The organism is Pseudomonas sp. Irchel 3E19 (assembly GCF_900187585.1).
In the GTDB taxonomy this organism is placed as follows: Bacteria; Pseudomonadota; Gammaproteobacteria; order Pseudomonadales; family Pseudomonadaceae; genus Aquipseudomonas; species Aquipseudomonas baetica.
Genome location: NZ_FYDT01000019.1, coordinates 1 through 57,671 on the forward strand (window position 1 = coordinate 1; position 57,671 = coordinate 57,671).

Annotated in this window: 46 protein-coding genes (1 of these 46 running past the window's edge); 9 read left to right on the forward strand and 37 right to left on the reverse strand. The window is 58.7% G+C overall.

Annotated features, from left to right (window positions below; translation table 11 throughout):
* Nucleotides 1–166: 166 nt before the first annotated feature.
* The 8 genes from rpoS to CKW18_RS14095 form a co-directional block, all read right to left on the reverse strand.
* Entirely contained in the window at nt 167–1,177 is a 1,011-nt protein-coding gene (rpoS, locus tag CKW18_RS14060; protein ID WP_095189344.1) for an RNA polymerase sigma factor RpoS, read from the reverse strand.
* Between the two features lie 106 nt (nt 1,178–1,283).
* On the reverse strand, nt 1,284–2,162 hold the full coding sequence (locus CKW18_RS14065) for a peptidoglycan DD-metalloendopeptidase family protein (protein ID WP_095189345.1): 879 nt from the start codon (nt 2,160–2,162) through the stop codon (nt 1,284–1,286).
* A 212-nt stretch (nt 2,163–2,374) separates the two neighbouring features.
* Complete coding sequence (locus tag CKW18_RS14070; protein ID WP_170947254.1) at nt 2,375–3,010, reverse strand: protein-L-isoaspartate(D-aspartate) O-methyltransferase; 636 nt, start codon at nt 3,008–3,010, stop codon at nt 2,375–2,377.
* Nucleotides 3,011–3,051: 41 nt separating this feature from the next.
* Nucleotides 3,052–3,801: a 5'/3'-nucleotidase SurE gene (surE, locus tag CKW18_RS14075; RefSeq protein WP_095189346.1), complete on the reverse strand. Its 750-nt coding sequence runs from the start codon at nt 3,799–3,801 to the stop codon at nt 3,052–3,054.
* The gene (gene truD / locus CKW18_RS14080; protein WP_095189347.1) at nt 3,789–4,847 is read right to left on the reverse strand and encodes a tRNA pseudouridine(13) synthase TruD; all 1,059 of its coding nucleotides are present in this window, start codon (nt 4,845–4,847) and stop codon (nt 3,789–3,791) included. Before truD ends, surE begins: the two co-directional genes overlap by 13 nt.
* On the reverse strand, nt 4,844–5,317 hold the full coding sequence (gene ispF, locus CKW18_RS14085) for a 2-C-methyl-D-erythritol 2,4-cyclodiphosphate synthase (RefSeq protein WP_095189348.1): 474 nt from the start codon (nt 5,315–5,317) through the stop codon (nt 4,844–4,846). Before ispF ends, truD begins: the two co-directional genes overlap by 4 nt.
* Nucleotides 5,318–5,361: 44 nt before the next feature.
* Nucleotides 5,362–6,207, reverse strand: coding sequence for an S-formylglutathione hydrolase (gene fghA, locus CKW18_RS14090; protein ID WP_095189349.1), 846 nt, complete (start codon nt 6,205–6,207; stop codon nt 5,362–5,364).
* A gap of 65 nt (nt 6,208–6,272) precedes the next feature.
* Entirely contained in the window at nt 6,273–7,385 is a 1,113-nt protein-coding gene (locus CKW18_RS14095; RefSeq protein ID WP_008081726.1) for an S-(hydroxymethyl)glutathione dehydrogenase/class III alcohol dehydrogenase, read from the reverse strand.
* A 116-nt stretch (nt 7,386–7,501) separates the two neighbouring features.
* Between CKW18_RS14095 and CKW18_RS14100 the strand changes: the two genes are divergently transcribed.
* Complete coding sequence (locus tag CKW18_RS14100) at nt 7,502–8,398, forward strand: LysR substrate-binding domain-containing protein (protein ID WP_095189350.1); 897 nt, start codon at nt 7,502–7,504, stop codon at nt 8,396–8,398.
* 142 nt (nt 8,399–8,540) lie between these two features.
* On the opposite strand, the gene ispD is transcribed toward CKW18_RS14100, so the two are convergent.
* The 23 genes from ispD to rpsB form a co-directional block, all read right to left on the reverse strand.
* Nucleotides 8,541–9,248 carry a 2-C-methyl-D-erythritol 4-phosphate cytidylyltransferase gene (ispD, locus tag CKW18_RS14105; RefSeq protein WP_095189351.1) on the reverse strand — a complete coding sequence of 236 codons (708 nt, stop codon included), beginning with the start codon at nt 9,246–9,248 and terminating at the stop codon, nt 8,541–8,543.
* Nucleotides 9,245–9,523, reverse strand: coding sequence for a cell division protein FtsB (ftsB, locus tag CKW18_RS14110; protein WP_095189352.1), 279 nt, complete (start codon nt 9,521–9,523; stop codon nt 9,245–9,247). The genes ispD and ftsB overlap by 4 nt, the downstream gene beginning before the upstream one ends.
* 167 nt (nt 9,524–9,690) lie before the next feature.
* Nucleotides 9,691–10,980: a phosphopyruvate hydratase gene (gene eno / locus CKW18_RS14115; protein WP_093436567.1), complete on the reverse strand. Its 1,290-nt coding sequence runs from the start codon at nt 10,978–10,980 to the stop codon at nt 9,691–9,693.
* Nucleotides 10,981–11,136: 156 nt separating this feature from the next.
* Nucleotides 11,137–11,982, reverse strand: a complete 846-nt coding sequence (gene kdsA / locus CKW18_RS14120; protein WP_095189353.1) for a 3-deoxy-8-phosphooctulonate synthase — start codon at nt 11,980–11,982, stop codon at nt 11,137–11,139.
* Between the two features lie 5 nt (nt 11,983–11,987).
* A complete protein-coding gene (locus CKW18_RS14125; protein WP_095189354.1) occupies nt 11,988–13,619 on the reverse strand; it encodes a CTP synthase in 1,632 nt (543 codons plus the stop codon).
* 274 nt (nt 13,620–13,893) lie between these two features.
* Nucleotides 13,894–15,222: a tRNA lysidine(34) synthetase TilS gene (gene tilS, locus CKW18_RS14130; protein WP_095189355.1), complete on the reverse strand. Its 1,329-nt coding sequence runs from the start codon at nt 15,220–15,222 to the stop codon at nt 13,894–13,896.
* Nucleotides 15,223–15,353: 131 nt separating this feature from the next.
* The gene (locus CKW18_RS14135; RefSeq protein ID WP_042557889.1) at nt 15,354–16,301 is read right to left on the reverse strand and encodes an acetyl-CoA carboxylase carboxyltransferase subunit alpha; all 948 of its coding nucleotides are present in this window, start codon (nt 16,299–16,301) and stop codon (nt 15,354–15,356) included.
* Between the two features lie 139 nt (nt 16,302–16,440).
* A complete protein-coding gene (gene dnaE / locus CKW18_RS14140; RefSeq protein WP_095189356.1) occupies nt 16,441–19,962 on the reverse strand; it encodes a DNA polymerase III subunit alpha in 3,522 nt (1,173 codons plus the stop codon).
* Between the two features lie 76 nt (nt 19,963–20,038).
* On the reverse strand, nt 20,039–20,665 hold the full coding sequence (gene rnhB / locus CKW18_RS14145) for a ribonuclease HII (protein WP_007908845.1): 627 nt from the start codon (nt 20,663–20,665) through the stop codon (nt 20,039–20,041).
* A gap of 11 nt (nt 20,666–20,676) precedes the next feature.
* Nucleotides 20,677–21,807, reverse strand: coding sequence for a lipid-A-disaccharide synthase (lpxB, locus tag CKW18_RS14150; protein WP_095189357.1), 1,131 nt, complete (start codon nt 21,805–21,807; stop codon nt 20,677–20,679).
* Between the two features lie 2 nt (nt 21,808–21,809).
* Nucleotides 21,810–22,586 (reverse strand): acyl-ACP--UDP-N-acetylglucosamine O-acyltransferase, encoded by a 777-nt coding sequence (lpxA, locus tag CKW18_RS14155; RefSeq protein ID WP_095189358.1) that lies wholly within the window; start codon nt 22,584–22,586, stop codon nt 21,810–21,812.
* On the reverse strand, nt 22,583–23,023 hold the full coding sequence (gene fabZ, locus CKW18_RS14160; RefSeq protein WP_016771469.1) for a 3-hydroxyacyl-ACP dehydratase FabZ: 441 nt from the start codon (nt 23,021–23,023) through the stop codon (nt 22,583–22,585). Before fabZ ends, lpxA begins: the two co-directional genes overlap by 4 nt.
* A 106-nt stretch (nt 23,024–23,129) precedes the next feature.
* Entirely contained in the window at nt 23,130–24,185 is a 1,056-nt protein-coding gene (lpxD, locus tag CKW18_RS14165; RefSeq protein ID WP_095189359.1) for a UDP-3-O-(3-hydroxymyristoyl)glucosamine N-acyltransferase, read from the reverse strand.
* A gap of 3 nt (nt 24,186–24,188) precedes the next feature.
* The gene (locus tag CKW18_RS14170) at nt 24,189–24,692 is read right to left on the reverse strand and encodes an OmpH family outer membrane protein (RefSeq protein ID WP_042557882.1); all 504 of its coding nucleotides are present in this window, start codon (nt 24,690–24,692) and stop codon (nt 24,189–24,191) included.
* A gap of 45 nt (nt 24,693–24,737) precedes the next feature.
* Nucleotides 24,738–27,113, reverse strand: a complete 2,376-nt coding sequence (gene bamA, locus CKW18_RS14175; protein ID WP_095189360.1) for an outer membrane protein assembly factor BamA — start codon at nt 27,111–27,113, stop codon at nt 24,738–24,740.
* A gap of 74 nt (nt 27,114–27,187) precedes the next feature.
* Nucleotides 27,188–28,540 (reverse strand): sigma E protease regulator RseP, encoded by a 1,353-nt coding sequence (gene rseP / locus CKW18_RS14180; RefSeq protein ID WP_095189361.1) that lies wholly within the window; start codon nt 28,538–28,540, stop codon nt 27,188–27,190.
* Nucleotides 28,541–28,594: 54 nt separating this feature from the next.
* Entirely contained in the window at nt 28,595–29,785 is a 1,191-nt protein-coding gene (ispC, locus tag CKW18_RS14185; RefSeq protein ID WP_095189362.1) for a 1-deoxy-D-xylulose-5-phosphate reductoisomerase, read from the reverse strand.
* On the reverse strand, nt 29,782–30,588 hold the full coding sequence (locus CKW18_RS14190) for a phosphatidate cytidylyltransferase (protein ID WP_095189363.1): 807 nt from the start codon (nt 30,586–30,588) through the stop codon (nt 29,782–29,784). Before CKW18_RS14190 ends, ispC begins: the two co-directional genes overlap by 4 nt.
* The gene (gene uppS / locus CKW18_RS14195) at nt 30,588–31,343 is read right to left on the reverse strand and encodes a polyprenyl diphosphate synthase (RefSeq protein WP_095189364.1); all 756 of its coding nucleotides are present in this window, start codon (nt 31,341–31,343) and stop codon (nt 30,588–30,590) included. The genes CKW18_RS14190 and uppS overlap by 1 nt, the downstream gene beginning before the upstream one ends.
* 14 nt (nt 31,344–31,357) lie before the next feature.
* Nucleotides 31,358–31,915 (reverse strand): ribosome recycling factor, encoded by a 558-nt coding sequence (gene frr / locus CKW18_RS14200; RefSeq protein ID WP_095189365.1) that lies wholly within the window; start codon nt 31,913–31,915, stop codon nt 31,358–31,360.
* On the reverse strand, nt 31,912–32,655 hold the full coding sequence (gene pyrH, locus CKW18_RS14205) for a UMP kinase (RefSeq protein ID WP_003222124.1): 744 nt from the start codon (nt 32,653–32,655) through the stop codon (nt 31,912–31,914). The genes frr and pyrH overlap by 4 nt, the downstream gene beginning before the upstream one ends.
* Nucleotides 32,656–32,864: 209 nt before the next feature.
* Nucleotides 32,865–33,728, reverse strand: a complete 864-nt coding sequence (gene tsf, locus CKW18_RS14210; protein WP_095189366.1) for a translation elongation factor Ts — start codon at nt 33,726–33,728, stop codon at nt 32,865–32,867.
* Between the two features lie 190 nt (nt 33,729–33,918).
* Nucleotides 33,919–34,656 (reverse strand): 30S ribosomal protein S2, encoded by a 738-nt coding sequence (gene rpsB, locus CKW18_RS14215; protein ID WP_095189367.1) that lies wholly within the window; start codon nt 34,654–34,656, stop codon nt 33,919–33,921.
* A gap of 373 nt (nt 34,657–35,029) precedes the next feature.
* On the opposite strand from rpsB, the gene map reads away from it, so the two are divergent.
* The 4 genes from map to CKW18_RS14235 all read left to right on the forward strand — a co-directional run bounded on the left by map (nt 35,030) and on the right by CKW18_RS14235 (nt 40,857).
* Complete coding sequence (gene map / locus CKW18_RS14220) at nt 35,030–35,812, forward strand: type I methionyl aminopeptidase (protein WP_042557873.1); 783 nt, start codon at nt 35,030–35,032, stop codon at nt 35,810–35,812.
* 43 nt (nt 35,813–35,855) lie between these two features.
* Nucleotides 35,856–38,558 carry a [protein-PII] uridylyltransferase gene (locus CKW18_RS14225; protein ID WP_095189368.1) on the forward strand — a complete coding sequence of 901 codons (2,703 nt, stop codon included), beginning with the start codon at nt 35,856–35,858 and terminating at the stop codon, nt 38,556–38,558.
* A gap of 44 nt (nt 38,559–38,602) precedes the next feature.
* Nucleotides 38,603–39,802 carry a succinyldiaminopimelate transaminase gene (gene dapC, locus CKW18_RS14230; RefSeq protein ID WP_095189369.1) on the forward strand — a complete coding sequence of 400 codons (1,200 nt, stop codon included), beginning with the start codon at nt 38,603–38,605 and terminating at the stop codon, nt 39,800–39,802.
* Nucleotides 39,803–40,128: 326 nt separating this feature from the next.
* Nucleotides 40,129–40,857: a peptidase M12 gene (locus CKW18_RS14235; protein WP_095189370.1), complete on the forward strand. Its 729-nt coding sequence runs from the start codon at nt 40,129–40,131 to the stop codon at nt 40,855–40,857.
* Nucleotides 40,858–41,021: 164 nt separating this feature from the next.
* Here the strand turns inward: CKW18_RS14235 and CKW18_RS14240 are convergent, their stop codons facing one another.
* From CKW18_RS14240 to CKW18_RS14265, 5 genes are all read right to left on the reverse strand, one after another.
* Complete coding sequence (locus tag CKW18_RS14240; RefSeq protein WP_256586969.1) at nt 41,022–47,003, reverse strand: S8 family serine peptidase; 5,982 nt, start codon at nt 47,001–47,003, stop codon at nt 41,022–41,024.
* Nucleotides 47,004–47,595: 592 nt separating this feature from the next.
* Nucleotides 47,596–48,072 carry a hypothetical protein gene (locus CKW18_RS14250; RefSeq protein WP_077571314.1) on the reverse strand — a complete coding sequence of 159 codons (477 nt, stop codon included), beginning with the start codon at nt 48,070–48,072 and terminating at the stop codon, nt 47,596–47,598.
* Nucleotides 48,073–48,148: 76 nt separating this feature from the next.
* Nucleotides 48,149–49,564, reverse strand: coding sequence for an HlyD family type I secretion periplasmic adaptor subunit (locus tag CKW18_RS14255; protein WP_095189371.1), 1,416 nt, complete (start codon nt 49,562–49,564; stop codon nt 48,149–48,151).
* Nucleotides 49,565–49,650: 86 nt separating this feature from the next.
* Nucleotides 49,651–51,789, reverse strand: a complete 2,139-nt coding sequence (locus tag CKW18_RS14260; protein WP_095189372.1) for a type I secretion system permease/ATPase — start codon at nt 51,787–51,789, stop codon at nt 49,651–49,653.
* A 134-nt stretch (nt 51,790–51,923) separates the two neighbouring features.
* On the reverse strand, nt 51,924–53,336 hold the full coding sequence (locus tag CKW18_RS14265; RefSeq protein ID WP_095189373.1) for a TolC family outer membrane protein: 1,413 nt from the start codon (nt 53,334–53,336) through the stop codon (nt 51,924–51,926).
* Nucleotides 53,337–53,644: 308 nt separating this feature from the next.
* Between CKW18_RS14265 and CKW18_RS14270 the strand changes: the two genes are divergently transcribed.
* The 4 genes from CKW18_RS14270 to CKW18_RS14285 all read left to right on the forward strand — a co-directional run bounded on the left by CKW18_RS14270 (nt 53,645) and on the right by CKW18_RS14285 (nt 56,828).
* Nucleotides 53,645–54,007: an ArsC family reductase gene (locus CKW18_RS14270; RefSeq protein WP_095189374.1), complete on the forward strand. Its 363-nt coding sequence runs from the start codon at nt 53,645–53,647 to the stop codon at nt 54,005–54,007.
* A 31-nt stretch (nt 54,008–54,038) separates the two neighbouring features.
* The gene (dapD, locus tag CKW18_RS14275; protein ID WP_095189375.1) at nt 54,039–55,073 is read left to right on the forward strand and encodes a 2,3,4,5-tetrahydropyridine-2,6-dicarboxylate N-succinyltransferase; all 1,035 of its coding nucleotides are present in this window, start codon (nt 54,039–54,041) and stop codon (nt 55,071–55,073) included.
* A 148-nt stretch (nt 55,074–55,221) separates the two neighbouring features.
* Entirely contained in the window at nt 55,222–56,427 is a 1,206-nt protein-coding gene (locus CKW18_RS14280; RefSeq protein WP_095189376.1) for an aminotransferase class V-fold PLP-dependent enzyme, read from the forward strand.
* Nucleotides 56,424–56,828 (forward strand): SufE family protein, encoded by a 405-nt coding sequence (locus CKW18_RS14285; RefSeq protein ID WP_095189377.1) that lies wholly within the window; start codon nt 56,424–56,426, stop codon nt 56,826–56,828. Before CKW18_RS14280 ends, CKW18_RS14285 begins: the two co-directional genes overlap by 4 nt.
* 88 nt (nt 56,829–56,916) lie before the next feature.
* On the opposite strand, the gene tcdA is transcribed toward CKW18_RS14285, so the two are convergent.
* Nucleotides 56,917–57,671: the 3' portion of a tRNA cyclic N6-threonylcarbamoyladenosine(37) synthase TcdA gene (gene tcdA, locus CKW18_RS14290; RefSeq protein ID WP_095189378.1), read on the reverse strand. The gene runs 64 nt beyond the window's last position; only the last 755 of its 819 coding nucleotides appear in the window; the start codon falls outside the window, past its right edge; it ends in the stop codon at nt 56,917–56,919.

The following is a 57,671-nucleotide window of genomic DNA, read 5'->3' on the forward strand; positions in this document are numbered from 1 at the left end:
TTGAAAAGGTCGCCGAGGTCGAGCAAGTCCTGTTGAACAGACATAAAAAATCCGATGCCAGAGATCTGACATCGGATTTTCGAAGAAGCCCGGCGAGGATTCAAATGCTTAAGTGAACAGCATTACGAACCAGTCGGGGCTTTTTGCGGGCGGTCGTTTGAGGCGCTTACTGGAACAGCGACTCGCTCGACAGGCCATTCTTCTCGAGAATTTCCCGCAGGCGCTTGAGGCCTTCCACCTGGATCTGTCTCACCCGTTCGCGGGTCAGGCCGATCTCCAGGCCAACATCTTCCAGCGTGCTGCTCTCGTGGCCGCGCAGGCCGAAGCGGCGAATCACCACCTCACGCTGCTTGTCGGTCAGCTCCGACAGCCATTGATCGATGCTCTGTGACAGGTCGTCATCCTGCAGCAGTTCGCATGGATCTGTCGGACGATCATCAGTAAGGGTGTCCAGCAGGGTTTTATCCGAATCCGGACCCAGCGAGACGTCGACCGAAGAAACCCGCTCGTTCAGGCCGAGCATGCGCTTGACCTCGCCAACCGGCTTTTCCAGCAGGTTGGCGATTTCTTCGGGTGAAGGTTCGTGGTCGAGCTTTTGGGTCAGCTCCCGTGCAGCCCGCAGGTACACGTTGAGTTCCTTGACCACATGAATCGGCAACCGGATGGTCCGGGTTTGATTCATGATTGCGCGCTCGATGGTCTGACGAATCCACCAGGTCGCGTAAGTCGAGAAGCGAAAGCCGCGCTCGGGATCGAACTTTTCCACTGCGCGGATCAAGCCGAGGTTGCCCTCTTCGATCAGATCCAGCAACGACAGCCCCCGATTGACGTAACGCCGGGCGATTTTGACCACCAGCCGCAGGTTACTTTCAATCATGCGCTTGCGCCCGGCAGGATCGCCACTTTGCGACAAGCGCGCAAAATGAACTTCTTCCTCCGGAGAGAGCAGTGGGGAAAAGCCGATTTCGTTGAGATACAACTGCGTGGCATCAAGTGCCCGCGTGTAATCGATGTACTTATGTTGTTTAAGTGAAGCGGAGTGTTTGGATTTGGAACGAACGGAAGGTGGAGCAGCCCCTTCATCATTCGACATCGAAGATTCCGAATCGATGCCGGCCTCCGTAAGGAGAACCTCATCGTCGATGTCAAACTCCGGCACTTCTTTACTGAGAGCCATTGTTATAGTCCTTTGGTGAGTCCGACCCCAAGCTCAAGCGACGCCTCTATCCTTGGCAGCGCTGGAGCCTGTCCCCTCTACGCGACGGAACAGGCTGGCTTACAAATCAACGTCTTGGCAGGAACTGCAGCGGATCTACAGGTTTACCTTGTCGGCGAATCTCAAAATGCAGTTTCACCCGGTCTGTACCCGTTGACCCCATTTCGGCAATTGTCTGTCCGACCTTGACCTGCTGTCCCTCCCGAACCAACAGCCGACGGTTGTGACCGTAAGCACTTACGTAGGTTTCGCTGTGTTTGATGATGACTAATTCGCCGTAGCCCCTTAAGCCACTCCCGGCGTATACCACCGTCCCATCAGACGCAGCTAAAACAGGCTGTCCCAAATCTCCGGCGATATCAATTCCTTTATTCAAACTACCGTTTGAAGAGAATTTTCCAATGAGAATGCCATTAGATGGCCATCCCCAGCCCGTCGGGGCCGGGCCTGCCGGCGGCAGTGATGCGGGTGCGGATTTGCTGGCGACGGACGGTACCGCTGTCGCAGAACCGGCCCCGGAGCCCGTCACAGTGGTGGTCGTCGTGCCATTCGCCTGGCGCCGGATTACTGTGGTTTTACTCGACGAGGACGGTGAGGAACTGCTGTTGCTCACCACCGCCGTTGGCGTTGAACCGGTACGGCCATCGAAGCGAATTGTCTGACCCGGATGGATCGTATATGGCGTAGGAATATTGTTCCTGGCCGCGAGGGCTTTGTAGTCCCAGCCGTAGCGAAACGCGATGGAAAACATCGTATCGCCCGGACGGACTACGTACTGTCCGGTCGTAACTGTAGGACGTTGCGCGACCGCATTGCGATCGACCACCCTGACGTTGCTCGATTTGGTGCTGGAGCAACCGACCAGCAAGGTGCTCAAGACGAGGCCAGTCACCAGGCGCTGAAAGCTCGTGTTACCCATACGCTGCGCAATGACTGTGAGACTCACCCGCCGCTCCCTTTGTGGTGGCTGAAAAATATGGCATGCCGGATGTCGGCATACGGTGTTGCAAGTATAACGGGCCGAACCGGCTTTACCCTTAATGAAGCGAATTCGTTCCGCGCACACGTTTGCAAGCTGTCAATCTGCTGCGTTTAATTCCTTGCTGCCGGTGTAAGACCCAAGCTGTTGAAAGGAATTCAGCGCCGCCAAACAAATGCTCAGGCCAGTGGACCGTTAAGCAAAGGCACAAACCGAACAGCGCCCAGAACGTGTCGGGAAAAACCGTTCTCTTCACGCACAATCAACATCAGTTGCTGCACTTCTCCCGAGCCGACCGGAATCACCAGACGCCCGCCCGGAGCCAATTGATCGAGCAAGGCCTGTGGCACATCAGTGGCCACCGCGGTGACGATGATGCCGTTATAAGGCGCCAGCGCCGGCCAGCCTTCCCAGCCATCGCCCCAACGAAACACCACGTTGCGCAGATTCAGCTCGACCAGACGCTCCTTGGCGCGATCCTGCAGCACTTTGATGCGCTCAACCGAAAACACCCGTTCCACCAGTTGCGACAACACCGCCGTCTGGTAACCGGAACCGGTGCCGATTTCCAACACTTTATCCAGCGGCCCCGCTTCCAGCAGCAGCTCGCTCATGCGCGCCACCATATAAGGCTGGGAGATGGTCTGGTTGTGTCCGATCGGTAGTGCCGTGTCTTCATAAGCACGGTGTGCCAGCGCTTCGTCGACGAACAGGTGACGCGGCGTGCGGCGGATCACTTCCAGCACCTTGGCGTTGGACAGACCCTCTTCGTACAGACGCTGGATCAGTCGCTCTCGCGTGCGCTGGGACGTCATACCGATGCCGCTGCGCATTCTGTCTTCGTGTTCACGAGCCATCAGCGTAGCCCCTCCAGCCAGCCATCGAGACTTCTGAAGGCATCGTTGAAGGTGCGATCGAGCTGCAAAGGCGTGATCGAAACATAACCCTGCATCACCGCATGAAAGTCCGTGCCCGGCCCGCCATCTTCGGCATCGCCGGCAGCCGCAATCCAGTAACCGGCCTTGCCGCGCGGGTCGACCACTTTCATCGGCGCCGCCGCCCGGGCACGGTGGCCAAGTCGGGTCAGCTGAATGCCGCGAATGTGGTCGATTGGCAGATTGGGAATGTTCACGTTGAGCACCGTGCGCGGTGGCAGATCGAGCCCGGCATGGGCCTCGACCAGCTTGCGCGCAAAGTAAGCTGCCGTGGAAAGATTATCCACCTGGCGTGAGACCAGCGAAAAGGCGAACGACGGACGCTCAAGAAAGCGTCCTTCAAGGGCGGCCGCCACTGTCCCGGAATACAACACATCATCGCCAAGATTGGCGCCGAGGTTGATACCGGAAACGACCATGTCCGGCTCGCGCTCCAGCAACCCGTTAAGGCCCAGGTGCACGCAGTCGGTCGGTGTGCCGTTGAGGCTGATGAAGCCGTTGGCCAGGTATTGCGGGTGCAACGGACGGTCGAGCGTCAGCGAACTGCTGGCGCCGCTTTTGTCCTGCTCCGGGGCGATAACCACGCACTCGGTGTAATCCGCCAGCGCAGCATAAAGCGCGGCGAGACCGGGTGCGGTTACCCCATCGTCGTTAGAAATCAGAATACGCATGGGCTGTCCGTCTGCCCCACCGGCACCAGATCAACGAGTTCGCGCACCAATACGGTGGCGAAGCATCCGGCCGGGAGGACGAATTCCAGTTGCAGAATGTCAGGCTGGGGATAATGCCACGTCAACCCGCCAATGGGCAGCCGCAGGATGCGACGTTCGTGGCTCATGCCGGCGTGAATCAACCAATCACGCAGATCCGCTTCACGGGCGGCGATCCCCTGCTCCAGATCATGGACAGCGCCAGCGGCCGGGGAGTCACCTTCGCCCCATTGCGGGCCGGTCGGATGCAGATCGAGAATCGCCAGGCGTGGATCGCTGCATTCGGCTTCACCGGCCGGGAAAAAGCTGCGGCTATCGGTGAATGCCAGCAGATCGCCGACCTGTGCTGTATGCCAGGTGCCATCGGCCACCCGTGCCGCCAGCACCTGATTGAACAGAAAGCTGCGTGCCGTCGACAACAGACGCGAACGCACATTGCGCTGTTCCGGCAAGGCCTTGCGCGCCGCCCACGAGCGAGCATCAACGACGTTGCCACCGTCATGGCCGAAACGCTGGGCGCCGAAATAATTGGGAATGCCTTGTTTGGCGACCAATTGCAAACGCGCTTCGAGCGCAGCCTTGTCGCCATTGAACTGGGTCAGGCGCAGAGTGAAACCATTCGCCGAATGCGCGCCGCGTTGCAGCTTACGTTTATGGCGAGTGGTCTTGAGAATTTTCAGCGTGTCGTTTTCCGCCGCGGACAGATCCGGGTCAGCCTTGCCCGGCAGTTGCACGCTGAACCACTGACGCGTCAGCGCCTGACGATCCTTCAGACCGGCGTAACTGACCGTACGCAATGGCACGCCGGCAGCCTTGGCGATGCGCCGCGCAGCTTCTTCAGTATTGAGGCCGCGCTTTTCCACCCAGATCCACAGATGTTCGCCATCGCCGCTGAACGGAATATCAAGGACTTCATCGACCTGAAAATCTTCAGCGATGGCTTTCAGTACTGCGGTGCCGAGGGGTTCGCCATAGGCCCGCGGGCCGAGCAGTTGCAGTTCATTCATGCGCGCAGCAACAAGGCAACGGAGTGTACGGCGATGCCCTCTTCGCGACCGACAAAGCCAAGCTTTTCAGTGGTGGTAGCTTTCACGTTCACTTGATCCAACTCAACTTGAAGATCCGCGGCGATCAGTGCGCGCATCGATTCGATATGCGGGGCCATTTTCGGCGCCTGGGCGACGATGGTGTTATCGACGTTGCCGACTTTCCAGCCTTTGGTGTGGATCAGCCCGACCACATGGCGCAACAAGGCACGACTGTCGGCCCCCTTGAATTGCGGGTCGGTGTCCGGAAAGTGTTTGCCGATATCACCCAACGCAGCGGCGCCGAGCAAGGCATCGCTCAAGGCGTGCAGCAGGACGTCACCGTCGGAATGAGCGAGCAGCCCGAAGCTGTGTGCAATTCGCACGCCGCCCAGAGTAATGAAATCGCCTTCAGCGAAACGGTGCACATCATAGCCGTGGCCAATACGCATAAAAAAAACGCCCCGATTTTTGTCAGGGCGTGATTCTACCTGCATTAGGCCCGAAGGGCGCGTGCGTGATGCTGCAAGTGGTCGTCTATGAAGCTTGAGATGAAGAAATAGCTGTGGTCGTAGCCCGGTTGCAGGCGCAGCGTCAGCGGATGGCCCGCTTGTTTTGCCGCTTGTTGCAAGGCTTCGGGCTTGAGCTGGGTGGCAAGGAAGTCGTCGCGATCACCCTGATCGACCAGCAGCGGCAGTTTTTCATCAGCCTCGGCGATCAGCGCGCAGGCATCCCATTCACGCCACTTCGAACGGTCTTCGCCCAAGTAACGGGAAAAAGCCTTTTGGCCCCACGGGCAATCCATCGGATTGTTGATCGGCGAAAACGCCGACACCGACTGGTAACGCCCCGGATTGCGCAGCGCACAGACCAGCGCACCGTGACCGCCCATGGAGTGACCGCTGATGCTGCGCTTATCGGAGGCCGGGAAATGCGCTTCAACCAGTGAAGGCAATTCCTGCACGACATAGTCATGCATCCGATAGTGCCGCGACCAGGGTTCCTGCGTGGCATTCAGATAAAACCCGGCACCGAGGCCAAAATCCCACGCCCCGTCCGGATCACCTGGCACATCAGGACCACGCGGGCTGGTGTCCGGCGCCACGATGATCAAGCCCAGTTCGGCGGCCATGCGCATCGCGCCAGCCTTCTGCATGAAGTTTTCATCGGTGCAGGTCAGACCCGACAGCCAGTACAGCACCGGCAGCTTGCCGCCCTGCTCCGCCTGTGGCGGCAGATACACGGCGAACACCATGTCGCAGCCGAGCACGTCAGAGCGGTGGCGATAACGCTTGTGCCAACCGCCGAAACTTTTCTGACAGGAGATGTTTTCCAGACTCATGTAAAGACTCCTACGCGACCAGAACTGCAAGCCTTCAAGACTTGCAGCCATGGCGTCGCGATTGATCAGAAATGAATGACGGTACGGATGCTCTTGCCTTCGTGCATCAAGTCGAACGCCTTGTTGATGTCTTCCAGGCCCATGGTGTGGGTGATGAACGTATCCAGCGGGATTTCGCCGCTCTGCGCCATGTCGACGTAGCTTGGCAACTCGGTACGACCACGCACGCCACCGAACGCCGAACCGCGCCAGACGCGACCGGTGACCAACTGGAATGGACGGGTGGAAATTTCCTGACCCGCGCCGGCAACACCGATGATGACCGACTCACCCCAGCCTTTATGGCAGCACTCAAGCGCTGCGCGCATCAGTTGCACGTTGCCGATGCATTCGAAGGAGAAGTCGACGCCGCCATCGGTCATGTCGACGATCACTTCCTGGATCGGACGATCGAAGTCTTTCGGGTTCACGCAGTCGGTGGCACCGAGTTGCTTGGCGATTTCGAATTTGGCCGGGTTGATGTCGATGGCGATGATGCGTGCGGCCTTGGCTTTCACCGCGCCAATCACCGCAGACAGGCCAATGCCGCCCAAGCCGAAGATCGCCACGGTGTCACCCGGTTTGACTTTGGCAGTGTTCAAGACTGCGCCAATACCGGTGGTGACACCGCAACCGAGCAGGCAGACCTTTTCCAGCGGTGCGTCTTTAGAGATTTTAGCGACGGAGATTTCCGGCAGCACGGTGTATTCCGAGAAGGTCGACGTACCCATGTAGTGGAAAATCGTTTCGCCCTTGTAGGAAAAGCGCGAAGTGCCATCTGGCATCAAACCCTTGCCCTGAGTCGCACGAATCGCCTGACACAGGTTGGTCTTGCCCGACTTACAGAATTTGCACTGGCCGCATTCCGGGGTGTACAGCGGAATCACGTGATCGCCGACGGCAACCGAAGTCACGCCTTCGCCGATGGCTTCGACGATTGCGCCACCTTCGTGGCCGAGGATCGACGGGAAGATGCCTTCCGGGTCAGCGCCGGACAGGGTGTATGCGTCGGTGTGGCAAACGCCGGAAGCCACCACACGCAGCAACACTTCCCCGGCCTTGGGCATGGCCACATCGACTTCTACGATTTCCAGCGGCTTCTTGGCCTCGAAGGCAACGGCGGCGCGCGACTTGATCATGTTGACTCTCCAGTGAATCCATTGAATAAAAAAGCAGACAAGGAGTGTAATACATGGCCTAACGATGAATAATTCGGGCAAAAGCAAAACATTATTGCCATACAGGGATAATCCCGATGTCCGAAAATCGCTGGGAAGGCATCGACGAGTTCGTCGCCGTCGCCGAATGCAGCCAATTCACCGCCGCCGCCGAACGACTTGGGGTTTCTTCCTCGCACATCAGTCGACAAATCGTACGACTGGAAGAGCGTTTGCAGACACGACTGCTTTATCGCAGCACCCGCCGGGTCACGCTGACCGAGGCCGGGCAGACGTTTCTGCAACATTGCCAGCGCTTGCAGGATGGTCGAGAAGAAGCCTTGCGCGCCGTCGGCGATCTGACCAGTGAACCGAAAGGCATGCTGCGCATGACCTGCGCCGTCGCCTATGGCGAGCGTTTTATCGTGCCGCTGGTGACGCGGTTCATGGGCCTGTACCCACAACTGCGCATTGATATCGAATTGAGCAATCGCCAACTCGATCTGGTGCATGAGGGGCTGGACCTGGCGATCCGACTGGGTCGATTGCAGGATTCGCGATTGGTCGCCACGCGTTTGGCGCCACGGCGCATGTATCTGTGCGCATCGCCGTCCTACGTCGAACGGTACGGTCGCCCACATAGCTTGTCGGAACTGAGTCGTCACAATTGCCTGATCGGTAGCTCTGACATCTGGCAACTTGAGCAAAACGGCCGGGAATTTTCCCAACGGGTGCAGGGAAACTGGCGTTGTAACAGTGGGCAAGCGGTGCTGGATGCAGCGCTACAGGGCGTCGGGCTGTGTCAGTTGCCGGATTATTACGTGCTGGAGCATTTGCACAGCGGGGCGTTGATATCGTTGCTGGAGGCGCATCAACCGCTGAATACCGCGGTGTGGGCGCTGTATCCGCAGCAGCGGCACTTGTCGCCAAAGGTGCGCAAACTGGTGGATTTTCTCAAGGAAGGCTTGGCCGAGCGGCCGGAGTATCGAAGCTGAATTATGCGTTGCCTAGGCGATCGCTTTCGCGAGCAGGCTCGCTCCCACAGGGATCTTCAGTGGATACAAGATTCGTGTTCGGCGTAATTCAAAGGTGGGAGCGAGCCTGCTCGCGAAGGCAATCTGACAAGCGCCACAACACTCAGCGGCGATTAGCCCAACGCTGCCGCAACCACTCCAGGTCTTCTGGCCGCGTAACCTTGAGGTTATCCGCGCGCCCTTGGATCAGTCGCGGTTTCAGCCCCGCCCATTCCATCGCCGAGCCTTCATCGGTGATCACAGCATCCGCCACCAGACTGTCCGCCAACGCCCGATGCAATGCACCGAGGCGGAACATCTGCGGCGTATAGGCCTGCCAGATCACACTGCGATCCACGGTCTCGACCACGCGACCGTTTTTGTCGACCCGTTTCAGCGTGTCGCGCGCAGGGACGGCAAGCAAGCCGCCGACCGGATCATCCGCCAGCTCATCAAGCAACTTGTCGAGATCATCGCGACTCAGGTTCGGCCGTGCCGCATCGTGCACCAGCACCCAATCTTCGTCATCAGCACCCTGCGCATGCAAATGCAGCAAAGCGTTGAGCACCGACCCCGACCGCTCGGCGCCGCCCTCGACCCGCTGAATACGCGAATCAGTGGCGCATGCCAGGTTCGGCCAATAAGGATCATCAACCGCAAGACTGACCACCAACCCTTTCAGGCTTGGGTGATCGAGGAAACAGCCGAGGCTGTGTTCGAGAATTGTGCGCCCGCCCAGTTGCAGGTATTGCTTGGGACGGTCCGCGGCCATACGGGCACCGACGCCCGCAGCAGGAATCACGGCCCAGAAGGCCGGCAGGGAATTGATCATTGGGCCAACTGGTAAAGGGTTTCACCGTCCTTGACCATGCCCAACTCATGACGAGCCCGCTCTTCAACGGTCTCCATGCCTTTCTTCAGTTCGCTGACTTCAGCGTCCATCACCCGGTTGCGCTCCAGCAGGCCCTCGTTCTCGGCATGTTGCTCAGCAATCTGCTGATTCAGCTCGGCGACTTGCGCCAGACTGCCATTGCCCACCCACAGGCGGTATTGCAGACCGGCCAGCAGCAAGAGCAAAACGAGAAACAACCAGTAAGGACTGCGCATCGAATATCAGGTATCCAGTGAAAAAAGACAGCCACGCCAAAACATGAAACGTCTGATAGCACGAAGCCTGGAAGATCCAGGCTTGTGCTGTTAAGGCATCAGATTAGTGGCAAATCCATCGCTGTCACGACTTTTCCGACACAATCCGGTGTCTTTTTACCATTTACTTAGCCGCGGAACTCGGAACGACCGTTGTACTTGGCCTTGCCATTCAACTGCTCTTCGATACGCAGCAGTTGGTTGTACTTGGAAACGCGGTCGGAACGGCACAGCGAACCGGTCTTGATCTGGCCAGCCGAAGTGCCCACAGCCAGGTCGGCAATGGTCGAATCTTCGGTTTCGCCGGAACGGTGCGAGATCACGGCGGTGTAACCGGCAGCCTTGGCCATCTGGATGGCTTCCAGAGTTTCGGTCAGGGTGCCGATCTGGTTGAACTTGATCAAAATCGAGTTGGCGATCTTTTTATCGATGCCTTCTTTGAGGATCTTGGTGTTGGTTACGAACAGGTCGTCGCCAACCAGCTGAGTCTTCTCGCCGATCTTGTCGGTGAGGATCTTCCAGCCAGCCCAGTCGGACTCGTCCAGACCGTCTTCGATCGAGATGATCGGATAACGCTCGGTCAGACCTTTGAGGTAGTCGGCGAAACCTTCAGCGGTGAACACCTGGCCTTCGCCGGACAGGTTGTACTTACCGTCTTCGTAGAACTCGCTGGCCGCGCAGTCCAGGGCCAGGGTCACGTCGGTGCCCAGCTTGTAACCGGCGTTGGCCACAGCTTCGGAGATCACTTTCAGCGCGTCTTCGTTGGACGCCAGGTTCGGTGCGAAACCGCCTTCGTCGCCAACGGCGGTGCTCAGGCCACGGGCCTTCAGCACAGCTTTGAGGTGATGGAAAATCTCGGTGCCCATGCGCAGACCTTCCGAGAAAGACTTGGCGCCAACCGGCTGAACCATGAATTCCTGGATGTCGACGTTGTTATCGGCGTGCTCGCCACCGTTGATGATGTTCATCATCGGAACCGGCATCGAGTACACACCCGGGGTGCCGTTCAGATTGGCGATGTGTGCGTACAGCGGCAGGTCCTGATCCTGTGCAGCAGCCTTGGCCGCAGCCAGGGACACAGCGAGGATGGCGTTGGCGCCCAGGGTCGCTTTGTTTTCAGTACCGTCGAGCTTGATCATCGCGTGATCCAGGGCTTTCTGGTCGCTTGGGTCGGTACCCAGCAGCAGATCGCGGATCGGACCGTTGATGTTGGCTACCGCTTTGAGCACGCCCTTGCCCAGGTAACGGCTCTTGTCGCCATCACGCAGCTCGAGCGCTTCACGCGAGCCAGTGGATGCACCGGACGGCGCGCATGCGCTGCCGATGATGCCGTTGTCGAGAAGCACGTCCGCTTCCACGGTGGGATTGCCACGGGAGTCGAGAACTTCACGACCTTTGATGTCGACGATTTTTGCCATTGTTGTAAACACTCCAAAGTTGACGAAAACGACGCAGCTAGAGGAAATCTTTTTACCGTCGGCAAGGGGTGTACGGCGGGCAGCTTGCAGACGATAACGCTCATGCCCGAGGGCATGAGCGACAAATCGTGCGGTACTTTACCGGAGAATTGAGGTTTACGCGGTTTCTACCGTCGGAAAACTCTTTACCAGTTCGTCCAGGGCTTTGAGCTGGGCCAGGAATGGCTCCAGTTTGTCCAGACGCAAGGCGCAAGGGCCATCGCATTTGGCGTTGTCCGGATCCGGATGCGCTTCGAGAAACAGACCCGCCAGGCCTTGGCTCATGCCGGCCTTGGCCAGATCCAGAACCTGCGCACGGCGACCGCCGGCGGAGTCGGAACGACCGCCAGGCATTTGCAGCGAGTGAGTCACGTCGAAGAAAACCGGGTATTCGAACTGCTTCATGATGCCGAAGCCGAGCATGTCGACCACGAGGTTGTTGTAGCCGAAGCTCGAACCACGCTCGCAGAGGATCAATTGATCGTTACCCGCTTCAACGCACTTGTTCAGGATGTGTTTCATTTCCTGAGGCGCGAGGAACTGGGCTTTCTTGATGTTGATCACCGCGTTGGTCTTGGCCATCGCGACGACCAGATCGGTCTGGCGCGACAGGAAGGCCGGCAGCTGGATGATGTCGCAGACCTCAGCGACGACCGCGGCCTGTTCAGGCTCGTGGACGTCGGTGATGATCGGCACGCCGAAGGCTTGTTTGATGTCCTGGAAGATGCGCATGCCCTCTTCCAGGCCAGGACCGCGATAAGAGGCCACAGAAGACCGGTTGGCCTTGTCGAAACTGGCCTTGAACACGTAAGGGATGCCGAGTTTTTCGGTGACCTTCACGTACTCTTCGCAAACCTGCATGGCCATGTCACGGCTTTCCAGCACGTTCATGCCGCCGAACAACACCATGGGTTTGTCGTTGGCAATTTCGATGTCGCCGACGCGGATGATCTTCTGTGCCATCGGGGTTACGCCTTCTTCTGGTGTTGAGCCAACGCTGCTTTGACAAAACCGCTGAACAGCGGATGGCCATCACGTGGTGTCGAGGTGAACTCAGGGTGGAACTGGCAAGCGACGAACCATGGGTGATCCGGCGCTTCGACCACTTCAACCAGCGCAGCATCAGCAGAGCGACCGGAGATTTTCAGGCCGGCTTCGATGATTTGTGGCAGCAGGTTGTTGTTCACTTCGTAACGGTGACGGTGACGCTCGACGATCACGTCCTTGCCGTAGCAATCGTGCACTTTGGAACCGGCTTCGAGCAGGCAATCCTGAGCGCCAAGGCGCATGGTGCCGCCCAGATCGGACGATTCGGTACGCACTTCAACGGCGCCGGTGGCGTCTTCCCACTCGGTGATCAGACCGACAACCGGGTGACCGCTGGCGCGATCGAACTCGGTGGAGTTGGCGTCTTTCCAGCCCATCACGTTACGGGCGAACTCGATGACCGCCACTTGCATGCCGAGGCAGATACCCAGGTATGGCACCTTGTTCTCACGAGCGTACTGAACGGCAGTGATCTTGCCTTCCACGCCACGCAGACCGAAGCCGCCCGGTACCAGAATCGCGTCGACACCTTCGAGCAGCGCAGTGCCCTGGTTTTCGATGTCTTCGGAGTCGATGTAACGCAGGTTGACCTTGGTACGGTTGCTGATGCCGGCGTGACTCATCGCTTCGATCAGCGACTTGTACGCGTCCAGCAGCTCCATGTACTTGCCGACCATCGCGATGGTGACTTCGTGTTCCGGGTTCAGCTTGGCGTCAACCACCGCTTCCCACTCGGACAGGTCAGCGCTGCCGCATTGCAGGCCAAAGCGCTCGACAACAAAATCGTCCAGACCTTGCGAATGCAGGATGCCCGGGATCTTGTAGATGGTATCGGCGTCTTCCAGCGCGATCACCGCACGTTCTTCAACGTTGGTGAATTGCGCGATCTTGCGACGCGACGAAACGTCGATCGGGTGATCGGAACGGCAGACCAGCACGTCTGGCTGCAGGCCAATCGAACGCAGTTCCTTGACGGAGTGCTGGGTGGGCTTGGTTTTTGTTTCGCCGGCAGTGGCGATGTACGGAACCAGGGTCAAGTGCATCAGCATCGCGCGCTTGGCGCCGACTTCGAAACGCAATTGACGGATGGCTTCGAGGAACGGTTGCGACTCGATGTCACCGACGGTGCCACCGATCTCGACCATTGCCACGTCAGCGTCACCAGCACCCTTGATGATGCGGCGCTTGATTTCGTCGGTGATGTGCGGGATCACCTGGATGGTTGCACCCAGATAGTCACCACGGCGCTCTTTGCGCAGCACGTGCTCGTAGACACGGCCAGTGGTGAAGTTGTTGTTCTGGGTCATGGTCGTGCGGATGAACCGCTCGTAGTGACCCAGGTCCAGGTCGGTCTCGGCGCCGTCATGGGTGACGAACACTTCACCGTGCTGGAACGGGCTCATGGTGCCCGGGTCGACGTTGATGTACGGATCCAGCTTAAGCATGGTGACTTTAAGCCCCCGCGCCTCCAGGATGGCCGCCAATGAAGCCGAGGCAATGCCTTTCCCCAATGAAGAAACAACACCGCCCGTGACGAATATGTAGCGCGTCATGAAAAACCCTAGAAGTCTGCGTTAAAGCGGTACGAGCCGCCGGGGAAAGCGAAGGAAGGCCGAAGCCCCCGATCACCTGCATTAATCACAGTGCACCTTTCAAAAAAACCGCCGCGTTGGGACAGACCGGCAGATGAAACACCGGTACGTTGCTCGCTACACATTTTTTGGAATCGCCCAGCAAAGACTGCTTGGTAATCGGCAACTCCTGCAATTCAGGCGAATCCACAGAAGTTGTATCAAGAAGGGAGCGTAGTCTACCGGAATGCCCCTTTCATCTCAAACCTTGATCTTCGTCTGTTGGCTGCCAATGCAATTTCCACTCGCCCTGCGCGTGGCCATCAAGGCCCGGCAGGTTCGCTACCGCGAGCAATTCTTCGCCGCGAAACAGCAGCGGCAATCTGCCACGCACGAACCCCGGCACCGCGCGCTCATTGAGCAGCCGCTTGAGATCACGATGACCGCGATCGGCCAGATGCATCACTTCGCCGCCCTGCCGATAGGCAATGCGCAACGGCCCGTCGGGAGTCTGCCCGCTGAACATGACACACCCGTTATTCGGCAAGCGTAGCGGTGACGCCGGGGTCTGCCACTGGCCACCGATCACCGGCGTGTGCAGCCAGTCGCCGCTGAGCCACCACAGACGACCGGCGCTACGGTGCAACTCGCCATCGGCCAGACGCCAGACTGGTGTCGCATCGTGGGCGGCGTCGCACAGATCTGACCAACCCGACCAATGGTCAGTGTCCGGCAGCCGTGTCAGCGGCTCGAGCCAGTGGCTGAGCGCATTGCGCTGACGCGCGGCAGACAGCGCCGCCAGCGGCGCCAACTCAAGTGATCGCAACCCCAGCCATTCGAATTCATGACGAGTGTCGGCCTGGGCCAGGTCTATTTGTGCCAGCTCATCAACCAAGCCTTGCGCTTCGCGAAGATGCGCGGCACTGCGCGCCATGCTCGCCTGTGCTTGCGGCCAGCGCCCGGTGAGCAGCGGCATGACTTGATGACGCAGGTAGTTGCGCGAGAACTGCGCATCCTGATTCGAAGGATCTTCGATCCAGCGCAATTGATGCGCTTGAGCGTAGGCTTCCAGCGCTGCTCGACTGACATCGAGCAGCGGCCGAACCATAGCGCCCTGCCCTAACGAACGCTGCGCCGGCATCCCCGAAAGACCGCGCACGCCAGCACCGCGCATCAGGCGAAACAAAAGTGTTTCTGCCTGATCATCCCGATGCTGGCCTGTCAGCAAAATCTCATCGACTTGCGTCACCGAACTGAACACCGCGTAACGCGCATCCCGCGCCGCCCGCTCCAGACTCGCCCCCGGTTGCACCTTGACCCGCTCCACTTGTAACGGAACCCCCAGCCCATCGCAGACAGACTGGCAATGTTCTGGCCACGCATCAGCCGCAGCCTGAAGGCCATGGTGGATGTGGATGGCACTTAGCGCTGGAAGGGATTGTTTTTTTGCAAGATGGGCGAGCAGATGCAGCAGGACAGTGGAATCGAGACCGCCGGAGAAAGCGATGCGCCAATGAGCGGCATTGCGCCAAGGCTCAAGACTCAGCAGAAGCCTTGCAGGCAAATCAATCGATGATCGATCCATATCTTTCTCTTTGCCCAAATCAAATGTGGGAGCGAGCCTGCTCGCGATAGCGGTGTAACAGCCAACACATTGGTTGAATGTTACCCCCTCTTCGCGAGCAGGCTCGCTCCCACATGGGTATTGCGCTCGACTTAGAGACCGTAGCTCATCAGTCGATCGTAACGGCGCTTCAACAGCGCTTCGTTATCGAACTTCTTCAGCATTGCCAGTTGCGAACTCAGCTCCGCACGAATCGAAGCAGCAGCGGCTGCCGGATCACGGTGGGCGCCGCCCAGAGGCTCGCCAATCACCTTGTCGACAATGCCCAGGCCTTTCAGACGCTCGGCAGTAATGCCCATCGCTTCAGCAGCATCCGGTGCTTTTTCGGCGGTTTTCCACAGAATCGAAGCACAACCTTCCGGCGAGATCACCGCGTAGGTCGAGTACTGCAGCATGTTCAACTGATCGCAGACACCGATTGCCAATGCACCGCCGGAACCACCTTCACCGATTACGGTGGCGATGATCGGGGTCTTCAGGCGCGACATCACACGCAGGTTCCAGGCGATCGCTTCGCTCTGGTTACGCTCTTCAGCGTCGATGCCAGGGTAAGCACCCGGGGTGTCGATGAAGGTCAGGATCGGCATTTTGAAACGCTCGGCCATCTCCATCAGACGGCAAGCCTTGCGGTAGCCTTCCGGACGCGGCATGCCGAAGTTGCGACGTACCTTCTCACGCACTTCGCGGCCCTTCTGGTGACCGATGATCATCACCGGCTGGTCGTCCAGACGGGCGATGCCGCCAACGATCGCAGCGTCGTCGGAGAAGTGACGGTCGCCGTGCAGCTCGTCGAACTCGGTGAAGATGTGTTCGATATAGTCCAGGGTGTACGGGCGTTTAGGGTGACGCGCCAGGCGTGCGATCTGCCAGCTGGTCAGCTTGCCGAAGATGTCTTCGGTCAGCGTTTTGCTCTTGTCTTGCAGGCGGGAGATCTCATCGCCGATATTCAGCGAATTGTCATTACCGACCAAGCGCAACTCTTCGATCTTGGCTTGCAGGTCGGCGATCGGCTGTTCGAAATCTAGAAAATTCGGGTTCATAGGCGTCCGTCTTGGGTCGTGTCCCAAATGAGCTTGGGCCGGCCGGTTGTCTATTCGCGCCCTACCTTAAGGGAGAGGCGCGCTGAGGTCGAGATTAAAAATTCAGGTTGTGGACAAGTGCAATGATGGCACTTGCCGGTCAACGGTATTGGAGGAAGACGTTGTCTCGCCCGAACTGGTCACGCAGGGCTTGAATCAAGGCATCCGCCGGGTCGATCCGCCAGGTCTCGCCAAACTGCAGCAAGGTCTTCGCATCAGGGCTGGTGTACTCCATGGTGATCGGGCACGCCCCGCGATGACGCTTGAGCAAATCACCCAACCAGCGTAGCTGATCGCCTTTGAGATCCTGGGTCTGCAACTTCAGACGCAGGCTCTCGGCGAGGTTGGTGCGCGCATCTTCCATGCTCATCACGCGCTTGACCCGCAGACGCAGGCCGCCGGAGAAGTCATCGTTACTGACCTCCCCCTCAACCACCACCATCGCGTCGGTCTGCAACAGCGCCTGCGCGGAATGGAACGCTTCGGCAAACAGCGACGCCTCGATCCGCCCAGAGCGGTCGTCGAGGGTGATGAAGCCCATCTTGTCGCCCTTCTTGTTCTTCATCACCCGCAGCGCGATGATCATCCCCGCCACGGTCTGCGTATCACGGGCCGGTTTCAGGTCGATGATGCGCTGACGGGCGAAACGGCGGATCTCGCCTTCGTATTCGTCAATCGGGTGACCGGTCAGGTACAGGCCCAACGTGTCTTTTTCACCCTTGAGACGTTCCTTGAGGGTCAGTTCCTTGGCCTTGCGATGAGTCGCATAAACGTCGGCATCTTCCTCGACGAACAGCCCACCAAACAGATCGGCATGGCCGCTATCGTGGGTGCGAGCAGTCTGCTCGGCAGCCTTGATCGCCTCTTCCATCGCCGCCAGCAGCACCGCGCGGTTGCGGTCGATGTTGGCCTGATAAGCCTTTTGCTCGTCGTGGAAGTAAGGCCCCAGACGATCCAGCGCACCGCTGCGGATCAAACCGTCGAGCGTGCGCTTGTTGATACGCTTGAGGTCGACCCGCGCGCAGAAGTCGAACAAATCCTTGAACGGGCCTTCCTGACGCGCCTCGGTGATCGCTTCCACCGGGCCTTCGCCAACGCCTTTGATCGCGCCGAGGCCATACACAATGCGGCCGTCGTCGTTCACCGTGAACTTGAACTCCGAAGTGTTCACGTCCGGCGCGTCGAGGCGCAGCTTCATCGTGCGCACTTCCTCGATCAAGGTCACGACCTTGTCGGTGTTGTGCATATCCGCAGAAAGTACCGCAGCCATGAACGGTGCCGGGTAGTGAGCTTTCAGCCAGGCGGTCTGGTACGAGACCAGGCCGTAGGCGGCGGAGTGGGATTTGTTGAAGCCGTAACCGGCGAATTTTTCCACCAGGTCGAAGATGTTACCGGCGAGGTCGGCGTCGATATTGTTGGTCGCGCAACCTTCAATGAAACCGCCGCGCTGCTTGGCCATTTCCTCGGGTTTTTTCTTACCCATCGCCCGACGCAGCATGTCCGCACCACCGAGGGTGTAACCGGCCATGACCTGAGCAATCTGCATCACCTGTTCCTGATACAGGATGATGCCGTAAGTCGGCGCCAATACGGGCTTGAGGCCTTCGTACTGGTAGTCCGAGTGCGGATACGCCAGTTCGGCGCGACCGTGCTTACGGTTGATGAAGTCGTCCACCATGCCCGATTGCAGCGGGCCCGGACGGAACAGGGCCACCAGTGCGATCAAGTCTTCCAGGCAGTCGGGCTTGAGCTTTTTGATCAGCTCTTTCATACCGCGCGATTCAAGCTGGAACACCGCAGTCGTTTCAGCTTTTTGCAGCAACTGGTAGGTCGGTTTGTCATCCAGCGGGATGAACGCGATATCCAGCGGCGGTTCGTCGACCTTGGCGCGGTCGCGGTTAATGGTTTTCAGCGCCCAGTCGATGATCGTCAGGGTCCGCAGACCAAGGAAGTCGAACTTCACCAGGCCGGCGGCCTCAACGTCATCCTTGTCGAACTGGGTTACCAGACCGTCACCGGCCTCGTCGCAATAGATTGGCGAGAAGTCGGTCAGCTTGGTTGGCGCGATAACCACACCACCGGCGTGCTTGCCGACGTTACGCACAACGCCTTCGAGCTTGCGTGCCATCTCCCAGATTTCCGCCGCCTCTTCATCGACCTTGATGAAGTCGCGCAGGATTTCTTCCTGTTCGTAAGCCTTTTCCAGGGTCATGCCGACTTCGAACGGAATCATCTTCGACAGACGATCCGCCAGACCGTAGGACTTGCCCTGCACCCGCGCCACATCTCGCACCACAGCCTTCGCGGCCATGGAACCGAAAGTGATGATCTGGCTTACCGCGTTGCGGCCGTATTTCTCGGCCACATAGTCGATCACCCGGTCGCGACCGTCCATGCAGAAGTCGACGTCGAAGTCGGGCATCGAGACCCGCTCCGGGTTAAGGAAACGTTCGAACAGCAGGTCGTATTCCAGCGGATCGAGGTCGGTGATCTTCTGGACGTAAGCCACCAGCGATCCGGCACCCGATCCACGGCCAGGGCCTACCGGCACACCGTTGTTCTTGGCCCACTGGATGAAGTCCATCACGATCAGGAAGTAACCGGGGAAGCCCATCTGGATGATGATATCCAGCTCGAAATTCAACCGATCAACGTAGACCTGACGCTTGGCTTCGTAATCTTCAGTGGTGTCCTTGGGCAGCAGAACCGCGAGCCGCTCTTCCAGACCGTCGAAGGACACCTTGCGGAAATACTCGTCGATGGTCATGCCATCGGGAATCGGGAAGTTGGGCAAAAAGTGCGTGCCCAGCTTCACCTCGATGTTGCAGCGCTTGGCGATCTCGACAGTGTTTTCGATCGCGTCGGGGATGTCGCTGAACAGCTCAGCCATTTCCTCGGCACTTTTCAGGTATTGCTGGTCGCTGTAATTCTTCGAACGCCGCGGATCGTCGAGGGCACGGCCCTCACCGATGCAAACGCGGGTTTCGTGAGCGGCGAAGTCTTCCTGCTTGATGAAGCGCACATCGTTGGTCGCCACCAGCGGCGCGCCCAGCTTGTCGGCCAGGGCCACGGCGCCGTGCAATTGTTCTTCATCGTTGGGGCGGTTGGTGCGCTGGATTTCCAGATAGAAACGATCCGGGAACACCGTCATCCATTCGCGTGTCAGGGCTTCGGCTTCGGCCGGGTTGCCACCGATCAGCGCCATGCCGATCTCGCCTTCTTTGGCGGCGGACAGCATGATCAGGCCTTCGTTGGCCTCGGCGACCCACTCGCGCTCGATGATGATCATGCCGTTACGCTGACCTTCAATGAAGCCGCGCGAGATCAACTCGGTGAGATTGCGATAGCCCTTGGCGTTCATGACCAACAGGCTGATGCGGCTCAGCGGAGCATCAGGATCCTTGTTCGACAGCCACAGGTCGGCGCCGCAGATTGGCTTGATGCCCGCGCCCATGGTGTTTTTATAGAATTTGACCAGGGAACACATGTTGTTCTGATCGGTGACCGCCACGGCCGGCATGTTCATGGCGGTCAGCGCCTTGACCAGCGGCTTGATCCGCACCAGCCCGTCGACCAGGGAGTATTCAGTGTGCAGGCGTAGATGAACGAATGAAGCCGGCATAGTGATCCTGTCCAGTTACATAGAGACAACAAGGCCCGGATTGTACCGGGCCTCGAACAAAACATCAGCCTTGCGACTAAACCTGCGTCAGACCTTCCAGTGCCTCGTAAGCCTGACGCACCGGGGCGAACGAGCGCCGGTGAATAGGCGTCGGACCAAGACGCACCAACGCTTCCAGATGAACGGGCGTCGGGTAGCCTTTATGACCGCCAATACCGTAACCCGGGTAAATCAATTCGAACGCGGCCATCTCGCGGTCACGACTGACCTTGGCCAGAATCGATGCTGCGGCAATAGCAGGGACCTTGCCGTCGCCCTGCACCACGGCCTCAGCGCGCATCGGCAGTTGCGGGCAGCGGTTGCCGTCGATCATCGCCAGTTTTGGCTGAATATGCAGGCCGGCGACCGCACGCTGCATGGCCAGCATGGTTGCGTGCAGAATATTCAACTCGTCGATTTCTTCAACTTCGGCGCGGGCGATGCACCAGCTCAGGGATTTCTCGATGATCTCGTCGTAAAGCTTTTCGCGCTTGGCTTCGGTGAGTTTTTTCGAGTCGTTGAGGCCAAGGATCGGCCGGTTTGGATCGAGGATCACCGCCGCAGTCACCACGGCGCCGCACAACGGGCCGCGACCGACTTCATCGACACCCGCCACCAGCTCTTCGACTTCGGCGACCAAGGTGAAATCCAGGCCCATCTGCATATCTTTCTTGCTCATCGTGTTTGACCGATCAGGTTCAGCACGGCAGCGGCCGCCTGGTTGGAAGCATCCAGCCGCAGCGTGCGATGGATTTCGTCAAAGCCGCGCGTCTGTTCTTCGCCGCCCTCGATCAATGGCGACAGCGTCTGTGCCAATGCCTCGACTGTCGCATCATCCTGCAACAGTTCCGGAACCAGCAAGCGCTGGGCCAGCAGGTTCGGCAGAGACACATACGGGCTCTTGACCATGCGCTTGAGAATCCAGAACGTCAGCGGCGCCAGACGATAGGCCACCACCATCGGCCGCTTGTACAGCAGCGCTTCAAGGGTTGCCGTGCCGGAGGCGATCAGCACTGCGTTGCACGCCGCCAGGGCCAGATGAGACTGACCGTCGAGCAAGGTCACCGGCAAGTCGCGCCCGGCCAGTAGTGCTTCAATCTGCGCGCGACGCTCTGCATTGGCGCAAGGCATGACAAAACGCAGCCCTGGGCGCATGGCGCGCAAGCGCTCGGCGGTATCAAGGAAAAGCGCCCCCAGACGGGCGACTTCGCCACCACGGCTGCCGGGCATCAATGCCACCAGCGGGCCGTCGGGCAGACCCAATTCGGCACGCGCAGCAGCGCGATCAGCCTCCAGCGGTATGGTATCGGCCAGCGTGTGACCGACGAACCGAACCGGCACGCCTTTCTCTTCGTAAAATTTTGCTTCGAACGGCAGCAGCGTCAACATCAGGTCGCAGCCTTCGCGAATCTTCAACACGCGCTTCTGCCGCCACGCCCACACCGACGGGCTGACGTAATGCACGGTTTTGATCCCGGCCTGACGCAGCTTGAGTTCGATATTGAGGTTGAAGTCCGGTGCATCGATGCCGATGAACACGTCCGGCTTTTCGGCGATCAGCGTGGCGATGAGTTCTTTGCGACGCTTGAGCAACTCGCGCAAACGACCGAGCACCTCCACCAGCCCCATGACCGACAAACGCTCCATGGGGAAATAGGAAGTCAGGCCTTCGGCCTGCATCAACGGACCGCCGACGCCGATAAACTCGACCGCCGGATGCTGTGCCTTGAGGGCGCGCATGAGTCCGGCGCCGAGAATGTCACCGGAAGCCTCACCCGCCACCAGTGCAATACGCAGATTAGCCATGATCAGCGAGTGATGCCGCGAGTCGACGACTGGATGGAATCGCGGAACACCGCAACTTCCGGGAACTGGGCAGCAGGTTCAGCCAGTTCTGCCAGTGCCTGCTCAACCGTCAGCCCTTGGCGATAAACGGTTTTGTAGGCGCGACGCAATGCGTGGATAGCGTCCTCGCTGAAACCGCGACGGCGCATGCCTTCGAAGTTCATGCTGCGCGCTTGCGCCGGATTGCCAAACACGGTGACAAACGCCGGAACGTCTTTACCGATCGCGGTGCCCATACCGGAGAAGCTGTGGGCGCCGATGTGGCAATACTGGTGAACCAGGGTAAAACCGGAAAGGATCGCCCAGTCATCGACGTGTACATGGCCGGCCAGAGCGGTGTTGTTAACCAGAATGCAGTTATTGCCGATGACGCTGTCGTGACCGATGTGCGCATAGGCCATGATCAGGTTGTGATCGCCCAACGTGGTTTCCGAGCGATCCTGCACGGTGCCACGGTGAATCGTCACGCCTTCACGGATGACATTGTGGTCACCCATCACCAGACGGGTTTCTTCACCTTTGTACTTCAGATCGGGCGTATCTTCGCCTACCGAGGAGAACTGGTAGATGCGATTATGCTTACCGATGCGCGTCGGGCCTTTGAGGATTACATGCGGCCCGATCACGGTACCCTCGCCGATTTCCACACCAGCGCCGATGATCGACCATGGGCCGACCTCGACGCCGTCAGCCAGAACGGCCGACGGATCGATGATTGCGCGAGGGTCAATCAAACTCATACTTTTTGTTCCGCACAGATAATCTCAGCCGAGCAGACCGGTTTGCCATCGACCGAAGCCTGGCACTCGAACTTCCAGATCTTGCGCTTGCAGCTGATGAACGTCGCTTCCAGGATCAGCTGGTCGCCCGGCTTGACTGGCTGGCGGAAGCGCAGCTTGTCGGAACCGACGAAGTAATACAGGGTGCCGTCGGCCGGTTTGACGTCAAGCATTTTGAAACCGAGGATCCCGGCAGCCTGAGCCATCGCTTCGATAATCAGCACGCCTGGCATGATTGGATGCGCCGGGAAGTGCCCATTGAAGAACGGTTCATTGATGCTGACATTCTTGTAGGCGCGAATGCGCTTGCCTTCAGTGTCCAGTTCCACCACCCGGTCCACCAGCAGGAACGGGTAACGGTGAGGCAGGTATTCGCGAATCTCGTTGATGTCCATCATTTCGGGGGGAAGCCTATGTAAAGATTGGGAGCGCGACTGACGCGCACTCCTCTAGCAAATCAAGGAGGCAGTCTAGAGGCTGTGCACACTTGATATGGAAATGGTATCAGCCATCTGATGAAGCATTGCCGTCAGGGGTCACTTCCCCTACTCGCTTTTCCAGCTGTTTCAAACGTCGCGCGATGTCATCGAGCTGCCGGATGCGTGCCGCGCTTTTACGCCATTCGGCAGCCGGTTGCATGGCTGTGCCGGAGGAATAGGCGCCCGGCTCGGTAATCGAGTGGGTCACCATGGTCATCCCGGTCAGGAAAACGTTGTCGCAAATATCAATGTGCCCGACCAGACCGACACCACCGGCCAGCATGCAGTGCTTGCCGATTTTGGTGCTGCCGGAGATCCCTACGCACGCGGCCATCGCGGTGTGATCACCGACCTGGACGTTGTGGGCAATCTGGATCTGGTTGTCGAGCTTCACACCATTGCCGATCACGGTATCGGCCAACGCGCCGCGGTCGATGGCGGTGTTCACGCCAATCTCCACGTCGTCGCCGATGGCAACACCACCGATCTGCGCGATTTTCTGCCAGATACCTTTTTCGTTGGCAAAGCCGAAGCCTTCGCCACCGAGTACGGCACCGGACTGGATAACCACACGCTTGCCGATGCGCACGTCGTGATACAGCGTCACGCGCGGCGCGAGCCAGCCGCCTTCACCGATTTCGCTGCGAGCACCAATGACGCAATGGGCGCCCAGGGTCACCTGTGCGCCGATCCGCGCACCGGCCTCGATCACCACGAAGGGACCGATGCTGGCGGTGGAGTCAACCACAGCGTCAGCCGCGATCACCGCTGTCGGGTGGATACCGGCAGTGGCTTTGGGTTTGGGATCGAACAGGTGCGAAAGGCGTGCGTAAGCCAGATAAGGATCCGGCACCACCAGCGCATTACCGGCAAATCCTTCGGCATCGGCCTCTTTGAGCAGCAGCGCTGCTGCCTGCGAGCCTGCCAGGTATTTGCGATATTGGGGATTTGCCAGAAAGCTCAACTGAGCTGGGCCAGCCTCTTGCAAAGTGGCTAGCCCAGTTATTTGCTTCTCCGGGTCGCCACGCAGGGTGGCGCCGAGGAACTCGGCCAACTGGCCGAGTTTGATATTTACGGTCATGGGTTACTTCAGCTGATTCATGCGCTCGATAACCTGGCGCGTGATGTCGTACTGAGGTTTGACATCAATCACTGCGCCACGCTCGAACACCAGGTCAAAACCACCTTTCTTGATGACTTCTTCCACTGCGCCATCCAGTTTCGGCTTCAGTTGCTTGAGCATTTCGCGGTCGGCAACAGCTTTGGCTTCGTTCAGTTCCTTGGACTGGAACTGGAAGTCACGGGCCTTTTGCTTGAATTCCAGCTCCAGACGCTCACGCTCACCTTGTTGCATCTTGTCGCCACCCGCCATCAGACGATCCTGAATACCCTTGGCGCTGCTTTCCAGAGTCTTCAGTTTGGTCAGTTGAGGACCGAACTTCTTCTCGGCATCCACAGCGTACTTCTTGGCCGCATCGGACTCCAGCAGAGCCATCTGATAGTTCAGAACGGCAATTTTCATGTCGGCAAATGCCGGGCCTGCCACCAGTACGGAGGCCAGGAGAACCAATTGAGTCAACTTACGCACGATGCACTCCTACAAAATCCATTGTCGTTATCTTGGGTCAGACGCTTAGAACGTCTGGCCGAGGGAGAATTGGAACACTTGAGTTTCAGCTTCATCCGGTTTCTTGATCGGCATGGCCAACGCGAAGCTCAGAGGACCCAGCGCGGTGACCCAGGTCACGCCAACACCGACCGAACTGGCCATGTTGCTCAGGCTGATGTCGTTGCACTTGGTGTTCGACGACGAGCCATTGGCGTTGGTGGTGTCCTTGCACTGCGAATCAAATACGTTACCCACATCCCAGAATACCGACGTACGCAGGGAACGCTGATCTTTCACGAACGGCAGCGGGAACAGAACCTCGACACCACCCTGGATCAGGACGTTACCACCGAACGGCAGTGGATCCTGGTCCGGGTCAGCCAGCGTACCCGGGTTGGTACCACGGCTCGGCGTACTGCGCGGGCCGAGGGTGCTGTCCTTGAAGCCACGCACCGAGTTGAAACCACCAGCATAGTAGTTTTCATAGAACGGCAAGCCGTCAGTCGAACCGTAACCGTCGCCATAACCCAGTTCGGTGTGCAGACGCAGGGTGTAGTTTTCAGTGATCGGCTGGAACAACTGACCGCGGTAATCCAGTTTGAAGAACGACAGATCGCTACCCGGAATAGTGGATTCCAGGGTCAGGCTCTGGGAACGACCACGAGTCGGCAATACACCTTTGTTCAGGGTCGACTCGGACCAGCCGGCCGATGCCTTGAAGTTCAGGTAGTTGTCGCCTTCCTTGTTAACGAAGTCAAAGATCTCGTCAACGGTGTACTGACCGGTCTTGATCTTGTCCTGCTGAGCGGACAGACCGAAGGTCAGACGCGAAGTCTCACTGATCGGATAGCCAACGTTCACGCCTGCACCCAAGCTGTCTACCGCGTAGCTTGCTACGTCGACGTCGAGGTCTTTGTAGTCGGTGGTGCGATAGAACGCGTTGTAACCCAGGCTCACGCCATCGGCGGTCCAGTACGGGTCAACGTAGCCGAAGTTGTAGCGGCTCTGGTATTCGCTTCGGGTCAGGCCGACGCTGACGCGGTTACCGGTACCGAGGAAGTTGTTCTGGGTGATCGAACCACCGAGGATCAAACCGGCGCTCTGGGCGAAACCGACGCTGGCGGTAATCGAACCGGACGCCTGCTCTTCTACGCTGTAGTTCACATCAACCTGGTCATCAACGCCCGGAACAGCCGGGGTTTCGACGTTGACTTCTTTAAAGAAGCCCAGACGCTCAAGACGGGTCTTGGACTGGTCGATCAGGTAGGTTGAAGCCCAGCCACCTTCCATCTGACGCATTTCGCGACGCAGCACTTCGTCTTCGGACTTGGTGTTGCCACGGAAGTTGATGCGATTGACGTAGGCACGCTTGCCCGGGTCGACAGCAAACAGGATGTCCACGGTGTGGTCATCATCGTGCGGCTGAGGTACGCCGTTGACGTTGGCGAAGGTGTAACCCTCGTTACCCAGACGACGGGTGATCAGTTCCGAGGTGGTGGTCATCAGCTTGCGCGAGAAGACCTGGCCTTTCTGAACCAGCAGCAAGGATTTGACCTGGTCTTCAGGGACTTTCAGATCACCGCTGAGTTTGACGTCACGGACAGTGTACTTCTCGCCCTCGGTGACGTTGACGGTGATGTACACGTGCTTCTTGTCAGGGGTGATGGACACCTGGGTCGAAGCGATATCCATGTTGATATAGCCGCGATCCAGGTAGTAGGAACGAAGACGCTCCAAGTCACCGGAAAGCTTTTCACGGGCATATTTGTCATCGTTCTTGAAGAACGACAGCCAGTTGGTGGTTTTCAGCTCGAACAGGTCGGTCAGGTCGTCCTCGGGGAAAACCGTGTTGCCCACCACGTTGATGTGCTGAATGGCCGCAACGGTGCCTTCGTTGATCTTCACTTTCAGACCAACGCGGTTACGCGGCTGCGATACCACTTCGGTATCTACGGTAGCCGAGTAGCGACCTTGCGCGACGTACTGACGTTGCAGCTCGTTACGCACGCCTTCGAGGGTGGCACGCTGGAAGATCTCGCCTTCAGCCAGACCGGATTGCTTGAGGCCTTTCATCAGGTCTTCAGTGGAGATCGCTTTGTTGCCTTCGATCTCGATACTGGCGACCGACGGACGCTCGACAACCGTGATTACCAGTACGTTGCCTTCGCGGCCCAGCTGGATATCTTGAAAGAAACCGGTTTTGAACAACGCACGAGTGGATTCCACCAGGCGACGATCATCCGCCTGCTCGCCGACGTTCAACGGCAAGGCACCAAAGACGCTACCCGCGGAGACCCGCTGGAGGCCATTGACGCGAATATCAGAGATAGTGAAGGACTCGGCGTGAACTTCGGCGATCATCAATACGGTGAGAACCGCAGTTAGCAGCAGACGTTTCATGAAGTCCTTTCTTATTCCAACTGGCAATAAACAAACTGCCGCAAAATGCGGCAGATTCGCAATTCAGCGAAGCGTTACAGACGACCCAGATCGTTGACCAGAGCAAGCAACATCACCCCGACCACCAAACTGATACCGATCTGTATCCCCCAACCTTGCACCCGATCCGACAAGGGACGACCACGCGCCCACTCGATCAGATAAAACAACAAATGCCCCCCATCCAGTACAGGAATGGGCAGCAAATTCAGAACCCCCAGGCTAATACTCAGATAAGCAAGGAAATTCAGGAAATCAGCGACACCCGACTGGGCAGAAGCGCCCGCCACTTTAGCAATGGTTATCGGTCCACTCAAGTTTTTTACCGAGAGCTCGCCGAACAGCATTTTCTTCAGTGAATCGAGCGTCAGAATGCTCATGGTCCAAGTGCGTCGGGCACCCTCGCCAATCGCGGCCAATGGCCCATAACTGACTTCGCGGATCATTTCCGGCGGCCAGTCGACAGCTTTGACACCCGCCCCCAGATAACCGCTTGGCGCCTCGCTTTCACCGCGCGCCGCCAGGGTGACAGGGACGTCGATTGAAGCACCATCGCGCTCGACACGCAGCACGATTTTGGTATCAGGACGCGTACGAACGGTATCAACCACTTGCTGCCAGTCGTTAAGCGCCTGACCGTCAAGAGACAGCAAACGATCACCGGTCTTCAGCCCGGCAGCCTGAGCCGGGCCTTTTGGATCAAGCTCGGCAAGCACCGGCGGCAAGGCCGGGCGCCATGGACGAATACCCAGAGAGCGGATCGGATCTGGCTCATCAGCACCCTTCAGCCAGTGATCCAGCACCAGTTCACGCGGCGAATCCGCGGTAGAGCCTTGCTCACGCACCAATAACTGCAAGGAGCCACTTTCACCAAGACGACGAACCAGTTGCAAATTGACGGCGGCCCAACCAGTAGTCGGCTCGCCATCGATCGCGACGATCTCCTGACCCGCACCCAAACCGGCTTTGGCGGCGATGCTGCCGGACTCGACTGCACCAATGACCGGGCGCACCTGCTCGCTACCGAGCATGGCCAGCACCCAGAAGAACACCAAGGCCAACAGGAAGTTGGCAATTGGGCCGGCGGCAACAATGGCGATACGCTGACGAACGGACTTGCGATTGAACGACTGATCCAGTTGATCGACCGGCACCTCGCCTTCGCGCTCATCAAGCATCTTGACGTAGCCACCCAGAGGGATCGCGGCAACGACGAATTCAGTGCCTTGTTTGTCGTGCCAGCGCAGCAGCGGCATACCGAAGCCTACGGAAAAGCGCAGAACCTTTACGCCACAGCGACGCGCGACCCAGAAGTGGCCGAATTCGTGAAAGGTGACCAGCACACCCAAAGCGATCAGGGTGCCGGCAATCATATAGAGCGCGCTCATCTACTTTCTCCGCAATCCTGTTCAGTACCGCTTGTAACCATTGTGTTGCGAAATCTATCGACTGTGACGCTTCAGCCATTGCTCCGCCAGAACTCGCGCCTTGGCGTCTGCCGTGAACACGGCATCGAGATTGTCCAGCGCAACGACTGCTTCGAGGTTCAAGACCTCCTCGATGATACTCGCGATTTCCAGGTAACGGACCCGGCCGTCGAGAAACGCCGCCACTGCGACTTCGTTGGCCGCATTGAGCATCGCTGGCGCGCTGTTACCCGCCTCAGCAGCTTGCCTTGCCAGACGCAGACATGGGAAGCGCTCTTCATCCGGCGCCTCGAAGTCCAGACGCGCGATTGCAAACAGGTCCAGCGGCGCCACGCCGGAATCGATACGCTCCGGCCAGGCCAGTGCGTTGGCAATCGGTGTACGCATATCAGGATTACCCAACTGCGCCAGCACCGAGCCATCCACATAATCGACCAGCGAGTGGATGACGCTTTGCGGATGAATCACCACTTCGACCTGCGAAGGCTTCGCATCAAACAGCCAGCAAGCCTCGATCAACTCGAGACCTTTATTCATCATGCTCGCCGAGTCGACCGAGATTTTTCGCCCCATGGACCAGTTCGGGTGTGCACAGGCCTGGTCAGGTGAAACATGCGCCAATTCAGCCATCAGCGTTTGCCGGAAGGGGCCACCAGAGGCTGTAAGCAAAATCCTTCGCACCCCTACCGAACTCAGCCCGCGGGCAAAATCCTGTGGCATGCACTGGAATATCGCGTTGTGCTCACTGTCGATCGGCAGCAATACCGAACCGCTCTTGCGCACAGCTTGCATGAACAAGGCGCCGGACATCACCAGCGCTTCTTTATTAGCCAGGAGAATCTTCTTGCCCGCCTCGACGGCAGCCAAAGTCGGACGCAGACCCGCCGCACCAACAATCGCCGCCATGACTGCGTCTACTTCTGGAGCGGAGGCTACCTGACACAAGCCCTCCTCACCCACCAGCACGCGGGTCGGCAAACCGGCTGCGCGCAAGTCATCCTGCAAACCGCGAGCGGCAGCGACTTCCGGCACCACAGCAAATTGCGGGACGTGACGCACACACAAGGCCAGCAGCTCACTCAGGCGAGTGAAGCCGCTCAAGGCGAAAACCTGATAACGCTCAGGGTGACGGGCAATGACATCCAGGGTACTCAGACCGATCGAGCCGGTCGCCCCCAGAACGGTAATCTGTTGCGGGCGACTCACGGTGCAGCCATCCACAACAATACGGCAAAGACCGGAATAGCTGCAGTCAGGCTGTCGATGCGATCAAGCACGCCGCCATGGCCCGGCAGCAGATTACTGCTGTCCTTGATCCCGGACTGGCGCTTGAACATGCTTTCAGTCAGGTCGCCCACGACGGAAATGAATACGATCAGTGCAGCACCAATCAAGCCCTTGAGCAACTCGGCCACCGTCCAGTCGCGCACCAGGCCGACAATCGCGGTAATAACCAGGCTAAGCGCCAGGCCACCGTAAACGCCTTCCCAGCTTTTACCCGGGCTGACTTGAGGCGCCAATTTACGCTTGCCGAATGCACGACCGGAGAAGTAGGCACCAATGTCAGCACCCCAGACCAGCACCATCACCGCCATGATCAGCCAGTTACCCAGCGGATACTGTTTGATCTGCACCAGGCCTTGCCAGGCCGGCAGCAGGATCAACAGACCGATCACCAGTTTGGTCGCTGCGCTGGACCAGTGCTCGGCCGAACGCGGATAAGTCAGCACCAGATAAGTCGCCACTGCCCACCAGAGCACGGCGGCGCCGAGCACCCAAGGCGCGAGCCCGGGCAGGATGTACATGACGAACAGCATCAGGGCCACCACGGCGGCAAAGCCGACGCGGAACGATTGCGCGGCAAAGCCCGCCAGACGCGCCCATTCCCAGGCACCCAGACTCACGACCAGACCGATGAACAGCGCGAAACCGGAACCTTCGAGCAGGAAAAACCCGCCCAAGGCAATCGGTAGCAGGATCAGCGCGGTGATGATTCGTTGTTTAAGCATTAACCCCGGGCTCCAGCTTCGATCTGTTCGCTCGTTTTACCGAAGCGACGTTGACGCGAAGCGAAATCGGCCAGCGCAGTGCGCATGGCTTCGTGTTTGAAGTCCGGCCAGAACAGGTCGGAGAAGTACAACTCGGCATAAGCCAGCTGCCACAGCAGGAAATTGCTGATGCGGTGCTCCCCCCCAGTGCGGATACACAGATCAGGCAACGGCAGATCGCCAGTGGCCAGACAGGTCTGCAGCAAGTCCGGAGTAATGTCCTCCGGGCGCAGATGGCCGGCCTGAACCTCACGCGCCAGGCGCTGGGCAGCCTGGGCTATATCCCATTGCCCGCCGTAATTGGCAGCGATTTGCAGGACAAATCGGTTGGCACCGACGGTCATGGCCTCAGCTTCACGCATCGCGGCCTGCAGCTCCGGATGAAATCGCGAGCGATCGCCAATGATGCGCAGGCTGATGTTGTTGTCGTTGAGGCGCTTGGCCTCACGACGCAAGGCCTTGAAGAACAGGTCCATCAAGGCACTGACCTCATCGGCCGGACGCTGCCAGTTTTCACTGGAAAAGGCGAACAGGGTCAACACCTCGACCTTGGCCTCGGCGCAAACCTCAATAACGGCCCGCACAGCATCGACGCCCGCTTTATGCCCGGCGACACCCGGCATAAAGCGTTTTTTCGCCCAGCGATTGTTGCCATCCATGATGATCGCGACATGGCGCGGCACCGCGGACGGCGCAGTCTGCTTGGTCTTGTCCATTTAAAACTCGAACCTTATACGGCCATCAGATCCGCTTCTTTTTGCTTGGTAGCCGCATCGATATCGGCCTCTGCCTTATCGGTAAGCTTCTGGATATCAGTCGCTGCACGACGCTCTTCGTCTTCGCTGATTTCCTTGTCCTTGACCAGTTTCTTCAGCTCGCCCAGCGCATCGCGACGGATGTTACGTACCGCTACGCGAGCATCTTCTGCTGCGCTACGAGCTTGCTTGGTAAACCCTTTACGAGTTTCCTCGGTCAAGGCTGGCATGGAGATCAGCAGCAACTCGCCCAGGTTGGTCGGATTGAGGTTCAGACCAGCGCTCTGGATTGCCTTGTCGACAGCCGCAAGCATATTGCGCTCGAACGCCACGACTTGCAGGGTGCGCGAGTCTTTTACAGTGATGTTAGCCACTTGAGTGATAGAGGTATCTGCGCCGTAGTACGGCACCATCACACTCCCCAGAATGCTTGGGTGGGCTTTACCGGTACGAATCTGACCAAATGCGTGGGCCAGGGATTCGAGGGATTTCTGCATGCGCTCTTGAGCGTCTTTCTTGATTTCGTTGATCATTGTTGACCTTCCTCGATCAGGGTGCCTTCAGCGCCGCCATGTACGATGTTCAGCAGGGCACCGGGCTTGTTCATGTTGAATACGCGCAGCGGCATCTTGTGGTCGCGGCACAGGCAAATAGCGGTCAGATCCATCACGCCCAACTTGCGATCCAGTACTTCATCATAAGTCAGATGATCGAACTTCTCGGCATGCGGGTCTTTGAACGGGTCTGCGGTGTAGACGCCATCGACCTTGGTCGCCTTGAGCACGACGTCGGCATCGATTTCGATTGCACGCAGGCAAGCTGCCGAATCCGTGGTGAAGAACGGATTGCCAGTACCGGCCGCGAAAATCACGACGTCTTTGGAGTTCAGGTGGCGCATGGCTTTGCGGCGATCATAGTGATCAGTCACGCCTACCATGGAAATGGCCGACATCACGATGGCCGAGATATTGGCACGCTCCAGCGCGTCACGCATGGCCAGAGCATTCATCACAGTGGCCAGCATGCCCATGTGGTCGCCTGTTACCCGATCCATGCCGGCCTTGCTCAGGGCTTCGCCGCGGAACAGGTTGCCGCCGCCGATCACCAGACCGACCTGTACGCCGATGCCGACCAGTTGGCCGACTTCCAGCGCCATCCGATCCAGCACTTTTGGATCGATCCCGAACTCTTCCGAGCCCATCAGGGCCTCGCCGCTAAGCTTGAGTAGAATGCGTTTATAGCGAGCCTGATAACCACTGCCCTGCTGAGCCATTGCGAATCTCTCCTGCGGCGTATTTAAAATTCTTTGCGAGCTGCTTTACAGCTGGCGTTCACTCTAGCTTGGCGCTGCTTCAGCGCCATCGGAACATGGCTTTGTAAGCCAGTTCCAAGTGGAAACCAATAAAAATTGGTAATCCCATCTGAAAAGAGGCTGCGCGCGTGAGCGGGCAGCCTCTTTCGGGCGACAGTTGAAAAACCGTCTTATTGCTTGGCGGCAGCCAGCTGGGCAGCAACTTCTTCAGCGAAGTTGTCGACCGGCTTCTCGATGCCTTCGCCTACTTTGAAGTAGGTGAAGGAAACGATTTCAGCACCCGCTTTCTTGGCCAGCTCGCCAACCTTGATTTCAGGGTTCTTGACGAACGCCTGCTCAACCAGGCTCGCTTCTGCCAGGAACTTGCTGATACGGCCTTTGACCATGTTCTCAACAATGTTTTCTGGCTTGCCTTTGATTTTTTCTTCGTTCAGCTGCAGGAACACAGCTTTTTCACGCTCGATCGCTTCATCGGAAACTTGCGAAGGCAGCAGGAACTCAGGGTTGCTTGCAGCTACGTGCATCGCGATGTCTTTGGCCAGCTCGACGTCACCGCCTTTCAGGACGACAGCAACACCGATCTTGTTACCGTGCAGGTAAGTGCCGACAACGTCACCCTCTACGCGTACCAGACGGCGGATGTTGACGTTCTCGCCAACTTTAGCAACCAGAGCTTCACGAGCCGATTCCTGAGCGGCGATCAGCGGAGCTGCGTCGGTCAGTTTTTCGTCGAAGGCTTTTTCTACGCTGGCAGCAACGAAGTTCTTGAAGTCGTCTTGCAGGGCCAGGAAGTCGGTCTGCGAGTTGACTTCCAGCAGCACGGCTGCCTTGTCGTTCGATTTGATGGCGATTGCGCCTTCAGCGGCAACGTTACCAGCTTTCTTGGCAGCCTTGATCGCGCCCGAAGCACGCATGTCATCAATGGCTTTTTCGATGTCGCCGTCAGCCTTTTCCAGGGCTTTCTTGCAATCCATCATGCCTTCGCCGGTACGCTCGCGCAGTTCTTTAACCAACGCTGCAGTAATTGCTGCCATTTTCAAATTCCTCTTGGATAGGTTTTCAACCATTCCACCCGATCGAACGGGCGTTCAATTCTTCCCGAGCCACCCTTGTAGCCGCTGCACGTTACAGGTGCTGTAGCTGCGCTGCCGACAATGGTTTTCGAGGTGGCAAAAAGGGGGCCAAGCCCCCTTTTTGCTTACTGAGTCAACGCCAGGGCGTCAATTACTCAGCTGCAGCCTGAGTTTCTTCAGCTGCGAATTCTACAGTGCCGCCACCAACATTGTTGCGACCACGGATAACAGCGTCAGCCATCGAACCCATGTACAGCTGGATAGCGCGGATTGCGTCATCGTTGCCTGGGATGATGTAGTCAACGCCTTCCGGGCTGCTGTTGGTATCGACAACGCCGATGACCGGGATGCCCAGCTTGTTGGCTTCGGTGATCGCGATGCGCTCGTGGTCAACGTCGATCACGAACAGTGCGTCTGGCAGACCGCCCATGTCCTTGATGCCGCCCAGCGAACGATCCAGCTTCTCAAGATCACGAGTGCGCATCAGCGCTTCTTTCTTGGTCAGCTTGGCGAAAGTACCGTCTTCGGCTTGAACTTCAAGGTCACGCAGACGCTTGATGGAAGCACGAATGGTTTTGAAGTTGGTCAGCATGCCGCCCAACCAGCGGTGATCGACGTACGGCGAACCGCAACGTGCTGCTTCTTCAGCAACGATCTTGCCAGCGGAACGCTTGGTGCCGACGAACAGAATCTTGTTTTTGCCCTGGGCCAGACGCTCTACGAAAGTCAGAGCTTCGTTGAACATTGGCAGGGTTTTTTCAAGGTTGATGATGTGAATCTTGTTACGCGCGCCGAAAATGTACTTACCCATTTTCGGATTCCAGTAACGGGTTTGGTGACCGAAGTGCACACCGGCCTTCAGCATATCGCGCATATTGACTTGGGACATGATAGTTCCTTAATAAGTCGGGTTTGGCCTCCACGTATCCCAATGACCAACCAGTGGCATTAAGCCAAAAGCACCCAGGTCATCGTGTCGACACGTGTGTGGATTTAAGCCTTTCGGGGTATCCCCGGAAAGCGGCGCATTTTATACCACAGGGTGTGCAGAAACGGAACCCGAAATCTGTAATCACACCAAGGACATGGGCGCAGCCCCCTTGGAATCGGCGCCGCGGGCACCATTGTATAGAGAGAAGCGATGCACGCAGGCGCGGATTTGCTCCTTTCGTCTGGTAGAATCGCGTTTTTCAGGGTCGCAAAACGCACCGCTGCAACCCTATCCGTATCAGCAAGCGCCGCCGAGCGCAGAGAGAGCCTGTATGACCGTCAACCTCAAAACTCCCGAGGACATCGCTGGCATGCGTGTCGCCGGCAAACTGGCCGCCGATGTGCTGGAAATGATTGCCGAACATGTAAAGCCAGGCGTTACCACTGATCAACTGAACCAGATCTGTCACGACTACATCGTTGACGTGCAGCAGGCCATCCCTGCCCCGCTCAACTACAAAGGCTACCCGAAGTCGATCTGCACCTCGATCAACCACGTTGTCTGCCACGGCATCCCGAATGACAAGCCGCTGAAAAACGGCGACACCCTGAACATCGACGTCACCGTCATCAAGGACGGTTACCACGGCGACACCAGCCGCATGTTCCATGTCGGCGAAGTACCGGTGTGGGCCGAGCGTCTGTCGCAGATCACCCAGGAATGCATGTACAAGGCGATCGAGATCGTCAAACCGGGTTGCCGCCTGGGTGACATCGGTGAAGTCATCCAGAAACACGCGGAAAAGAACGGCTTTTCGGTGGTTCGCGAATTCTGCGGCCACGGCATCGGCAAGGTGTTTCACGAAGAGCCGCAGATCCTCCACTACGGCCGCGCCGGCACCGGCATGGAACTGAAAGCCGGCATGACCTTCACCATCGAGCCGATGATCAATCAGGGCAAGGCCGACACCAAGGTATTGGGCGATGGCTGGACCGCGATCACCAAGGATCGCAAGCTCTCGGCCCAGTGGGAACACACCTTGCTGGTGACCGACACCGGCTACGAGATCTTCACCCTGCGCGCCGACGACACCATCCCGCGCATCTCGGCCTGATCCACATAACGCTCCCAGCCTTATATAGAAGGAAAGCCAATCGATGCCGCAGGTGGATCCCGAACTCTTCGACCGCGGCCAGTTCCAGGCTGAACTGGCCCTCAAAGCGAGCCCTATCGCCGCGTTCAAGAAGGCGATCCGCCAGGCTCGCGAAGTGCTCGACGCACGTTTTCGCAGCGGCCGCGATATCCGCCGGCTGATCGAAGACCGCGCCTGGTTCGTCGACAACATCCTGCAAAAGGCCTGGGAGCAGTTCAACTGGAGCGATGACGCGGACATCGCCTTGGTCGCGGTCGGCGGCTACGGCCGGGGTGAGTTGCACCCCTACTCGGACATCGACTTGCTGATCCTGCTGGACAGCGCCGATCACGAAGTTTTCCGCGATTCCATCGAGCGCTTTCTCACCTTGCTGTGGGATATCGGCCTGGAAGTCGGTCAGAGCGTTCGCTCGGTGGATGAATGCGCCGAAGAAGCACGCGCTGACCTGACCGTGGTCACCAACCTCATGGAAAGCCGCACCATCTGCGGCCCCGAGCGCCTGCGTCAGCGCATGCTCGACGTCACCAGTACCGCCCACATGTGGCCGGCCAAGGAGTTCTTCCTGGCCAAACGCGCCGAACAGAAAGCTCGTCACCACAAGTACAACGACACCGAATACAACCTGGAACCCAACGTCAAAGGTTCGCCCGGCGGACTGCGGGATATCCAGACAATTCTGTGGGTTGCCCGACGCCAGTACGGCACCCTCAACCTGCGCGCACTCGCCGGCGAAGGCTTTCTGGTCGAGAGCGAAAACGCCCTGCTCGCCTCCTCCCAGGAATTCCTCTGGAAAGTGCGCTATGCCCTGCACATGCTCGCCGGCCGCTCCGAAGATCGCCTGCTGTTCGACCATCAGCGCAGCATTGCCGGGCTGCTCGGCTTTGAAGGCGACGACGCCAAGCAGGCCGTCGAAAATTTCATGCAGCAGTACTTCCGCGTAGTGATGAGCATCGCCCAGCTCAGCGATCTGATCATCCAGCACTTCGAGGAGGTCATCCTCGCCCCGGAAGACGAAGCGCCGCCACAGCCGATCAATTCGCGATTCCAGTTGCATGACGGCTATATCGAAGCACGCAACGACAACGTGTTTCGCCGCACGCCGTTCGCCATGCTGGAGATCTTCGTGCTGATGGCCCAGCAGCCGGAAATCAAAGGCGTACGCGCTGACACCATTCGCCTGCTGCGCGAGCACCGGCACCTGATCGACGACAACTTTCGCAACGACATCCGCAACACCAGCCTGTTTATCGAGCTGTTCAAGTGCAAAATCGGCATCCACCGCAACCTGCGACGGATGAACCGCTACGGCATCCTTGGGCGCTACCTGCCGGAGTTCGGCTTCATCATCGGGCAGATGCAGCACGACCTTTTCCACATTTACACGGTCGATGCACACACCCTGAACCTGATCAAACACCTGCGTAAGTTGCAGTACACCCAGGTGTCGGAAAAATTCCCGCTGGCCAGCAAGCTCATGGGCAAACTACCGAAGCCCGAACTGATCTACCTCGCCGGCCTGTACCACGATATCGGCAAGGGCCGGCATGGCGATCACTCGGAGATCGGCGCGGTCGATGCCGAGGCGTTCTGCCAGCGTCATCAGTTGCCGGTGTGGGATAGCCGCCTGATTGTGTGGCTGGTGCAAAACCATCTGGTGATGTCAACGACCGCCCAGCGCAAGGACTTGTCCGACCCGCAGGTGATCCACGACTTTGCTCAGGCGGTGGGCGATGAAACCCGTCTGGACTATCTGTACGTGCTGACCGTCGCCGACATCAACGCGACCAACCCGACACTGTGGAACTCCTGGCGCGCCAGCCTGTTGCGCCAGCTCTACACCGAGACCAAGCGCGCCCTGCGTCGCGGCCTGGAAAACCCGGTGGATCGCGAAGAACAGATCCGCCAGACCCAAAGCGCTGCACTGGATATTCTGGTGCGCGGCGGCACCGACCCGGACGATGTCGAGCAGTTGTGGGCGCAGTTGGGCGATGACTATTTCCTGCGCCACACTGCTGGCGACGTGGCCTGGCACAGCGATGCGATTCTGCAGCAGCCGCTGGACGGCGGGCCGCTGGTGCTGATCAAGGAAACCACCCAGCGCGAGTTCGAGGGCGGCACGCAGATCTTTATTTACGCGCCGGACCAGCACGACTTCTTCGCCGTGACCGTGGCGGCGATGGACCAGCTCAACCTGAACATTCACGACGCCCGGGTCATCACGTCCAGCAGCCAGTTCACCCTCGACACCTACATCGTGCTCGACAACGAAGGCGAGTCCATCGGCGACAATCCGGCCCGGATCAAACAGATCCGCGAAGGTCTGACCGAAGCCCTGCGCAATCCGGACGACTACCCGACGATCATCCAGCGCCGGGTGCCGCGTCAGCTCAAGCATTTTGCCTTTGCGCCGCAAGTGACAATCCACAACGACGCCCAGCGACCGGTGACCGTACTGGAACTCACCGCACCTGACCGTCCGGGCCTGCTGGCGCGAATCGGCGGTATATTCCTGGAATTCGACCTGTCGCTGCAAAACGCCAAGATTGCAACGTTGGGCGAGCGGGTGGAAGACGTGTTCTTCATCACCGACGCACACAACCAGCCACTGTCCGATCCCTTGCTGTGCAGCCGTTTGCAGGACGCGATCGTTGAGCAGCTGAGCGTCAATCAGGAACCCGATATCAAGCTTTCGCGCATCAGCATCTGAGTGCGTGCCCGGATTAATCTGCTTTGCAATGAGACCCTGTACCAATGAACAACGCTCTGAACCAGCTCCAGCCCTACCCGTTCGAAAAGCTCCGCGCCCTGCTTGGCACGGTCACAGCGAACCCTGACAAGCGCCCGATCGCCCTGTCGATCGGCGAGCCGAAACATCGTTCGCCAAGCTTTGTCGCCGAAGCACTGGCGAACAGTCTGGATCAGATGGCGGTGTACCCGACGACCCTCGGTATTCCAGCCCTGCGTGAAGCCATCGCTGGCTGGTGTGAACGTCGCTTCGGCGTGCCGAGCGGCTGGATCGACCCGGCTCGCAACGTGCTGCCGGTCAACGGTACGCGTGAGGCGTTGTTTGCCTTCACCCAGACCGTGGTCAACCGTGGCGACGACGCGCTAGTGGTCAGCCCGAACCCGTTCTATCAGATCTACGAAGGCGCCGCGTTCCTCGCCGGGGCCAAGCCACATTACCTGCCGTGCCTGGATGAGAACGGCTTCAACCCTGATTTCGATGCGGTGTCGCCGGACATCTGGAAACGCTGCCAGATCCTGTTCCTGTGCTCGCCGGGCAACCCGACCGGCGCACTGATCCCGGTCGAGACGCTGAAAAAGTTGATTGCCCTGGCCGATGAATACGATTTCGTGATCGCCGCCGACGAGTGCTACAGCGAGTTGTACTTTGACGAGCAAACGCCGCCGCCAGGCCTGCTGACCGCTTGCGTCGAACTGGGCCGCAAGGATTTCAAACGCTGCGTGGTGTTCCACAGCCTGTCCAAGCGCTCCAACCTGCCAGGCCTGCGTTCCGGTTTCGTCGCCGGCGACGCCGACATTCTCAAAGGCTTCCTGCTGTATCGCACCTACCACGGCTGCGCAATGCCGGTTCAAACCCAACTGGCCAGCGTCGCCGCGTGGAACGACGAAGTACACGTACGCGCCAACCGTGCGCTGTATCGCGAGAAATTCGATGCCGTGCTGGAGATTCTTGCCCCAGTGATGGATGTGCAGCGCCCGGATGGCAGCTTTTACCTGTGGCCGAATGTGCAAGGTGATGATGCAGCGTTCTGCCGTGATCTTTTCGCCGAAGAGCACGTGACGGTGGTGCCGGGCTCGTACTTGTCTCGCGACGTGGACGGTGTCAATCCGGGTGCGGGCCGTGTGCGCATGGCACTTGTCGCGCCATTGGCGGAATGCGTGGAAGCCGCCGAGCGTATTCGCGCATTTATTACTCGCAAGCAGTAATTGATGAGGCCGTGCCAGTCAATCTGGCACGGCCACTTGCAGCATCAAACTCCCGCACCCTATAAAAAATAAACGCCCAGCAAGACACCGACACACCGCCACAGCTTTAATCTAATCTGCCTGAGCGTGTCGTCGCCAATCCAAGGATTTCAAGCGACGCGTGGCCGTGGTGTCGGGCTCGTACCTGCACGGGACATAAAAACATGACGTCACAGTCCATATAACGTTGTATTGCACTTGCCTTTCAGCCAAGCGCTAATATAGAGCTGAATAACTTGCAGTGCCTGAACAACTGCTTACTCTCAACTTCAAGGATGAAGTCCATCATGCACGAACTAACAGATTGCCAACTTATACAATGGCCCGACGATCAAGAGGCTTACACGGTGGCCACCAATGAAAACCCGGCCAACATCGGCACATCTACTGGCACTCGGCGTAAACGCTCGATATTAAATTATTCAAAACTATGGGCAAACGGCCGCACCCTGAAGATTGCCTTCATGGACGCACCCGAAGCAGATCACAAAGACAAAATCATAAAGGCAGCCAGTCAATGGTTGCCGTATATCAACCTGAAGTTCGAGTTCGTTGACGACCTCGTGGGCGACATACGCATCGCCACTACCAACAACTCCAACAGTTCGATGCTCGGCACCGACGCGTTGTTGATTCACCCTGACGACAGAACCATGGACCTGGGCGTAAAACCGGATCATCCAGACTTTGAAGTCATCGTGACTCATGAGTTCGGTCACGCCCTTGGCGCTATGCATGAACACCAGCACCCGCAGGCGAAAATCCCGTGGGATAAACCAAAGGTCTATGAGTTCTATCAGAACCGCGAAATGAATCCACTGACGCCGGAGGAAATCGACAGAAACCTGTTTACTCCTTTCGACACGCTGGAGGCGATTTATACTTCTTACGACAAAAGGTCGATCATGCACCACCCAGTGGCTAATACGTTGACACTGGGTAATTGGGAAGTGCCAATCAATCGCAGGATCAGCAAGAAAGACAAACGCCTGATGCGTTTGCTTTACCCGAAATGAATGTCCCCACCTAAAAAACCATTCTTTAAAAGCAAACCTGCACGTTGCGCTTCAGACGAGCATAAGACGAGCATAAGACGAGCATAAGACGAGGGCGGCATTGCACCGCCCTCGTCGGCCCGTGACAAACATCGCGGGCCTTTTTTCGCGTCAACTGCCGTTACTTACATCCAGTTCGCCGCCAGCACAGGCTGCAACGCCTGCTGCTCGGCCCCGCCGAAGGTCATGGTCGCTGGCGCCGCCGGCGCGAACGCCGCCATGGCCTGGACCAGTTGCTCCACATCACGATCCATCAACCGATGGCGGTCTCCGGCCATGATGTCCCGAGGCCGCTCCGGCTTGTCGGCATACCAGTTATGCAGCGTGACTTCCTGCTTGCTACCGATCACCGATATCTGCAGGTCCTGCCCTTTGTGCTGGAACCACAATTGATCGGGGCTGATGTCCTTGCCGAACACCAGATCGCCTCCCCCGTTGCTGAACTCGATGTCATTGACCCCGTGCCCGACTTCAACCGTCGGCATGTTGCCGCTGACCACCACCTTGTTGTTGCCATCGCCCAGTTTCACCGTGGCGAAAGACCCTGAATCGGTAATGGTGTTGTTGCCATGGCCGACGGTGAGCTTGTCGACGTCACCGATCACAACGTTATTGCCATTGCCCAAAGTGATATTGCCCCGGCGGCCCGTCACGTTAACCTTATTGTCACCGTTGCCGGCATGCACTTTGGCATTCGAGGCTTCGACGTTGATGGTCTTGCTTTCGTCGCCAATCGTGACATCGGCGAAGAAGCCCTGGACCGTCATGACGTTCGGGTCGGTGGCCGCCGGCAGAGGGTTCGTTGTAGAAGGTGTTGAACCGCCGCGGATCCTGTCCCGGATTGACGCGAACGTAGTGTCCGCGGTTTGCCCTACGCCCCAGGTATCGTCGATTTTCAGGCGCGGATCTTGTGCACTCACAACGTCTGGAACGATGACCGGTCGGCGAGTCGGGATATCAAGGTCACGATGGGCGATATCGATCGTCGGGACATCCGGGATGATAATCGGCCGTGGACTCGGAATATCAATCGACGCAGGCCCCAGCACATCCCGACCGACCGGGCCGATGTCCGGTACTTTCGATGGGACCAGGGAACCAACAGCGCGCTCGGCCAGAATCTGCTCGATGGTTTTGTGGTCAGGGAGCGTCGTCCCACCCCGGTTCGCCTCACGCTCGGCCATGATTTGTTCAAAGGTTTTGTGTTCCGGCACTTTCGGATTCAGGTCGATACCGCGTTCTGCCAGGATCTGCTCAATCGTCTTGGTCTCCGGCAGCTTGAAGTCCGGAATCGTGACCGAAGGTCGCAGCACTGGATCAATGGGAGGCAGCGGCGCGACCAACGAAGGTTTGTCGACGCCAGGACGCTCGACAATCGGCGTCAGCGTTTCAGGTACCGTGAGCGGAGGCTGATCGGTGACCGGCGGCACCGGTCCAACCGTTGGCACCACGGCAGGCGCAGGGTCGGCAAAGAGGAAATCCGTCGCACTGATCTGCGCCACATCAAGCGCATCCAGATACAGCAGATTGGTGTTTGCATCGCTGCCCTGGGCACCGATGCGTGTCACATACACACCGTGAATCTGGGTCAGGCCATTGAATGTCGCGCGGTTCTTGTGCTCGATGATCAACTGACTGAAGTCGGTGACGCCAGTCTGGCGCAAATCGATCTTGTCGATACCGTGACGGAACCCACGCAAGGCGTTGTTGTAATCCTTGACGCCGGACTGGGCCGCCACCACGAACACGTCCGAGGTCGCGCTGTCGTGGCTGTAAATCGTACCGTTCAGTGAGGCCACGGTTTTACCCTGAGCGTCGCTGCTGTACATCACGCCTTTACCGCCACCGTTGAGTACCACGGTGCCCAAACCCTCTTGCGGCTTGACCGCCGAAGCATCGCTGTTGATGTAAGCCGTCGGCGCGACAAAGCTGTCCTGAAACTTGAAGTTCGCTGCAGTGATGCCGGCGAGTGCCTGGTTTTTCAGAACGATGACCTGGCCCTTGCCCAGGTCAACCTTGACGTCCGCGCCCTGTTGCGTCAGTTGCAGATCAGCGAATTTCTTCCCGGCAAACCCCACCAGATCGACGACTTCACCGCGCGCAGCTTCGAAGTTGTTGAGGGTATCGTTGCCCGCATCGCGACGATGCACCACAAAGAAGTCCTTGCCCGCACCGCCGGTCAGCACGTTGTTGCCACGTCCGCCATCGAGCAAGGCGTCGGCATTGCCAGCGACCAGCGTGTCATTGCCATCGCCGCTGACAATATTCTGAATGGCCGACGGGTTTTTCACCGTCAGCGCCGCGCCGCCAATGCTGGCAACACCGGTCAGCAGGTTGACCGAGGTGTCCCCGGAAACAGCCGCCGCATTCAGGGTATTGCGCCCACCTGCGACACCGTTGACCGCGTCATCCAGCACCGCGCGATTGGCATGGCCAACTACCGACTTGAGGTATTCATCGGTGTAGAAATAGGTGTCGTCCGCCGTCGCCTTACTGCCGTACAAACGCAGCGACCAGCTATTGAGGGTAACCGGCAGACCGGACGCCGAATCGGTCACTTGCAGGGTCCAGTTGCCCGCCGAGCGTTCACCGAAGTCATGGGTCGACATGAAGGTGTACTTGAACGAGCCGGACTGCGTGCTGCCGACATCGCTAGCGCTGGCACCCGGCATGCCATCCGGGACTTTGCCCTGACGGTTGAGCAACACACTTTGCGTGCCATCGGGGGAAATCAGCTTGAGGGTCAGATCGCCGAGGCGGCCAACCTGAGCATCAAAGTCGATCTCGACGTGCTCGACATTCATCCCGGCATTCATCGCAATCGAGGACGTCAGCGTCGCGCCCGCTGCCAACGGTTTGCCCAATGCACCGCTGGAGGCGCTGTAGACGTATTCGTTGGCGCCGGTGCTCTGGGTCATCCAGGCCTCGGACAAACGCACCGCGGCCCGCGCATCGACTTCACCAAAACCATAGTCATTGCTGGTGTGCATGCCGCCGCCGTTCCAGCCATGGGCGGCGTTGTCGCTCCATTGGGTGGCCGGGTCGTTGATCTGGCGCGCTGACAACGCGAGGATCTGCTGCACATCGCGATAACCCAGGTTCGGGTTGGCTTCGAGCATCAACGCAACGATGCCGGAAACGATCGGCGCAGCAAAACTGGTGCCTTGCATGCTGGTGTAATCGTTGCCGAACGTGGAGCCGCGTTCGGTTTCCAGCATGTGGCTGGTGGACACGACATTGCTGCCCGGTGCTGATACCAACAGGCTGGCGCCCGGGTTGGAAAATGGCGAAGAGCCTATCTGCAAGGTCGACAGATCGCCCTGTGCGTTGATCGCGCCGACTTCCACTGAGAAGCGATTGTTGTTGGTCAGCGAACCCTGGGCATTGCCACCGGTAGCACGGCTGTTGCCGCCCGCTGCAACGATGATCGTACCCAGGCCGCCGCGACCGTTGCTCGCCGCGTACTGCGCATTCATGCTCAGCGCGGTGGCGGTGGTGAAGTGGCCGTCCTGATAACTGCTGAGGGCGAAGTCATTGGTGAAACCCCAGCTGTTGTTGGCGATGTCGAAACTGACCATGTGGCCGAGTCCCGTCAGATCATCGCCCTTGCCCGCAAGGTAGTAACCACCGAGTTTCGCGTCGTAGGCCACGCCCACGCCGCCGATGCCGTTCTTCGCGCCGACCATCACCCCCGCGACCATCGTCGCGTGGTTGGACATCAGCCCCGGCAAGGTGCCGTTGGTCTTCTGCGTTTGCAACCAGGCCTGATCGATATTCGGCGCCAGGTCAGGATGCGCGACATCAAAAATTTCCGGCGCGGTAGCGAACTCGCCGCCCGGCTCGAATTGACCAATGCGCACGCCTTTGCCGGTGTAGTCCTTCCAGACCGGCAGCACATGGGTGTCGCTCAAATACCATTCCTGAGCGGCCAAGGGATCAAGCGGCACTTCGGGAGTCAGCAGGGTCACACCGGCACGCATCGGTGCGGTCTGGCCGCTGCCGAGGTCCACCACCGACGCCGACAGATTACCCGCCGCATCGGCCACGCCGTACTTGAAGCTGATCAGTCCGGTGTAACGCGCGTCCGGGGTAAACAGCACATCGTCCTGGGCGGTGAGGCTGACCGTACCGCCGACCGCGTCACCGACATTGGCAATGTGCAGCGCGCCTTGGCTGTTCAGACGTTGATCATTGGCCAACAGGCTTTCGGCGCTGATCAGATGTGTCTGGGTGCGATCAAACGCCTTGCCGGCCTTGTCGAGCGTGAGCACATCGGCCACTGGCATCGCATTGGGGGTCAGCAGGTCAACAGCAGAAATGTCCGAGAAGTTGAGCTTCTGGATGTTGCTCAGCGTCACCGTGCCGTCACGCCCGGCGACCTTGTCGGCCACTTCATAACCGGTCGCGGTGCGAGTGATGCGGTAGTCGCCGTGAGTGCCGTGCAGCGTGACCAGATTGATCCCGCCGTCACCATCAATGGTCGCGTTGCCATGGCCGACTTCGATGATGTCGTTACCGGCACCGCCGAAGATTTTATCGGCGCCGCCACCGGCATGGATGATGCTGCCGCCTTCGGAAGCATAAATGGTGTCGCCCTGAGGCCCGGCATAAATCACCGCTTTGCCGCTGCCGCCGATGATGGTGTTGTGGCCGCTGCCACCGACCAGCACGTCGTTGCCCGAGCCACCGACCAGCGTCGAGTTGCCTGAGCCGCCCTTAATGAAAGCGCTGCCGGTGCCACCGCTCATGATGACGTCGTTACCGCCGCCACCTTCGGCGATGGTGAGGCCGGCGCTGGCCATGTTCAGGAAGACGTCTTGGGTGCCGACGATAATGGCTGTATCACGGCCGCCATTGCCACGAATGTTTCTTGTATCGTCCGAAGCGCTGATGACAAAAACGTCATCGCCCAGACCGCCGATGTAGGCGTTGCTGCCAGCACCGCCGACAAGCCAGCTACCATCCGGCGCAGCAATCAATGTGTCATTGCCGCTACCGCCGTACAGATTGTTCACCCCCAGTTTGGCCGCATCCAGAGTTTCACCCGTGGTGCTCTGGCTGGCGTAAGCGCTGGTGGTGCGGGTGTTGGCGCCGCTGGTAGTCGAGGTCACGCGCGTGCCGGTGCCTTGGCTGGTCACGATGTTGCTGACCGGATCCCCCAGAAAATCCACCGCCAATGCTTCCTGGCTCTTGCCATTCATCGTGAACGAACCAGTGGCGAGCACCTTGTTACCGTCACGCATCTCAGCTTGAGGGGACGCCACCGCACGTACATTGATCTGGGTGATTCCCAGCTCGGCCAGCGTCTTGAGTTCACCGCCATCGACTTTGGCGTCATGCGTGCCGTCAACCCAGACGCGCAATTTGCTCCAGATCGGATCACGCTGATCGATCATGCCGTCCTTGTTCGCGTCTTCACTGGCCAATGCCGCGAAACCGTCCTTGAACTTTGTCTCGCCCGCCGCGCCGTTGACGCCGACCTTGCCACCGTAATACTCGGAGAACATCTGACTGACGTCTTTGATCTGGCCACTGCCATCCTCAATCACCAGTATGCCGGTGGTGCGATCCGCCCAGCCGCTGCGCTTGAGCGTGCCACTGTGGTCGGTATCAAACAGCACACCGTCGCGGATGTCGGTCATGTGCACGCCATTGCCGGTCAGGTCCAGCAACAGTGGGTCAACGTAGGTGTTGAATGTCGACATTGCCGACAAACCATTCAGAGTGACCGCGCTGCGCAGGCTGAAATCCGGCTTGGTCGCGCTCGGGGTCGGGTAGAACTGCGACAGGTAGGTGTTGGGGCGCGCGTTGGGGTCCAGTTGCATTTCACCCGGACGAATACCGCCCGAGGCCAGGCTGGCCATTTGGGTGGAGGTGAAATCGGTTTTGTTGAGAATCCCGTCGAGGGCGAAGATCTTGTTCGTCGCGCTGTTGACGATGTAACCGTTGGCCGCATCTCGTGTTCGCTGATTCTCAAGTTGTATTTGGTGGCTCGCCTGAGGATCGGGGTTGATTTCGATGTTCAGCAGGCTTGCTGGCGGGGTCCACGCCGGTCCACCTTGATCAATCAGTGGTTGCCCGTCACGATCCGGATGAATAATCGACATCCCGGTTTTTATTGAAATGACATTGGGCTCATTGTTCCACAACTCGCCTTCAGTCTTGATATTTTGACCACCGGGGCGGAAGGACTTGTATAAGTTATAGAGACCTCCTCCACCAATAATTTCCGTTTCGGTCAGCCCCAATACGGTTGAAATCAATCCGAAGTTGAAAGACGCAGCATTTGTGAAACTGGGAACGAAGCCGTCACCTGTCGTGTGCGAAGCACCGTTATAAGAGCGCTGAAGATCACCCACGCCACTCTGCCTGAAGGTCTCATAAACAACGCTATAGAGGCTGTTCCGAAAACTGAGAGAGGACGCGTCATAGTCCTCCCTGACTTTCTTGAAGTGTTCGATCGAAGCTTTCATATCATAATCCGCCGGCACCATGAACGGCTGATCGGTCTGGGGATCCATAACATAATTGCCAAGCCCGTCACTCAGCCATTTCGCCGCAACGAGTGTTCCATCTTTGGTTTGTACAGTAAAACTGTCCTTGCCAAATTGCCCCTGCATCAACGTCAGTTTAGCCACTTGCTTCCCTTACTTTAAAAACCCTCTTGATCGTTCAAGAGGAAACTTGAAAATTCCCTTTCTAGCGATAAGCAGAAAACCTGATCTGTATCTTTCCGGAAGCGTCCGAGGCACGCAGCTTGACGTCTCGGCTCACGATCCGGGTTGCACCGATTGCAAAATCGATTTGAAGATCATTGTCTGAATTCCACTTCACTGCCGGTGAAGCTTCGTGGTCAAAAAAAACATCACACTCAGCTGAATAAACCTGGTATTCGGAGTGAGCAATTACTTCATCGATAGTCTGCCGACTGTTAAAAACAAAAACCGTGTCCGAGCAAAACGGCGCTATTGCGCCCCCGCCTGCACGCGTGACGTGAACAGCGCTGTACTTTCCGTTTGGAGACAAATAAGCCAGCTTCGTCACATCATCATCGGAATCAGAACTAAGCGATAAGAGGGTAATGGCGCCATATTTCAGAATCGTCAGAGCACCCACCACCAGCAGTATCAATTTCAACCCACGAACAATGCTCAAATGACCCACCTTGAATTTCATAACGTTTCCGATTTCATGGACGTTGAAGGATTTATCGTTTCAATCCTGACTGTTTCCCACCTGAATCCGTCAACACTCAACGCTCACGCAAACTCTCATCCATATGTTGTTGCAACGGACTCAAGAAGTACTCGATCACCCGTCGCTGATCGGTCTTCACTTCCGCCGTCACTGACATACCCGGCGCCAGCGCCACGCGTTGGCCGTTGATCATCAAATGATCGGTTTTCAGGCGGATGCGGGTGCTGTAGACCGGACCGCGTTTTTCATCGTCGATGGCGTCGCTGGAGACGCTGAGGACTTCACCGGCAACCGTGCCGTACTTGGTGAAGGTGAACGTTTCGACCTTGACTGTGACCGGCTGGCCGGCACGGACGAAGCCGACGTCCTTGTTTTCCAGCATGGCTTCCACTTCCACCGGTTGGTCGGCGGGCACGATGACCATCAAGGGTTGGGCCGCAGTGACGACACCACCGACGGTGTGAATCGCCAGTTGCTGAACGGTGCCGTCCACCGGCGCAGTGAGGCTGGTGAGGGTTTCCTGGTAGCGGGCCTTGGTCAGTTCCTCGACCAGACTCGCGGCTTTTTGGTTGGCCTGCTGTTGCAGGTCGAGCATGGCGCGGCGATTTTGCGCGACCACACCTTCGCGTCGACGTCGCGCTTCGCCTTGCGCGGCGGTGGATTGCAAGACGCTGGCTTGCTGCACACTCAATTGGCGTTGCAGGTCGAGGCGCGCCTGTTCTTTTTCCAGGTATTCGTGGCGGGCGACGTATTGTTGTGCGAGCAGGCGCTGGTAGTCCTCGGCCAGTTGCGTGGCAATCGGCACGGTTTGCCGAAGGCTGGCCACCTGGGCCTGGGCAGACTGGATTTCGGCATTGCGCTGCTGGATTTCCGCGTCCACCAATTCCAGGCTGTTGCGGTATTCCTGATACTGCCCTTGCAGCCAGCGCTGGGCACTGAGCACCTGTTGCGGATCGGCGTCAGTGATTGCGCCGATCAGCGATGCCGGTGGTTTGTGCTGATTGATCGCATCGAGCATCGCTGCACTGCGGGCGCCGTCGATGCGGGCGGCAAGCAAGTCACTCTGAATCCGTCTGACGTCGGCGTCAGCAGCCGTCGGGTCGAGTTCGACCAGCAACTCACCGACTTTCACCGCCTGACCGTCGCTGACATGAATAGCCCTGACCACCGCCGTCTCACTGGATTGAATCAATTTGGTCTTGCCACTCGGCACGATCTTCCCGGAGGCGACCGCCACCACTTCGATCTTGCCTGCGTACGCCCACAACAGCGCCAGCACTGCGAAGCCCATGATGCTCCAGATAAAGATTCTTGGCGCCGGGTGTACGGGGGTTTCCTGCAACTCCAGCGCGGCGGGCAGGAACTGTGCTTCATGGCGCAGGCGCGGCACGCTGTCCATCTGTTTGCGCTGACGCCAGGATTCGCGCCAGGCGTGACGGTAACGCTGCATTAATGAGGGCGTTGCGCTCATGGGAAATCGATCCTTGAATCCGGAATACAGTGACTGCCACCGCATCCGAAATGGGGGCGGCGAACTACGAATACATGAAGGGCTGATCAGCCCTGTTGCATGCGATGCAGGCGCGAATAGTGGCCGGCCTGATGGGTGAGCAATTCGGCATGGCTGCCCTGTTCGACGATCTGTCCGCGATCGACTACGAGGATGCGATTGGCATCGCGTACCGCCGACAATCGATGCGCGATGATGATCACCGTGCGCCCCGCGCAGATGCTTTGCATGTTTTGCTGGATGATCCGCTCGGACTCGTAGTCCAGCGCACTGGTGGCCTCGTCGAAAATCAGGATTCGCGGATTGCCGATCAAGGCACGGGCGATGGCCACCCGTTGCCGTTGGCCGCCGGAAAGCGAGGTGCCGTGCTCGCCGACCATGGTGTCGTAGCCTTCGGGCAGTTCCAGAATGAACTCATGTGCGCCGGCCATGGTGGCCGCGTGCATCACCGCTTCGAGTGGCGCGCCCGGATCGCTCAGGGCAATGTTCTCGCGGATGCTGCGGTTGAACAGCATGTTGTCCTGCAACACCACGCCGATCTGTCGACGCAGGGAGGAGACGTCCGCCAGGGCCAGGTCCATGCCATCGACCAGCACCCGGCCGCGTTCTGGCACGTACAAACGTTGCAGCAATCGCGTCAGAGTACTCTTGCCGGAGCCGGAGCGCCCGACCACCCCGATCACTTCGCCGGCAGCGATTTGCAGGCTGACGCCACGCAGAACTTCCGAACCGTCGGCGCGATAGCGGAAATGCACCTGGTCGAATTCGATCTGGCCCGTGAGCGGCGGCAACGCACTGCGTGTGGCCTGGGACAATTCGGTACGGGTGTTGAGAATGTCGCCCAGACGCTGCACCGAAACGCCGGTCTGCTGGAAGCTCGTCCACAGTTGCGCAAGACGCATGATCGGCCCGCTGACGCGACCGGCAAGCATGTTAAAGGCGATCAGCTCGCCCACCGACAATTGCCCGTCGATCACCAGGCGAGCGCCCAGCCACAAGGTCGCGACCGTGACCAGTTTACCGATCAGCGACACGCTTTCATTGGCGATGGTGGACAGGGTCTGGGTCTTGAAACCAGCGGCGACGTATGCGGCCATCTGGTTATCCCACTTGCGGATGGCTTGCGGCTCGACAGCCATGGATTTCACCGTGTCGATGCCGTTGACGGTCTCCACCAGAAACGCCTGATTCTCGGCGCCACGCGTGAAGCTGTCCTCCAACCTGGCCCGCAGCAGCGGCGTGATGAACAGCGACACCAGCACGTACAACGGCAACGACAGCAACACGATCAGGGTCAGCCAGCCGCTGTAATAGAACATCACCACCACGAACACCACGGAGAACAGCACGTCCAGCAACAAAGTGATCGCGTTGCCGGTGAGGAAGCTGCGGATGTTCTCCAGCTCGCGCACCCGGGCCACCGAATCACCGACCCTGCGCGCCTGGAAATAGGCCAGCGGCAGGTTGATCAGGTGCCGGAACAAGCGCGAGCCCAACTCCACATCGATGCGACTCGCGGTGTGGGCAAACACGTAGCTGCGCAAACCGCTCAGGGCCGACTCGAACAGCATGATGCCCAGCAGCCCGGCGGCGATTACGTCGAGGGTAGTCAGGCCGTGATGCACCAGCACCTTGTCCATCACTACCTGGAAAAACAGCGGCGTGACCAGCGCAAACAGTTGCAAGGCAAATGACACCAGCAGCACTTCCCCGAGCAGCTTGCGGTATTTGACGATGGCGGGAATGAACCAGGTGAAATCGAAGCGCGAAGTTTCGCCGGCCAGCGTCGACTCCGAGCGCACCAGCAGCAGTTCACCGCTCCAGCGTGCGGCCAGTTCCTGGAGCGTAATCACTTCCGGTCGCGCGGCACGCGGGTCCTGAATCAGTGCCTGACCTTGATCAAGCTTGGCGATGATGAAAAACGTGCCGTCGTTTGCGACGGCAATCGCTGGTAAAGGCGTGCGGTCCAGACGGGCGGCGGTGGTGTTCACCGACTTGGCCTTCAGGCCCAGCTTGAGGGCGGCGAGCAGCAGCTCACGTTGCGTGAAAGGCTGATTGGCCGGAGTGAACTCATGTGCCAATTGCTCGGCGGATGCTGCCACCGAATGAAAACGGGCAAGCATTACCAGACACACGAGACCGGTGTCTGGCGTAGACGACTCAGCGCCCCTTCCTTGATCACTCATAAGCTTCCATGCATGCCGCTTAGCGACAATAAATTCATAAATCTTTCAATAGGTTATATCAGCTTTGAAACAATTGGTATCAAAACGACATCACTTCTCCAAGGTTGATCTCACTCGGGTGTATGACGCGCCCGTTAGAGCGACTTGCGCTCCTCTGGCGGCAGGAAATCGCGATCCGCGTCATAGTCCTTGTTCAGGTACATCGCCAGATCGTTCAGGTCGGCGGGACTCAAGGTCCCGGCCGCCTGCTTCAGCTTGAGCGTATCGATGATGTAGTCGTAACGAGCGTTGTTGTACTCACGCACCGCGCCATACAACTGGCGCTCGGCGTTGAGCACGTCAGCAGTGTTACGCGAGCCCAGATTCCGGCCTGCCTGATTGGCCTTGACCGACGCCAGGCTCGAACGAATGGTTTGCCGGCGGGCAGTCACCTGCTCGATATCGGAATTGACCGCACGATAGAAATTGCGCGTGTTCTGCACCACTTCGCGGCGGCGGTCCTCGCGCTCGTCCTCACTTTGCGCCAGACGCTCGGTGGCTTCGCGCACCTGCGAGCGGGTCATGCCGCCGCTGTATAACGGGATGTTCAACTCCACCCCGATGCTGCCTTGGGCGACATTGTCGCGGTAGCCATCGCGGCCGAAATCGGTGGGATTGCTGTAGCCGAAACTGTCGTTGTCACCCTTGCGCCAGGACGCCACCGCATCGATGGTCGGCGCATAACCCGCCTTGCGCTGGCGGTTGGTCTGCTCGGCGGCAATCACTGCGTAACTGCTGGCCTGCAACGCCAGGTTTTGCTGCACTGCACGGCTGACCCAGGCATTGGCGTCGTTGGGGGCCGGAAGCTCCACCGGGAGTTGATGCTCGATACCGTCGATCGACGAATAGTCCTGACTCGTCAGACGGGACAGCCCTTCGTATGCATCATCGACCTTGCGCTCGGCAAGCTTGCGGTTGGCGTTGGCGTTGTCGTACGCAGCTTGGGCGTCGAGCACGTCGGTGATGCTTGACGCACCATTTTCCAGACGCGCCTGCGCTTGTTGCTGTTGCCGCTTGAGCGCGGCTTCCTCGGCTTTGGAAGCCGCGAGCAAATCCAGCGCACGCAAGGTTTCAAAATAGGCTTGGGCTGCGGTCAGAACCAGCCCCTGTTCCTTGGCGCCCAATTCAAGTTCGGCCTGCGAGCTGCTGGCCTGCGCCGCTTCGAGTTGAAACCAGCGGTCGACACGAAACAGTGGTTGATTGAGGTTGGCCTGAAACACCGAAGTACTGCGGGTGCGAGTCAGGCCCGGCTCGTCACGTTGCAGGCGCACCGATTCCACTGTGCTTCCAGCGCTGAGGGTGGGCAGCAACCCGGCGCGGGCTTGCGGCACGCTTTCGCGGCGAGCCAGATAATCATGACGGGCGGCGGACAGTTGAGAGTCGTGTTCAACCGCTTGCCGATACACCCCAAGCAGGTCAGCACGTTCGGCACTGGCAGCGACCAAGGGTGTGAATGTCGTGAAAGAGAGGGTCAGCAGCGAGACAAAAAAACGGGAGGGCGCAGTCATAACTATCCGTGTCAAATTGCAATAATCGATTCAGCAGGCTGATCGAGGGCGCGCATGCTACGCCTTCACCCACATCGCAACAAGACAACTTTGTAGCCACTTGCCATCATTTGTACAAAGCCACGGGAATTGCATTTCCCTTGTGGAAACGGGCTTGCTCACGAATGCCCTAGGTCATTCAACAATGATGTTGACTGCGACGGCCCCCTCGCGAGCAAGCTCGCTCCCACAGGTTTTGCGCTTTAACCGAAGGCTCATGGCATAATCCAAGACCATTTTTTCCCAGCACCTGTAAAGGGGGCGATTCCTTGACCGTTTCAAGTAAAACGTTGCGCCTTTTCGGCATCAAAGCCTGCGACACCATGAAAAAGGCGCGCACCTGGCTCGATGAACACGCTGTCAGCTACGACTTTCATGATTACAAGACTGCCGGTATCGACCGTGAGCACCTGACCCAATGGTGTAACGAGCACGGCTGGCAAACGGTGTTGAACCGTGCAGGCACGACCTTTCGCAAACTCGATGACGAACGTAAAGCCGATCTCGACCAAGTGAAAGCCATCGAACTGATGCTCGCTCAACCCTCGATGATCAAGCGCCCGGTGCTCGATCTCGGTGACCGAACCCTGATTGGCTTCAAGCCAGACATCTACGCGGCCGCGCTCAAATAAGCAGCCCGTCACTTTTTGCAGAGGTATTCACATGTCCAATTCCCTGTTCAGCATCGCCTTTGGTGTCGGCACTCAGAATCGTCAAGGCGCCTGGCTGGAAGTGTTCTACGCACAGCCACTGCTCAACCCTTCGGCCGAACTGGTCGCTGCCGTTGCACCGATCCTCGGTTACACCGAAGGCAACCAGGCCATCACCTTCACCACCGCACAGGCTGCGCAACTGGCTGAAGCGCTCAAAGGCATCGACGCCGTTCAAGGCAAACTGCTGACCCGTCTGGCCGAGAGCCACAAGCCGCTGGTCGCTACCCTGCTGGCCGAAGATGCGCAACTGACCTCGACGCCTGAGGCTTATCTGAAGCTGCACCTGCTGTCCCACCGTCTGGTCAAGCCGCACGGCGTAAGCCTGGCCGGGATCTTCCCGCTGCTGCCGAACGTGGCGTGGACCAGCCAGGGCGCAATCGACCTGAGCGAACTGGCCGAGCTGCAACTCGAAGCCCGTCTGCGCGGCGAACTGCTGGAAGTGTTCTCGGTGGACAAGTTCCCGAAAATGACCGACTACGTGGTGCCGGCCGGCGTGCGTATCGCTGACGCTGCACGTCTGCGTCTGGGCGCCTACGTAGGCGAAGGCACCACCGTGATGCACGAAGGTTTCATCAACTTCAACGCCGGCACCGAAGGCCCGGGCATGATCGAAGGTCGCGTGTCGGCTGGCGTGTTCGTCGGCAAGGGCTCGGACCTGGGCGGCGGCTGCTCGACCATGGGCACCCTGTCGGGCGGCGGCAACATCGTGATCAAGGTCGGCGAAGGCTGCCTGATCGGCGCCAACGCCGGTATCGGTATCCCGTTGGGCGACCGCAACACCGTCGAGTCGGGCCTGTACGTGACCGCCGGCACCAAAGTCGCGCTGCTGGACGAGCACAACAATCTGGTCAAAGTCGTGAAGGCACGTGAGCTGGCCGGTCAGACCGACCTGCTGTTCCGTCGCAATTCGGAAACCGGTGCCGTGGAGTGCAAAACCCACAAGTCGGCGATCGAACTGAACGAAGCGCTGCACGCTCACAACTAAGTGCCGCTATGACCTTCTGTGGGAGCGGGCTTGCTCGCGAAGACGGTTTGTCAGTCACCCTTGATGTCGACTGACACGACGCTTTCGCGAGCAAGCCCGCTCCCACAAGGTTCGGTGTATATCCGCCCAAGTTCACAGGGCTGAACAGATGATGATTCCCTCCCCCTGGCGCGCCGATTTCCCGGCCATCGCCGCTTTGCAACGGCAAGACCAGACCTATCTGGACAACGCCGCCACCACGCAAAAACCCCAGGCCCTGCTCGACGCGCTGACGCATTACTACGCCAATGGCGCGGCCAACGTGCATCGCGCGCAGCATCTTCCCGGCGCACATGCCACGCAGGCGTTCGAAGACAGCCGCCTCAAGGTTGCCCAGTGGCTGAATGCCGGTGACAGCGGGCAGATCATCTTCACCCACGGCGCCACCAGTGCGCTGAACCTCCTGGCCTATGGCCTGGAACATCTTTTCCAGCCGGGCGATGAAATTGTCATCAGCGCCCTGGAGCATCACGCCAACCTGCTGCCGTGGCAGCAACTGACGCAACGTCGCGCTCTGAAACTGGTGATCCTGCCACTGGATGACGACGGCCTGATCGACCTCGCCGCCGCTGTGCACTTGATCGGCCCGCGCACTCGCTTGCTGGCGGTCAGCCAGTTGTCCAATGTGCTGGGGGCCTGGCAACCGCTACCGGCGCTGCTGGGCATGGCCAAGGCGCAGAACGCGCTGACCGTGGTCGACGGCGCCCAAGGCGTGGTGCACGGTCGACATGACGTGCAGGCGCTGGGTTGCGACTTTTATGTGTTTTCCAGCCACAAGCTGTACGGCCCCGACGGCCTCGGCGTGTTGTTCGGGCGCAATAAAGCGCTGGAACAACTGAAACCGTGGCAGTTCGGTGGCGAGATGGTGCTGGAAGCCAATTATCACGACGCACGCTTCCGCCCCGCTCCCTTGGGTTTGGAGGCAGGTACACCGCCGATTGCCAGCGTGATCGGCCTTGGTGCGACGCTCGATTACCTGGCCGGCCTGGATCAAAACGCCGTGTCTGCCCACGAAGCGGCGCTGCATGACTACCTGCTCAAAGGCCTCGAAGCACGCAATGGCATTCGCCTGCTGGGCACGCCGCAACTGGCGCTGGCAAGTTTTGTCGTCGAGGGCGTGCACAACGCCGATCTCGCGCATCTGCTGACCGAGCAAGGCATTGCCGTGCGCGCCGGGCACCACTGCGCCATGCCGCTGCTGAAAAGCTTCGAACTGGCCGGGGCGATCCGCGTGTCGCTGGCGTTGTACAACGACTCCGAGGATCTGGAGCGCTTTTTCGAAGCGCTGGATCAGGCGCTGGAGTTGTTGCGATGAGCTTGCCGGTCGAGGCTGCCGAGGCGCTGCAAACGTTTCAGAATGCCGCCGGTTGGGAACAGCGGGCGCGGTTGTTGATGCAGTTTGGTGATCGTCTGCCGCCGTTGAATGACGCAGACAAGTGCGACGCCAACCGGGTACATGGCTGTGAAAGCCAAGTGTGGTTGGTGGGTGAGTTGCAGGACGGCCACTGGCAATTCAGTGCCAGCAGCGATGCACGGATGATTCGTGGGTTGGTAGCGTTGTTACTGTTGCGAGTCAATGGTCTGAGCGCTGCTGAACTGCAGCAAGTGGATCTGCCGGACTGGTTCAATCAGCTAGGGCTTTCGCGACAGCTATCGCCCTCGCGAAGCAATGGCCTCAATGCCGTGCTTAAGCGGATGAATGAGTTGGCAGGTTAATCGCCTTCGCGAGCAGGCTCGCTCCCACATGTGAACGCATTCCAATGTGGGAGCGAGCCTGCTCGCAAAGGGGCCATCAGCCCCAGCATCAAACCTGAGGTTTGACTCGATCCGCCGGGCGACGAACACCCGCCACAATCTTGTCCACAGCCTTGGTCGCCGCGACCATGCCGAACGTCGCCGTCACCATCATCACCGCACCAAACCCGCCCGCGCAGTCCAGTTTCACGCCATCACCGACAAAACTCTTCTGCAAGCAGATGCTGCCATCTGGCTTCGGATAACGCAGTTGTTCCGTGGAAAACACACACGGCACGCTGTAATGGCGGGTCACGGTACGCGAGAAGCCGTAGTCACGACGCAAAGTCGAGCGCACTTTCGAAGCCAACGGATCGTTGAAAGTACGGTTCAGATCGCAGACCTGAATCAGCGTCGGATCAATCTGCCCACCGGCGCCGCCCGTGGTGATGATCTGAATCTTGCGGCGCTTGCACCAGGCGATCAGCGCCGCTTTGGCGTTGACGGCGTCAATGCAGTCGATCACGCAGTCGATGTCCGGCGTGATGTATTCGGCCATGGTGTCGCGCGTGACGAAGTCCGCCACCGCATGCACGGTGCAATCCGGGTTGATCCCGCGCAGACGCTCGGCCATCACTTCGACCTTGGGTTTGCCGACGGTGCTGTCCAGCGCGTGCAACTGGCGGTTGGCGTTGCTCACGCAGACGTCATCGAGGTCGAACAGCGAAATCTCGCCGACACCACAACGGGCCATGGCTTCCGCCGCCCAGGAACCGACGCCACCGACGCCGACGATCGCCACATGGGCCGCGCGCAAGCGCTCCA

Coding starts and splice junctions, on each gene's coding strand:
- rpoS (WP_095189344.1), bottom strand. CDS start 1,177: ATGGCTCTCAGTAAAGAAGTGCCGGAGTTTGACATCGACGATGAGGTT.
- CKW18_RS14070 (WP_170947254.1), bottom strand. CDS start 3,010: ATGACGTCCCAGCGCACGCGAGAGCGACTGATCCAGCGTCTGTACGAA.
- surE (WP_095189346.1), bottom strand. CDS start 3,801: ATGCGTATTCTGATTTCTAACGACGATGGGGTAACCGCACCCGGTCTC.
- truD (WP_095189347.1), bottom strand. CDS start 4,847: ATGAATGAACTGCAACTGCTCGGCCCGCGGGCCTATGGCGAACCCCTC.
- ispF (WP_095189348.1), bottom strand. CDS start 5,317: ATGCGTATTGGCCACGGCTATGATGTGCACCGTTTCGCTGAAGGCGAT.
- fghA (WP_095189349.1), bottom strand. CDS start 6,207: ATGAGTCTGGAAAACATCTCCTGTCAGAAAAGTTTCGGCGGTTGGCAC.
- CKW18_RS14095 (WP_008081726.1), bottom strand. CDS start 7,385: ATGATCAAGTCGCGCGCCGCCGTTGCCTTCGAGGCCAAGAAGCCGCTG.
- CKW18_RS14100 (WP_095189350.1), top strand. CDS start 7,502: ATGTCCGAAAATCGCTGGGAAGGCATCGACGAGTTCGTCGCCGTCGCC.
- ispD (WP_095189351.1), bottom strand. CDS start 9,248: ATGATCAATTCCCTGCCGGCCTTCTGGGCCGTGATTCCTGCTGCGGGC.
- ftsB (WP_095189352.1), bottom strand. CDS start 9,523: ATGCGCAGTCCTTACTGGTTGTTTCTCGTTTTGCTCTTGCTGCTGGCC.
- eno (WP_093436567.1), bottom strand. CDS start 10,980: ATGGCAAAAATCGTCGACATCAAAGGTCGTGAAGTTCTCGACTCCCGT.
- kdsA (WP_095189353.1), bottom strand. CDS start 11,982: ATGGCACAGAAGATCATCCGCGTCGGCGACATCGAAATTGCCAACGAC.
- CKW18_RS14125 (WP_095189354.1), bottom strand. CDS start 13,619: ATGACGCGCTACATATTCGTCACGGGCGGTGTTGTTTCTTCATTGGGG.
- tilS (WP_095189355.1), bottom strand. CDS start 15,222: ATGGATCGATCATCGATTGATTTGCCTGCAAGGCTTCTGCTGAGTCTT.
- CKW18_RS14135 (WP_042557889.1), bottom strand. CDS start 16,301: ATGAACCCGAATTTTCTAGATTTCGAACAGCCGATCGCCGACCTGCAA.
- dnaE (WP_095189356.1), bottom strand. CDS start 19,962: ATGCCGGCTTCATTCGTTCATCTACGCCTGCACACTGAATACTCCCTG.
- rnhB (WP_007908845.1), bottom strand. CDS start 20,665: ATGCAGATGGGCCTGGATTTCACCTTGGTCGCCGAAGTCGAAGAGCTG.
- lpxB (WP_095189357.1), bottom strand. CDS start 21,807: ATGGCTAATCTGCGTATTGCACTGGTGGCGGGTGAGGCTTCCGGTGAC.
- lpxA (WP_095189358.1), bottom strand. CDS start 22,586: ATGAGTTTGATTGACCCTCGCGCAATCATCGATCCGTCGGCCGTTCTG.
- fabZ (WP_016771469.1), bottom strand. CDS start 23,023: ATGATGGACATCAACGAGATTCGCGAATACCTGCCTCACCGTTACCCG.
- lpxD (WP_095189359.1), bottom strand. CDS start 24,185: ATGACCGTAAATATCAAACTCGGCCAGTTGGCCGAGTTCCTCGGCGCC.
- bamA (WP_095189360.1), bottom strand. CDS start 27,113: ATGAAACGTCTGCTGCTAACTGCGGTTCTCACCGTATTGATGATCGCC.
- rseP (WP_095189361.1), bottom strand. CDS start 28,540: ATGAGCGCGCTCTATATGATTGCCGGCACCCTGATCGCTTTGGGTGTG.
- CKW18_RS14190 (WP_095189363.1), bottom strand. CDS start 30,588: ATGCTTAAACAACGAATCATCACCGCGCTGATCCTGCTACCGATTGCC.
- uppS (WP_095189364.1), bottom strand. CDS start 31,343: ATGGACAAGACCAAGCAGACTGCGCCGTCCGCGGTGCCGCGCCATGTC.
- frr (WP_095189365.1), bottom strand. CDS start 31,915: ATGATCAACGAAATCAAGAAAGACGCTCAAGAGCGCATGCAGAAATCC.
- pyrH (WP_003222124.1), bottom strand. CDS start 32,655: ATGGCTCAGCAGGGCAGTGGTTATCAGGCTCGCTATAAACGCATTCTA.
- tsf (WP_095189366.1), bottom strand. CDS start 33,728: ATGGCAGCAATTACTGCAGCGTTGGTTAAAGAACTGCGCGAGCGTACC.
- rpsB (WP_095189367.1), bottom strand. CDS start 34,656: ATGTCCCAAGTCAATATGCGCGATATGCTGAAGGCCGGTGTGCACTTC.
- map (WP_042557873.1), top strand. CDS start 35,030: ATGACCGTCAACCTCAAAACTCCCGAGGACATCGCTGGCATGCGTGTC.
- CKW18_RS14225 (WP_095189368.1), top strand. CDS start 35,856: ATGCCGCAGGTGGATCCCGAACTCTTCGACCGCGGCCAGTTCCAGGCT.
- dapC (WP_095189369.1), top strand. CDS start 38,603: ATGAACAACGCTCTGAACCAGCTCCAGCCCTACCCGTTCGAAAAGCTC.
- CKW18_RS14235 (WP_095189370.1), top strand. CDS start 40,129: ATGCACGAACTAACAGATTGCCAACTTATACAATGGCCCGACGATCAA.
- CKW18_RS14240 (WP_256586969.1), bottom strand. CDS start 47,003: ATGTCGATTATTCATCCGGATCGTGACGGGCAACCACTGATTGATCAA.
- CKW18_RS14250 (WP_077571314.1), bottom strand. CDS start 48,072: ATGAAATTCAAGGTGGGTCATTTGAGCATTGTTCGTGGGTTGAAATTG.
- CKW18_RS14255 (WP_095189371.1), bottom strand. CDS start 49,564: ATGAGCGCAACGCCCTCATTAATGCAGCGTTACCGTCACGCCTGGCGC.
- CKW18_RS14260 (WP_095189372.1), bottom strand. CDS start 51,789: ATGAGTGATCAAGGAAGGGGCGCTGAGTCGTCTACGCCAGACACCGGT.
- CKW18_RS14265 (WP_095189373.1), bottom strand. CDS start 53,336: ATGACTGCGCCCTCCCGTTTTTTTGTCTCGCTGCTGACCCTCTCTTTC.
- dapD (WP_095189375.1), top strand. CDS start 54,039: ATGTCCAATTCCCTGTTCAGCATCGCCTTTGGTGTCGGCACTCAGAAT.
- CKW18_RS14280 (WP_095189376.1), top strand. CDS start 55,222: ATGATGATTCCCTCCCCCTGGCGCGCCGATTTCCCGGCCATCGCCGCT.
- CKW18_RS14285 (WP_095189377.1), top strand. CDS start 56,424: ATGAGCTTGCCGGTCGAGGCTGCCGAGGCGCTGCAAACGTTTCAGAAT.